At 69.2% G+C, this 57,671-nt stretch carries 48 protein-coding genes (2 of these 48 cut by a window edge); 20 read left to right on the top strand and 28 right to left on the bottom strand.

Translation table 11 applies throughout. The features are described 5' to 3' along the window. Positions 1 to 698: the 3' end of a cobaltochelatase subunit CobN gene (cobN, locus tag AORI_RS49280; RefSeq protein WP_016332049.1), read on the top strand. The gene continues 2,884 nt to the left of window position 1, outside the view; only the last 698 of its 3,582 coding nucleotides appear in the window; the start codon falls outside the window, past its left edge; its stop codon occupies positions 696 to 698. Positions 699 to 1,079: 381 nt separating this feature from the next. On the opposite strand, the gene AORI_RS49275 is transcribed toward cobN, so the two are convergent. Continuing rightward, positions 1,080 to 2,168 carry a dihydrofolate reductase family protein gene (locus tag AORI_RS49275; RefSeq protein WP_016332048.1) on the bottom strand — a complete coding sequence of 363 codons (1,089 nt, stop codon included), beginning with the start codon at positions 2,166 to 2,168 and terminating at the stop codon, positions 1,080 to 1,082. Positions 2,169 to 2,788: 620 nt separating this feature from the next. On the opposite strand from AORI_RS49275, the gene AORI_RS49270 reads away from it, so the two are divergent. Further along, positions 2,789 to 4,354 carry an ABC-F family ATP-binding cassette domain-containing protein gene (locus AORI_RS49270; protein ID WP_016332046.1) on the top strand — a complete coding sequence of 522 codons (1,566 nt, stop codon included), beginning with the start codon at positions 2,789 to 2,791 and terminating at the stop codon, positions 4,352 to 4,354. 10 nt (positions 4,355 to 4,364) lie between these two features. Here the strand turns inward: AORI_RS49270 and paaE are convergent, their stop codons facing one another. The 6 genes from paaE to paaZ are packed head-to-tail and all read right to left on the bottom strand — an operon-like array spanning position 4,365 to position 10,027. Then, entirely contained in the window at positions 4,365 to 5,435 is a 1,071-nt protein-coding gene (gene paaE / locus AORI_RS49265) for a 1,2-phenylacetyl-CoA epoxidase subunit PaaE (protein WP_016332045.1), read from the bottom strand. Between the two features lies 1 nt (position 5,436). Beyond that, entirely contained in the window at positions 5,437 to 5,925 is a 489-nt protein-coding gene (paaD, locus tag AORI_RS49260) for a 1,2-phenylacetyl-CoA epoxidase subunit PaaD (RefSeq protein ID WP_016332044.1), read from the bottom strand. After that, positions 5,919 to 6,776, bottom strand: a complete 858-nt coding sequence (gene paaC, locus AORI_RS49255; RefSeq protein ID WP_016332043.1) for a 1,2-phenylacetyl-CoA epoxidase subunit PaaC — start codon at positions 6,774 to 6,776, stop codon at positions 5,919 to 5,921. Before paaC ends, paaD begins: the two co-directional genes overlap by 7 nt. A 1-nt stretch (position 6,777) precedes the next feature. Then, on the bottom strand, positions 6,778 to 7,062 hold the full coding sequence (gene paaB, locus AORI_RS49250) for a 1,2-phenylacetyl-CoA epoxidase subunit PaaB (protein WP_016332042.1): 285 nt from the start codon (positions 7,060 to 7,062) through the stop codon (positions 6,778 to 6,780). After that, on the bottom strand, positions 7,059 to 8,000 hold the full coding sequence (gene paaA / locus AORI_RS49245) for a 1,2-phenylacetyl-CoA epoxidase subunit PaaA (RefSeq protein WP_016332041.1): 942 nt from the start codon (positions 7,998 to 8,000) through the stop codon (positions 7,059 to 7,061). The genes paaB and paaA overlap by 4 nt, the downstream gene beginning before the upstream one ends. Beyond that, a complete protein-coding gene (gene paaZ / locus AORI_RS49240) occupies positions 7,997 to 10,027 on the bottom strand; it encodes a phenylacetic acid degradation bifunctional protein PaaZ (protein WP_016332040.1) in 2,031 nt (676 codons plus the stop codon). Before paaZ ends, paaA begins: the two co-directional genes overlap by 4 nt. Before the next feature lie 204 nt (positions 10,028 to 10,231). Here paaZ and paaI point away from each other — a divergent pair, with 204 nt between their 5' ends. From paaI to AORI_RS49225, 3 genes are read left to right on the top strand one after another with little or no spacing between them, the layout of a single operon-like run. After that, positions 10,232 to 10,615 (top strand): hydroxyphenylacetyl-CoA thioesterase PaaI, encoded by a 384-nt coding sequence (paaI, locus tag AORI_RS49235; protein WP_016332039.1) that lies wholly within the window; start codon positions 10,232 to 10,234, stop codon positions 10,613 to 10,615. A gap of 2 nt (positions 10,616 to 10,617) precedes the next feature. Further along, entirely contained in the window at positions 10,618 to 11,901 is a 1,284-nt protein-coding gene (paaK, locus tag AORI_RS49230; protein ID WP_016332038.1) for a phenylacetate--CoA ligase PaaK, read from the top strand. After that, positions 11,898 to 12,491, top strand: a complete 594-nt coding sequence (locus AORI_RS49225; RefSeq protein ID WP_016332037.1) for a TetR/AcrR family transcriptional regulator — start codon at positions 11,898 to 11,900, stop codon at positions 12,489 to 12,491. Before paaK ends, AORI_RS49225 begins: the two co-directional genes overlap by 4 nt. A gap of 88 nt (positions 12,492 to 12,579) precedes the next feature. Here AORI_RS49225 and AORI_RS49220 read toward each other — a convergent pair whose 3' ends face one another. Further along, on the bottom strand, positions 12,580 to 12,846 hold the full coding sequence (locus AORI_RS49220) for a hypothetical protein (protein ID WP_016332036.1): 267 nt from the start codon (positions 12,844 to 12,846) through the stop codon (positions 12,580 to 12,582). Between the two features lie 125 nt (positions 12,847 to 12,971). On the opposite strand from AORI_RS49220, the gene AORI_RS49215 reads away from it, so the two are divergent. Next, positions 12,972 to 13,637 carry a TetR/AcrR family transcriptional regulator gene (locus AORI_RS49215; RefSeq protein ID WP_038517900.1) on the top strand — a complete coding sequence of 222 codons (666 nt, stop codon included), beginning with the start codon at positions 12,972 to 12,974 and terminating at the stop codon, positions 13,635 to 13,637. Here AORI_RS49215 and AORI_RS49210 read toward each other — a convergent pair. Then, positions 13,564 to 14,592 carry an AraC family transcriptional regulator gene (locus tag AORI_RS49210; RefSeq protein WP_016332034.1) on the bottom strand — a complete coding sequence of 343 codons (1,029 nt, stop codon included), beginning with the start codon at positions 14,590 to 14,592 and terminating at the stop codon, positions 13,564 to 13,566. The genes AORI_RS49215 and AORI_RS49210 overlap by 74 nt on opposite strands. Before the next feature lie 80 nt (positions 14,593 to 14,672). Between AORI_RS49210 and AORI_RS49205 the strand changes: the two genes are divergently transcribed. From AORI_RS49205 to AORI_RS49195, 3 genes are read left to right on the top strand one after another with little or no spacing between them, the layout of a single operon-like run. Continuing rightward, entirely contained in the window at positions 14,673 to 15,788 is a 1,116-nt protein-coding gene (locus AORI_RS49205; protein WP_016332033.1) for a winged helix DNA-binding domain-containing protein, read from the top strand. Between the two features lie 53 nt (positions 15,789 to 15,841). Next, positions 15,842 to 17,299 carry a flavin-containing monooxygenase gene (locus AORI_RS49200; RefSeq protein WP_016332032.1) on the top strand — a complete coding sequence of 486 codons (1,458 nt, stop codon included), beginning with the start codon at positions 15,842 to 15,844 and terminating at the stop codon, positions 17,297 to 17,299. Next, a complete protein-coding gene (locus AORI_RS49195) occupies positions 17,296 to 18,963 on the top strand; it encodes a GMC oxidoreductase (protein ID WP_016332031.1) in 1,668 nt (555 codons plus the stop codon). Before AORI_RS49200 ends, AORI_RS49195 begins: the two co-directional genes overlap by 4 nt. A 158-nt stretch (positions 18,964 to 19,121) precedes the next feature. Here AORI_RS49195 and AORI_RS49190 read toward each other — a convergent pair whose 3' ends face one another. After that, complete coding sequence (locus tag AORI_RS49190) at positions 19,122 to 20,612, bottom strand: chitinase (protein WP_016332030.1); 1,491 nt, start codon at positions 20,610 to 20,612, stop codon at positions 19,122 to 19,124. A gap of 162 nt (positions 20,613 to 20,774) precedes the next feature. On the opposite strand from AORI_RS49190, the gene AORI_RS49185 reads away from it, so the two are divergent. Then, positions 20,775 to 23,147: a Tex family protein gene (locus AORI_RS49185; RefSeq protein WP_016332029.1), complete on the top strand. Its 2,373-nt coding sequence runs from the start codon at positions 20,775 to 20,777 to the stop codon at positions 23,145 to 23,147. Positions 23,148 to 23,213: 66 nt separating this feature from the next. On the opposite strand, the gene AORI_RS49180 is transcribed toward AORI_RS49185, so the two are convergent. Further along, positions 23,214 to 24,944, bottom strand: coding sequence for an acyl-CoA dehydrogenase family protein (locus tag AORI_RS49180; RefSeq protein ID WP_016332028.1), 1,731 nt, complete (start codon positions 24,942 to 24,944; stop codon positions 23,214 to 23,216). Positions 24,945 to 24,969: 25 nt separating this feature from the next. Next, the gene (locus AORI_RS49175; RefSeq protein ID WP_016332027.1) at positions 24,970 to 26,307 is read right to left on the bottom strand and encodes a serine hydrolase domain-containing protein; all 1,338 of its coding nucleotides are present in this window, start codon (positions 26,305 to 26,307) and stop codon (positions 24,970 to 24,972) included. A gap of 275 nt (positions 26,308 to 26,582) precedes the next feature. Here AORI_RS49175 and AORI_RS49170 point away from each other — a divergent pair, with 275 nt between their 5' ends. Beyond that, complete coding sequence (locus AORI_RS49170; RefSeq protein WP_016332026.1) at positions 26,583 to 28,232, top strand: DEAD/DEAH box helicase; 1,650 nt, start codon at positions 26,583 to 26,585, stop codon at positions 28,230 to 28,232. 135 nt (positions 28,233 to 28,367) lie between these two features. Here the strand turns inward: AORI_RS49170 and AORI_RS49165 are convergent, their stop codons facing one another. The 4 genes from AORI_RS49165 to AORI_RS49150 all read right to left on the bottom strand — a co-directional run bounded on the left by AORI_RS49165 (position 28,368) and on the right by AORI_RS49150 (position 32,323). Beyond that, positions 28,368 to 29,300 (bottom strand): acyl-ACP desaturase, encoded by a 933-nt coding sequence (locus AORI_RS49165; protein ID WP_016332025.1) that lies wholly within the window; start codon positions 29,298 to 29,300, stop codon positions 28,368 to 28,370. Positions 29,301 to 29,582: 282 nt separating this feature from the next. Continuing rightward, positions 29,583 to 30,476 carry an ABC transporter permease gene (locus AORI_RS49160; protein ID WP_016332024.1) on the bottom strand — a complete coding sequence of 298 codons (894 nt, stop codon included), beginning with the start codon at positions 30,474 to 30,476 and terminating at the stop codon, positions 29,583 to 29,585. Further along, the gene (locus tag AORI_RS49155) at positions 30,463 to 31,245 is read right to left on the bottom strand and encodes an ABC transporter ATP-binding protein (RefSeq protein ID WP_016332023.1); all 783 of its coding nucleotides are present in this window, start codon (positions 31,243 to 31,245) and stop codon (positions 30,463 to 30,465) included. Before AORI_RS49155 ends, AORI_RS49160 begins: the two co-directional genes overlap by 14 nt. 16 nt (positions 31,246 to 31,261) lie before the next feature. Then, positions 31,262 to 32,323, bottom strand: coding sequence for an ABC transporter substrate-binding protein (locus AORI_RS49150; protein WP_016332022.1), 1,062 nt, complete (start codon positions 32,321 to 32,323; stop codon positions 31,262 to 31,264). 216 nt (positions 32,324 to 32,539) lie between these two features. Between AORI_RS49150 and AORI_RS49145 the strand changes: the two genes are divergently transcribed. Then, on the top strand, positions 32,540 to 34,060 hold the full coding sequence (locus tag AORI_RS49145; protein WP_123798810.1) for a sensor histidine kinase: 1,521 nt from the start codon (positions 32,540 to 32,542) through the stop codon (positions 34,058 to 34,060). Positions 34,061 to 34,305: 245 nt separating this feature from the next. On the opposite strand, the gene folP is transcribed toward AORI_RS49145, so the two are convergent. Continuing rightward, positions 34,306 to 35,172, bottom strand: coding sequence for a dihydropteroate synthase (gene folP, locus AORI_RS49140; protein WP_016332020.1), 867 nt, complete (start codon positions 35,170 to 35,172; stop codon positions 34,306 to 34,308). A gap of 229 nt (positions 35,173 to 35,401) precedes the next feature. Between folP and AORI_RS49135 the strand changes: the two genes are divergently transcribed. Then, positions 35,402 to 36,562, top strand: coding sequence for a glycoside hydrolase family 88/105 protein (locus tag AORI_RS49135; protein WP_016332019.1), 1,161 nt, complete (start codon positions 35,402 to 35,404; stop codon positions 36,560 to 36,562). A gap of 144 nt (positions 36,563 to 36,706) precedes the next feature. Further along, the gene (locus tag AORI_RS49130; protein WP_016332018.1) at positions 36,707 to 37,711 is read left to right on the top strand and encodes a winged helix-turn-helix domain-containing protein; all 1,005 of its coding nucleotides are present in this window, start codon (positions 36,707 to 36,709) and stop codon (positions 37,709 to 37,711) included. A 98-nt stretch (positions 37,712 to 37,809) separates the two neighbouring features. Here the strand turns inward: AORI_RS49130 and AORI_RS49125 are convergent, their stop codons facing one another. Next, a complete protein-coding gene (locus AORI_RS49125; protein WP_016332017.1) occupies positions 37,810 to 39,381 on the bottom strand; it encodes an alkaline phosphatase D family protein in 1,572 nt (523 codons plus the stop codon). A gap of 43 nt (positions 39,382 to 39,424) precedes the next feature. Continuing rightward, positions 39,425 to 40,081 carry an SH3 domain-containing protein gene (locus AORI_RS49120; RefSeq protein ID WP_016332016.1) on the bottom strand — a complete coding sequence of 219 codons (657 nt, stop codon included), beginning with the start codon at positions 40,079 to 40,081 and terminating at the stop codon, positions 39,425 to 39,427. Positions 40,082 to 40,225: 144 nt separating this feature from the next. On the opposite strand from AORI_RS49120, the gene AORI_RS49115 reads away from it, so the two are divergent. The 4 genes from AORI_RS49115 (at position 40,226) to AORI_RS49100 (ending at position 47,367) form a co-directional block, all read left to right on the top strand. Next, positions 40,226 to 43,177, top strand: coding sequence for a BTAD domain-containing putative transcriptional regulator (locus AORI_RS49115; protein ID WP_123798318.1), 2,952 nt, complete (start codon positions 40,226 to 40,228; stop codon positions 43,175 to 43,177). A 135-nt stretch (positions 43,178 to 43,312) separates the two neighbouring features. After that, positions 43,313 to 44,533, top strand: a complete 1,221-nt coding sequence (locus AORI_RS49110; RefSeq protein WP_016332014.1) for a hypothetical protein — start codon at positions 43,313 to 43,315, stop codon at positions 44,531 to 44,533. Positions 44,534 to 44,675: 142 nt separating this feature from the next. Then, positions 44,676 to 46,061 carry an FAD-binding oxidoreductase gene (locus AORI_RS49105; protein ID WP_016332013.1) on the top strand — a complete coding sequence of 462 codons (1,386 nt, stop codon included), beginning with the start codon at positions 44,676 to 44,678 and terminating at the stop codon, positions 46,059 to 46,061. A 94-nt stretch (positions 46,062 to 46,155) separates the two neighbouring features. Next, positions 46,156 to 47,367, top strand: a complete 1,212-nt coding sequence (locus AORI_RS49100; protein WP_043848621.1) for a glycoside hydrolase family 88 protein — start codon at positions 46,156 to 46,158, stop codon at positions 47,365 to 47,367. A gap of 319 nt (positions 47,368 to 47,686) precedes the next feature. Here the strand turns inward: AORI_RS49100 and AORI_RS49095 are convergent, their stop codons facing one another. Next, positions 47,687 to 48,115, bottom strand: coding sequence for a DUF4396 domain-containing protein (locus AORI_RS49095; RefSeq protein WP_016332011.1), 429 nt, complete (start codon positions 48,113 to 48,115; stop codon positions 47,687 to 47,689). Between the two features lie 259 nt (positions 48,116 to 48,374). Here AORI_RS49095 and AORI_RS49090 point away from each other — a divergent pair, with 259 nt between their 5' ends. After that, positions 48,375 to 49,391, top strand: a complete 1,017-nt coding sequence (locus AORI_RS49090; RefSeq protein WP_200870964.1) for an autoinducer 2 ABC transporter substrate-binding protein — start codon at positions 48,375 to 48,377, stop codon at positions 49,389 to 49,391. A 1-nt stretch (position 49,392) separates the two neighbouring features. On the opposite strand, the gene AORI_RS49085 is transcribed toward AORI_RS49090, so the two are convergent. Together AORI_RS49085 and AORI_RS49080 are read right to left on the bottom strand one after the other, a co-directional pair. Further along, a complete protein-coding gene (locus AORI_RS49085) occupies positions 49,393 to 50,583 on the bottom strand; it encodes a DUF6923 family protein (protein ID WP_043847956.1) in 1,191 nt (396 codons plus the stop codon). 22 nt (positions 50,584 to 50,605) lie between these two features. Then, positions 50,606 to 51,370: a bestrophin-like domain gene (locus AORI_RS49080; protein WP_016332008.1), complete on the bottom strand. Its 765-nt coding sequence runs from the start codon at positions 51,368 to 51,370 to the stop codon at positions 50,606 to 50,608. A 454-nt stretch (positions 51,371 to 51,824) separates the two neighbouring features. Between AORI_RS49080 and AORI_RS49075 the strand changes: the two genes are divergently transcribed. Continuing rightward, the gene (locus AORI_RS49075) at positions 51,825 to 52,850 is read left to right on the top strand and encodes a family 2 encapsulin nanocompartment cargo protein polyprenyl transferase (protein WP_016332007.1); all 1,026 of its coding nucleotides are present in this window, start codon (positions 51,825 to 51,827) and stop codon (positions 52,848 to 52,850) included. Between the two features lie 234 nt (positions 52,851 to 53,084). On the opposite strand, the gene AORI_RS49070 is transcribed toward AORI_RS49075, so the two are convergent. The 6 genes from AORI_RS49070 to AORI_RS49045 all read right to left on the bottom strand — a co-directional run. Then, a complete protein-coding gene (locus AORI_RS49070) occupies positions 53,085 to 54,212 on the bottom strand; it encodes a CapA family protein (RefSeq protein WP_016332006.1) in 1,128 nt (375 codons plus the stop codon). A 243-nt stretch (positions 54,213 to 54,455) separates the two neighbouring features. Then, positions 54,456 to 55,772 (bottom strand): DNA polymerase IV, encoded by a 1,317-nt coding sequence (locus AORI_RS49065; protein WP_016332005.1) that lies wholly within the window; start codon positions 55,770 to 55,772, stop codon positions 54,456 to 54,458. Further along, positions 55,759 to 56,082: a transcriptional regulator gene (locus AORI_RS49060; RefSeq protein ID WP_016332004.1), complete on the bottom strand. Its 324-nt coding sequence runs from the start codon at positions 56,080 to 56,082 to the stop codon at positions 55,759 to 55,761. The genes AORI_RS49065 and AORI_RS49060 overlap by 14 nt, the downstream gene beginning before the upstream one ends. Beyond that, positions 56,079 to 56,708 (bottom strand): hypothetical protein, encoded by a 630-nt coding sequence (locus AORI_RS49055; RefSeq protein WP_016332003.1) that lies wholly within the window; start codon positions 56,706 to 56,708, stop codon positions 56,079 to 56,081. Before AORI_RS49055 ends, AORI_RS49060 begins: the two co-directional genes overlap by 4 nt. Positions 56,709 to 56,728: 20 nt before the next feature. Further along, a complete protein-coding gene (locus tag AORI_RS49050) occupies positions 56,729 to 57,460 on the bottom strand; it encodes an ABC transporter permease (RefSeq protein ID WP_016332002.1) in 732 nt (243 codons plus the stop codon). Beyond that, on the bottom strand, positions 57,457 to 57,671 hold the final stretch of the coding sequence (locus AORI_RS49045) for an ABC transporter ATP-binding protein (RefSeq protein WP_016332001.1). It continues 688 nt past the right edge of the window; only the last 215 of its 903 coding nucleotides appear in the window; its start codon lies beyond the right edge, outside the window; its stop codon occupies positions 57,457 to 57,459. Before AORI_RS49045 ends, AORI_RS49050 begins: the two co-directional genes overlap by 4 nt.

Below are 57,671 nucleotides of genomic sequence, written 5' to 3'. Positions count from 1 at the left end.
AGCCGGGCGCGTACGGCGCGGGCCTGCTGCCGCTGATGGATTCCGGGAACTGGCGCGACGACAAGGATCTCGCCGAGGTCTACGCGGTCTGGGGCGGGTTCGCCTACGGCCGCGACCTCGACGGCAGGCCGGCGCGCGAGGACATGGAGAACTCGTACAAGCGGATCGTGGTCGCGGCGAAGAACACCGACACCCGTGAGCACGACATCGCCGACTCCGACGACTACTTCCAGTACCACGGCGGGATGATCGCGACGGTCCGCGCGCTGACCGGGACCGCGCCCGCGTCCTACGTCGGCGACAGCACCACCCCGGACGCCGTCCGCACCCGCACGCTCGGCGAGGAGACCGCCCGGGTCTTCCGGGCCCGCGTGGTCAACCCGCGCTGGCTGGCGGCCATGCGCAAGCACGGCTACAAGGGCGCTTTCGAGCTGGCGGCGACCGTCGACTACCTGTTCGGTTTCGACGCCACCGCCGGGGTGGTCGGCGACTGGATGTACGAGAAGCTCACCGAGTCCTACGTGCTCGACGAGGTCAACCAGGAGTTCCTGCGGCAGGCCAACCCGTGGGCGCTGCGCGGCATCATCGAGCGGCTGAACGAGGCGGCCGATCGAGGGCTGTGGGCGGAGCCGGACGCCGATCTTTTGGCTCAGCTGCGCGAGGTCTACCTATCGCTGGAGGGGGATCTCGAGTCCTGACTTGCCTGTTGGCGGAGCTGAGCAGTGGCCGCGAAAGGTGACCATACGCGTGAACCCGCCACGGCCGAAGGCCCCGCTATCGCGGTGGCAGGGCGCCCTATCCGCATCCGTGACAGGGAAGGCTAGGCCGCGTCCTGCCGACGTCGATCGCGGTCGCGGGTTCACCAGAGACATTGCTGTCACCCGCTGGAGCAGCGCCGTGGCACTCCCGGCGGTACCACTGTCGTATGCGCAGAACTTAGCGTGACAAGGGCGGTGGGACGTCAATGATCGGGAGGACAGCGATGATCAAGCGTCTGTTGAAGGTCGTGCTTCGCCACGGTTGCTGCTCGGCGTGCACCGGTCTGGGCTGCGGCTGCTGCGACGCCTGCAAGTAGGAACTCAGAGGTGGACACCCGGGATATGGGTGTTCGCGCGGCGGACGTCGGCGGCGAGGGCGGGTACCTCGATCACCCGGCGTCCGGCCGCCTCCAGTGTCTCGGCGCCGACGCAGTCGACGAACACCGACGGCTCGCGCCAGGCGAAGACGACGCGCGGGATGCCGGCGTCGAGGATGAGCTGAGTGCAGCTTCGCGGATGTGACGTCCGCGAGCTGCACGGCTCCAGTGACGTGTACATCGTCGCCTCCGCCAGCCTCGGATCACCCGGTTCGAGTTTGGCGAGCGCGGCTTCTTCGGCATGGTTGGCGGGATCGCCGTCGCCCGAGAAACCGGTGGTGATCACTTCGCCGTCGGCGGCGGTGATCACCGCCCCGACACGGAACGTACGCGGCGGACAGTTCTCGGCCAGCGCGATGGCCTCGCGCAGGTGTCGAATGTCCACATCGGACGGTTCCGGCGTCGCGTGGTACTCCAGGACGGCGATGTCACCCAGCCTTGTGCTTTCGACCAAGGTCAGCCCGCGCGGGAAGGCCCCCGGCCCGACGAATCGCGGCGCGTTTGGGTCGCCGACGAAGAACGGCGCGACGGCCAGATGCAGTTCGTCGACCAGGCCTTCGGTGAGGAACTGGGTGTGGACCGCGCCGCCGCCTTCGACCATCAACCGCCGGACGCCGCGCGCGTGGAGATCGGCCAGCACTTCCCTCAGGCCGGACAGTTCGACGACGGTCGCCTTCACTCCCGTGACGACGCCGGGCGGGGCGTAGACCAGCTTCTCGGCGTCACCGACGGTGAAGAACTGCGCCGCCGGATCGAGTGACCCGCTCCGAGTAAGGGTGACCTTGACCGGTTGCTCCGGGCTTCCTTCCGCGACCCTTTTCGCGACGAGCTCCGGCGAGCGGACCAGCAACCGCGGGTTGTCCGCGCGTATCGTGTTCGCGCCGACCAGGATCGCGTCCGACGCGGCACGCAGCCCGTCCACCCTGGCCCAGTCCTCCTCGTTGGACAGCACCAGCCGGGTGTCGCTCGCGTCATCGAGGTAGCCGTCGAGGGAGACCGCGGCGGAGAGCAGGACATGAGGGCGTTGGATCACGATCGCCAGTATGCCCCTCGCTGGCCGTCGAGGTGACGGACCGTGTCTTGGGGGTGGGCGTGTGGCCGGTCGGTTGTTGCCGGGAATCGGCGACGGCTGGGCTGGCCCGATGTTGCGTCGGGGTCGCCCGCAGCGGTTGCCGGGTTTCGGCGACGGCTGGCTGCGGGAGCCGCGGACCGTCCCGCGACCGAGGCCCGCACCGTCGCCGGAATTCGGCAACAGCTACCCACGGAGCGGCCCGTTGTCACGTCGGATCGACGCACCAGCGCCGTTGCCGGAATTCGGCGACGACCAGCAGGGCCCACGACTCGACCCGAAGTCACGACACCGACGTCGACGCACCCGCGCCGTCGCCATAATCCGGCAATACAACACACCTGAATCCAGGCAGCTCCCCAAGAAATCCCGCCGACGATGGCACCAGTCCATGATCCAGAACCTCCAGCGGACGGCAACGGTGCCGCCTCGGAACATCTTCCCGACGGCCGAACGCCGCAGACCAGACGCCCGCGCAAGCTCCGCAAAAATCGATCGCCACACGACCACCCACGAGGTAACCTGCCACGGTGATCTTCTGAGACGAACCTGCGCCCCCATCCACCTCCTTCGCAGGGAGTCTCATGTCTTCTTCCTTGACGCTTTCCGACGTCACCTACACCTGGCCCGACGGCGCACCGGCGTTCGAGCGCCTTTCGCTCACCCTCGGCACCGGCCGCACCGGCCTGGTCGGCACCAACGGATCCGGCAAGTCCACGCTGCTCAGGCTGCTCGCCGGCGAGCTGCGGCCCACCACCGGTTCCATCACCACACCGGGTGAACTCGGCTACCTGCCGCAGAACCTCGTCCTCGACACCGAACGCCGCGTCGACGACGTCCTCGGCGTCACCGCGATCCGCGCGGCGATCAGGGCCGTCGAGGACGGCTCCGCCACCGAAGAGCACTTCGCCACCATCGGCGACAACTGGGACGTCGAGGAACGCATCCGTGCGATCCTCGACCGACTCGGCCTGGGTGCCGTCCGCCTGGACCGGCGGGCGGGAGAGCTGTCCGGCGGCGAGCTCACGCTGCTCGGGCTGGCCGCTCTGCTGCTGCGCCGTCCCGCGGCGTTGCTGCTCGACGAGCCCACGAACAACCTCGACCTGCGGGCGCGTGAACTCGTGCACCGCGAGGTCGCGGGCTGGGGAGGGCTCCTCGTGGTCGTCTCGCACGATCGCGAACTGCTCCGGCTGGTCGACCGGATCGCCGAGGTCCGCGACCACGAGGTCACCCTGTACGGCGGCAACCTCGCGGCCTACGAACACGCCGTCGAGGTCGCTCAGGAGGCCGCGCGGCGGCACGTGCGCGCGGCGGAGTCGGACGTCAAACGGCAGAAGCGGGAGCTGGTCGAGGCCGGGATCAAACTCGCCCGACGCGCCCGCTACGGCCAGCAGATGTGGGACCGGAAACGCGAGCCCAAGGTACGGATGCGCAAACGCCAGGAGGACGCGCAGATCGCCGCGGGCAAGTACCGGAACCTGCACACCGACCGGTTGGAAGGCGCCGTCGAAGCGCTGAAGGCCGCCGAGGAGCTGGTGCGGGAGGACGCCGAGATCCGCGTCGAACTTCCGGAAACGACCGTTGCCCGCGGCACGGACGTGCTCCGCATCGACGCCGTGCCCCGATTCGGCCCGGCGATGGACCTGCACGTCATGGGCCCAGAGCGGATCGCGCTCGTCGGCCCGAACGGTTCGGGGAAGACCACCCTGCTGCGGACGATCACCGGCGAGCTGCCGCCGAAGTCGGGCGAGGTGGGGCTGTTCGTCCCCGCGAGGCTGCTCCCCCAGCGGATCGACGTGCTGGACGACACACTGTCCATTGTGGACAACGTGCGGCTGGTCGCGCCGTCGCTCACGGACAACGAGATCCGCGCCAGGCTCGCGCGATTCCTGTTCCGAGGCAAGGCGGCCGACCGCGAGGTGGCGTCGCTGTCCGGTGGGGAGCGGTTCCGGGCCGCGCTGGCGACGTTGCTGCTGACCGAACCGACGCCGCGGCTCCTGCTGCTCGACGAGCCGACGAACAACCTCGACCTGGCGAGCGTACGGAGGCTCACCGAGGCGCTGCTGGCCTACCGGGGCACGCTGATCGTGGCGAGCCACGACCGGCCGTTCCTCGACGACATCGGCATCACAAGGCAATTAGTCCTCTGAACGCGGGCGGTCAGGCGTCGAAGTCCACGGTGACGGCGTCGGAGACGGGCACCGACTGGCAGGTGAGCACGAAACCGGCGTCGACCTCGGCCTTCTCCAGCGCGAAGTTGCGCCGCATGTCCACCTTGCCGTCGCAGATCTTCGCCCGGCAGGTGCCGCACACGCCGCCCTTGCAGGCGAACGGCAGGTCCGGGCGGAACTTCTGCGCGCCGTCGAGCACCGAGGTGCCGCGCGGCAGCGTCATCGTCGTCGACCGGCCGTCGAGGACCAGCGTGACCTCGCTGGACGCACCCACGACGGCCGGGTCGACGTGGTGCACCGGCTCCGGCGGAGTGTCCACATAGAACAGTTCCTGATGCACCCGCTCGTCGGGGACGTCCAGCGAGCGCAGGAGTTCCTGCGCGCCGGTCACCATCTCGAACGGCCCGCACAGCCACCAGTGCGCGACGTCCTCGACCGGGATCAGCACGCTGCACAGGCGCCGCAGCTTCTCCGCATCGAGCCGCCCGGTGAACAGTTCGGCCTCGCGCGGCTCACGCGACAGGACGTGGACGAGTTCCAGCCGCGCGGGGTAGCGGTCCTTCAGATCCGCGAGGTCGTCGGCGAACATGACGGTGTCCGTGCGGCGGTTGCCGTAGAGCACGGTCACCGTAGCGTCGGAGTCGCCGAGCAGCGAGGACGCGATCGACAACACCGGCGTGATCCCGGATCCGGCCGCGATCAGCACGTGATGCCCTGCGGCTTCCAGATCGGGGCTGAAGTTACCGGTCGGCGGCGCGACCTCGATCTCGTCGCCGGGTTTCACGTCGCGCACGAGCCACGACGAGAACAGCCCGCCCGGCACCTCGCGGACGCCGACCCGCGGCGCCGCGCCGGCGGGCGCGCAGATCGAGTACGACCGGCGTTCGTCGCGGCCGTCGATCTCCCGGCGCAGGGTCAGCGACTGCCCCGCCTTGAAGCGGAAGGTGTCCGCGAGGGCTTCGGGCACGTCGAAGGTCACCGCGACGGCGTCGTCGCACAGGCGCTGGACGTCCGCCACCTTCAGGGCGTGGAATCCCGTGCGGCGCAGGGTTGCGGTCACGCTAGATCTCCTTGACGTGTTCGAACGGTTCGAGGCAGAACCGGCAGCGGCGCAAGGCTTTGCACGCGGTCGCGCTGAACCGGGACTGTTCCTCGGTGTCCGCGGAACCACAGTTCGGGCAGCGGACCGACGACACCGGCGGGCTCAGCGTGAGCGGGATCGGCCCGGTCCGCCGCGGCGCGGCTCCCGGCGGCGCGATCCCGGCTTCGGCCAGTTTCCGTTTGCCGTCCTCGGTGATCCAGTCGGTGGACCACGCCGGCTGGAGCACCGTGCGGACCTCGACCTCGCCGTAGCCCGCGCCGGTGAGCGCGTGCACGAGGTCGTCGCGCATGGTGTCCATCGCCGGGCAGCCGGTGTAGGTCGGGGTGATCGCGACGACCACCCGGCCGTCCTCTTCGGACACTTCACGCAGCACGCCGAGGTCGGCGAGGGTGAGCATCGGCAGTTCCGGGTCGGTGACCGTGGCCGCCACGGCGTACGCGGTCACCATGTCGCGTCCGGATGTTCCCTGGCGACGCTCTGCAGCGTCGCCAGCAGGTAGCCCATCCGCTCGGTGTGCACGCCGTCGCGGCCCATCCGGCCCGAAACCCCGGCGATGGCACCGGTTTCGGGCCGCTTCAGCGTCGCGACGGCCAGCACCTGGTCCAGGATCGCGTCGAACTCCGGCCGCAGCGACGGCGACTCGACGAACTCGACCTCGTGCGCCGCGAAAAGCTCGTCCACGTAAGGCCAGACCGCGTCGAGACCTTCCTGCATCCGCGCGTGGGACAGCTCGGTACCGTCGCCGAGGCGCACGGCCCACTGGGCGGCGTAGTCGCGGTGGTACGCGACTTCCTTGACACCCTTGTCCGCGATGGCCGCCAGCACGGGGTCCACAGAGGACTGCAAACGCTGGAGCAGCGCGAGGCGCCAGATCGAGAACACCAGCAGCCGCGCGATCAGATGCCCGAAGTGCCCGCCTTCGAGTTCGGCCAGGCGGACGTTGCGGTATTCCTGCTCACTGCGGAAGAAGGCGTACGAATCCTCCGAACGCTCGCTGCCGTCGGCCTTGCCCGCACGGGCCAGCAGCAGCCGGGCCTGTCCGAGCAGGTCGAGCGCGATGTTCGCGATCGCGACCTCGTCCTCGAGTTCGGGCGCGTTCGTGCACCACTCCTGCAGCCGGTGCGAGAAGATCAGCGCGTCGTCGCCGAGCATCAGGCAGTAGGCCGCCAGCCGCGCACCGTCCACACCGGACGGAACCGTGGTGTCCACACCGGACAGCGGATCCTCGAACCCGGTGCCGAAGGCCCAGCGGGAGTCGTTCTCCTCGGTGATCGCCTCGTAGGCGTTGTCGAAGCTCATGTCAGATGTGGGGAACGTTGTCGGGGATTTCGTAGAACGTCGGGTGCCGGTACACCTTGTCGCCGCTGGGCGCGAAGAACGGATCCTTCTCGTCCGGCGAGGACGCCGTGATAGCGCTCGCGCGCACGACCCAGATCGACACGCCCTCGTTGCGGCGGGTGTACAGATCCCGCGCGTGGTGCAGCGCCATGTCGTCGTCCGCCGCGTGCAGCGAACCCACGTGCACGTGGTTCAGCCCGCGCTTGCCCCGGACGAACACCTCGTACAACGGCCAGTCGTGTTTCATCGCGAACCCTTCTTCGCTGCGTGCGCCGAGGCGGCTTCCCGCACCCACGCGCCGTCTTCCTGGGCCCGCCGCCGGTGCGCGATGCGCTGGGCGTTGCAGGGGCCGTTGCCCTTCAGCACGTTCTTGAACTCGTCCCAGTCGACGGCGCCGAAGTCGTAGTGCCCGCGTTCGGCGTTCCACTTCAGGTCCGGGTCCGGGAAGGTGACGCCCAGCGCCTCGGCCTGCGGAATGGACATGTCGACAAAGCGCTGGCGCAGCTCGTCGTTGGTGTGCCGCTTGACCTTCCACGCCATCGACTGCGCGGTGTTCGGCGAATCCGCGTCCGGCGGGCCGAACATCATCAGCGACGGCCACCACCAGCGGTTCACCGCCTCCTGCACCATCTCGCGCTGCTTCTCGGTGCCGCGCATCATGGTCATCAGCAGTTCGTAGCCCTGCCGCTGGTGGAAGGACTCCTCCTTGCAGATGCGGATCATGGCGCGCGCGTACGGCCCGTACGAGCTGCGGCACAACGGGACCTGGTTGCAGATCGCCGCGCCGTCCACCAGCCAGCCGATCACGCCGACGTCGGCGAAGGTCAGCGTCGGATAGTTGAAGATCGACGAGTACTTCTGCTTGCCGTTGATCAGCTTGTCGGTCAGATCCGCGCGGTCGGCGCCGAGCGTGGCGGCCGCGGAGTACAGGTACAGCCCGTGCCCGGCCTCGTCCTGCACCTTGGCGAGCAGGATCGCCTTGCGCCGCAGGGAAGGCGCGCGGGTGATCCAGTTGCCCTCGGGCTGCATGCCGATGATCTCCGAATGCGCGTGCTGCGCGATCTGCCGGATCATCGTCTTGCGGTAACCCTCCGGCACCCAGTCACGCGGTTCGATGCGCTGGTCGCGCTCGATGGTCGCCTCGAAATGCCGTTCGAGGTCTTCCTCAGGGAGGGTCGCTGTCATGACTGCTCCTTGGCGACGAGGGTCAGAACGTCGTACTTGGCGACCGAGTCGCCGTCGGCGTTGGTGACGTCGGCGTCCCAGCGGACCTCGCCGTACTCCTGGTCGATCCGCGGGGTGATCTGCTTGGCGGTCAAGGTCACGGTCAGCGAGTCGCCGACCTTGACCGGGGTGAGGAAGCGCAGGTTCTCCAGGCCGTAGTTCGCCAGCACCGGGCCGGGTTCGGGCGAAACGAACAGGCCGGCGGCGAACGAGACGACGAGGTACCCGTGCGCCACGATCCCGCCGAACAGCGGGTTCGCCGCCGCGGCCTCGGGGTCGGTGTGGGCGTAGAAGGTGTCGCCGGTGAACTCGGCGAAATGGTCGACGTCCTCCTGGGTGACGGTGCGCGGGCCGGCGACCACGGAGTCGCCGATCTTGAGCTCCGCCAAGGACTTCCGGAACGGGTGGACGTCGCCTTCGGTGCGCGGCGCACCCGCGACCCAGCGGCCGGTGACCGTGCTCAGGGCGGCGGGCGAACCCTGGACCGCCGTGCGCTGCATGTGGTGCAGCACGCCGCGGACGCCGCCCATCTCCTCGCCGCCACCGGCACGGCCGGGACCACCGTGCACCAGCTGCGGCATCGGGGAACCGTGACCGGTGGACTCCTTGGCGTCTTCGGCGTCCAGCACCAGCAGGCGGCCGTGGTACGGCGCGACGCCGAGGACGACCTCGCGCACGAACTCCTTGTCGGCGGAAACGACGGAACCGACGAGGCTGCCGCCGCCGCGGGCGGCGAGCTCGATGACCTGTTCGGTGGAGGTGTAGGGCAGCAGCGTCGACACCGGGCCGAACGCCTCGACCTCGTGCGGCTCGGAGCGCTCCGGGTCGGCCTTCAGCAGCACCGGCGAGATGAACGCGCCGCGTTCGGCGTCCGCGCCGACGACCTCGACCTGTTCCGGGTCGCCGAAGACGACCGTGCCGACGTCCAGCAGCGCCTTGAGCGACCGCCGGACCTCCTCGCGCTGCTCCAGGCTGGCGAGGGCACCCATCCGGACGCCCTCGGCGGCCGGGTTTCCGACGGTGGTCTTCGCCAGCCGTGCGCTCGCGGCCTCGGCGACGTCGTCCAGCAGGTCGGCGGGTACGAACGCGCGGCGGATGGCGGTGCACTTCTGCCCCGCCTTGACCGTCATCTCGGTGGTCAGCTGCTTGACGTAGAGGTCGAACTCGGTGGTGCCGGGTTTGGCGTCCGGGCCGAGGATCGACAGGTTCAGCGAGTCGGCCTCGGCGTTGAACCGGACGGAGTTGCGCACGATCGCGGGGTGCGCGCGCAGCTTCTGCGCGGTCGACGCGGAGCCGGTGAACGAGACGAGGTCCTGCGCGGTGACGTGGTCGAGCAGGTCGCCGACGCTGCCCGCGACGAACTGCAGGGTGCCCTCGGGCAGGATGCCGGATTCGATGATGATCTCGACGAGCCGCGCGGTGAGGTACGCGGTCTGGCTGGCCGGCTTGATCAGGCTCGGCACCCCGGCGAGGAACGCGGGCGCGAACTTCTCCAGCGGACCCCAGACGGGGAAGTTGAACGCGTTGATCTGCACGGCGACGCCGCGCAGCGGGACGGCGATGTGCTGGGCGACGAAGGTGCCGCCCTTGCTGAGCGGCTCGACGTTGCCGTCGACGTAGACGGTGTCGTTCGGCAGTTCGCGCTTGCCCTTGCTGGAGTAGGCGAACAGCACGCCGATGCCGCCGTCGATGTCGACCATCGAGTCGCCCTTGGTCGCACCCGTCCGCGCCGAAAGCGCGTACAGCTCCTCGCGGTGTTCGCGCAGGTGGGAGGCCAGTGCCTTCAGCAGCGCGGCACGCTGGTGGAAGGTCAGCTCGCGCAGCGCGGGGCCGCCGACACGGCGGCCGTACTCCAGCGCGGCGGCGAAGTCGATGCCGTCGGACGAGACCCGGGCGACCTCTTCGCCGGTGGAGGCGTCGTGCAGCGGTACGCCGTCGTTGTCCGCCGTGTGCCATCCGCCGGAGACGTAGCTGCGCAGCAAAGCCATGGGGCGACCCTTCGATGGTGGGATTTACAGACCGTCCGTTCAGTAATTCACTGTAGCTCCTGACCGGGGTCTTGCAAACCCCCCGACGGCGGTGGACCCTTGACATCTGCCCGAAAGCGCGCCTTTACTTGCGGCACCCTTCACCAACCGTCCATTCGGTCAGTAACTAGGTGGTCAGGCTTGACTAGCAACGCCGCGCACACGATGTTCGCCGACGACCAGGCGTCGAAGGCGCTGGGCATCGAGCTGATCGAGGCCGCCGAGGGCCACGCCGTCGCCACCATGCGGATCACCGAGACGATGGTCAACGGCCACGACATCGCCCACGGCGGCTACGTCTTCCTGCTGGCCGACACGACCTTCGCCTGCGCCTGCAACAGCCACGGCCCGGTGACCGTCGCGTCCGGCGCGGAGATCTCCTTCGTCGCCGCCGGCAAACTCGGCGACCACCTCATCGCCACCGCCACCGAGCGGACCCGCTACGGCCGCAACGGCATCTACGACGTCACCGTGCACCGGGAGACCCCCGACGGGCCGGAGGTCGTCGCCGAATTCCGCGGCCGCAGCCGCACCATCCAGAAGGCGTGACGATGACTTTCAGCGACGAAGCCGAGAACCTCACCATCGACGAACTCCAGGCGCTGCAACTGAAACGCCTCCAGTGGACGCTGCGGCACGCGTACGACAACGTGCCCTTCTACACGCGGAAGTTCGACGAAGCGGGCGTTCACCCGGACGACTGCAAGGCGCTGGAAGATCTGGCGAAGTTCCCCTTCACCACCAAACAGGATCTGCGCGACAACTACCCGTTCGGCATGTTCGCCGTGCCGGAGTCGCAGGTCAGCCGCATCCACGCGTCCAGCGGCACCACCGGGAAACCGACCGTCGTCGGCTACACGTCCGAAGACATCGACACCTGGGCGACGGTGATGGCGCGCTCGATCCGCGCCGCGGGCGGGCGGCCGGGCGACAAGGTCCACGTGGCCTACGGCTACGGCCTGTTCACCGGCGGGCTCGGCGCGCACTACGGCGCCGAAAAGCTCGGCTGCACGGTGATCCCGGCGTCCGGCGGCATGACCGCGCGGCAGGTGCAGATCATCACCGATTTCAAGCCCGAGATCATCATGGTCACCCCGTCGTACATGCTGACGCTGCTCGACGAGTTCGAGCGGCAGGGCATCGACCCGCAGGCCAGCTCGCTCAAAGTAGGCATCTTCGGCGCGGAGCCGTGGACCGAGCAGATGCGCACGGAGATCGAGGAACGCGTCGGCATCGACGCGGTCGACATCTACGGCCTGTCCGAGGTGATGGGCCCCGGTGTCGCGCAGGAATGCGTCGAGACGAAGGACGGGCTGCACATCTGGGAGGACCACTTCTTCCCCGAGGTGATCGACCCGTTCACCGAAAAACCGACCGACGCCGAGGGTGAGCTGCTGTTCACCTCGCTCACCAAGCAGGCGCTGCCGATCATCCGGTACCGCACACGCGACCTGACCCGGCTGCTGCCGGGCACCGCGCGGCCGGCGTACCGGCGGATGGAGAAGGTGACCGGGCGTAGCGATGACATGATCATCCTGCGTGGCGTCAACGTCTTCCCCACGCAGATCGAGGAAGTCGTACTGGTGACCCCCGCGCTCGCGCCGCATTTCCAGCTGATCCGGTCGACGAAGGGCCGGATGGACCACCTGACCGTCCGCGTCGAAGCGCGTCCGGACGCGACCACCGAGCAGCGCGCCGAGGCCGCCGCCCGGCTGATCGCCGGCGTGAAGGACGGGGTCGGCGTGAGCGTCGGCGTCGAGGTCGTCGATCCGGACACGCTGGAACGCTCGCTGGGCAAGATGCGCCGCGTCGTCGACGAACGGGACCGCGGTTGAGCACCCCCGCCCGCCGGGGGCGCCCCGGTTACGACCTCGAGTCGCTGCTGCTGGTCGCGGTGAAGCTGTTCAACGAGCGCGGCTACGACGGCACCAGCATGGAGGATCTCTCCCGCAAGCTCGGCATCACGAAATCCGCGATCTACCACCACGTGCCGAGCAAGGAGGAGCTGCTGCGGCTCGCCGTCGACCGCGCGCTGAACGGCCTGTTCGCCGTCGCCGCCGAGACCGAATCCTTCGAGGGCAAGGCGATCGAAAAGCTGGAGCATCTGGTGCGGGGCAGTGTCCTGGTGCTGGTCGACCAGCTGCCGTTCGTGACCCTGCTGCTGCGGGTGCGCGGCAACACCAAAATCGAACGGGCGGCGCTCGCGCGGCGGCGCGAATTCGACCGGCTCGTCACGGAACTGGTGAAACAGGCCGAAACCGAGGGCGACGTGCGGCCGGACATCGATCCCGCCGTCACCGCGCGCCTGCTGTACGGCATGGTGAACTCGCTGATCGAGTGGTACCGGCCGCGTCGGGGCTCCGCCGGGACCGAGCTGGCGGACGCGGTGTGCAAGATCGCCTTCGACGGCCTGCGGACCCAATAGCCGGATCACGCGTGATTGGGGCCGTAACTCGCGTGATTGGGGCCGTTCCGCCTTCAATCACGCGAGTTACGTCTCCAATCACGCGAGTTCAGCTTTTCGGCGGCCGCGCCTGCCAGACCAGCGCGTCGCGCAGCTGCTGGATGAGCTGTTCGTCGTCGGCCTCAGACGGGTCCACGCCGAGCGGGATCCAGCGCTCGCAGACCTCGGCGCCGTTCTCGAAACTCGTGATCACGATCCCCGCGTAGGAGACGCTTTCCTCCCCGGTGTCACCTTCGATGCGGACGTCACGATGCTGCAGCCGCACACTGACCCACCGCCCGGCGCGGCGAACCGGATCGCGTTCAGCACTGGTCATTCGTCCCTACCCATGACACCCGGTCCCCCCGCCCCGAACGTCGCCGTGCGGGCCCCAGGGGTTACCAGCGGGTTGTTCCGAATGAGTAACGGCAGGCGGTCACGTGAAACGGTTACGCTCGGCCCATGAGCACCGATCCGGAGGCCAGGCGGCGCCGCCTCGAACCGGCCGCCCGGCGCGCCGAGATCCTCACCGCGGCCCGGCGGCTGTTCGGCGAGGGCACGTACGCCTCGGTCTCGACCTCGGACATCGCGAAAGCCGCCGGGGTGGCCCGGCCGCTGATCAACCACTACTTCGGCGGCAAACGCGAGCTGTACCTGGAAGTCGTCCGGCAGATGATGATCGTCCCGGCGCCGGTGATCGAGAACCTGCCGGAGACGACCGCCGAAGAGCGGCTCGCGATCAGCGTCCGGCACTGGATCGAGGTCGTCGAGCGCAACGAGCAGGCCTGGCTGACGGCGATCGGGCCGGAGGCGGTGGGCCGCGACCCGGAGATCGAGCGGATCATGCTGGAGGGCGACGAGATCGCCGCCGATCGCGTGCTCGCCGCCGCGTTGATGAGCGACGTCACCGAGGGGCGCGAAGAACTCCGCGCGATGATCCGGTCGTACGGCGGGATGCTGCGGGCGGCGTCACGCGAATGGCTGATCCGCGGCACGCTCGGCCGCGAGGAGCTGCGGGTGTTCCTCACCGAGTCGATCCTGCATCTGCTGCGGGTCACCTACCCGGCCGTGCTCGCAACGCGTTCCGCCGGGCGTAGGCCGCCGGCGTCATCCCCTTCCAGCGTTTGAAGGCGTAGATGAAGCTCGACGCCTCCGCGTAGCCCAGCCGCAGCGCGACGTCCTCCACGGTGAGCGCGCCGGTGTCGAGCATCTCCTCCGCCAGTGCCTGGCGGACCTCGTCGAGCAGGGCCCGGTAGCCGGTCCCGGCCTCGAACAGCCGTCGCCGCAGCGTGCGCGGACTCACCGCGAGCTGCCGCGCGACTTCCTCCATACCCGCGTCGACCCCGCCGAGCCGCACCAGTCTTTCCCGCACCTGCTGGGCGATCCCGGACCGCTCCCGTTTCCGCGACACCAGCAGGTCGCATTGCGCGGCGCACACCGCGACGGTCTGGTCGTTCGCCTGCGGCAGCGGTTTGTCGAGGAGGAGCGGGTCCAGGGTGGCGACGTGCGACGGCGCCGAGAACGACGGCGCCAGCCCGAAGGTCCGCACGTATTCGTCCACAGTGGAGGGTTTGTCGTGCCGGAAGGCCAGGGAACGCAAGGAGATGTCCGGCAGGATGTCGCGCATGACGGTGTGGATGGCGCCGAGGTCGCGCAGCAGCAGGAAGCGGGCGACGTCGCCGGGCACGCGGCTGTCGTCCATGGCGAGCGCGAGCCGTCCCGCCTCGACGGTCACGTGCGGGATGCAGAAGGTGAAGCTCAGGTCCAGGTAGCGCAGGGCGAAGCGCATCGCGTCCCCCAGCGTCGGGCTGCTGATGCACGCGAAGCCGAAGATGCCGAACGCGCTGACCCGGTATCGCCTGCTCAGCCGGAGCGCGACCGCGTCCTCCCCGCCGAGCCCGCGGACCAGGGCCCGTACCACCGCGAGTTCCTGACGCGCGTCGACCTGGCCGTCCACGGGGGCGTACTCGTAGGACTCCAGGCCCTCGACGCCGTTCTCGGCGGCGAAGCGGGCCATGAGCACGATGCTCGCCGTGCCGCGCGGGTAGTCCCAGTCCCGGATCACCGGCGGCGGTAGTTCCATGGCCGGGATTATGGATCCCCGGACGACGATCGGCCCATTGAGGACCGTAACTGTCCTTGATCCCCTTTAGGGTGAGCGGTATGTCCGACACGTTGAGCAGGCGCGCGCTGAACCGCGCCATGCTGGACCGGCAGTTGCTGCTCCGGCGTTCGAAGATGACCGCGCTCGAAGCGGTCGAGCATCTGGCCGGGTTGCAGGCGCAGGCGCCGAACCCGCCGTACTTCGCGCTGTGGACCCGGCTGCACGGCTTCCGCCAGGAAGACCTGGCGAGTCTCCTGCTGGACAAGAGCGTCGTGCGGATCGCGCTCATGCGCGGCACGGTGCACCTGGTCACGCCGTCGGACGCGCTCGCGTGGCGCCCCATCGTGCAACCGCTCTACGACCGCTCGGTGCTCGGCAACACCCAGTTCGGCCCGGACATCAAGGGCCTCGACCAGCAGGAGATCGCCCGCACCGCCCGCAAACTGCTCGGCGAGCGGCCGCTGTCGTCGGCGGAACTCGGCGCGGAACTGGCGAAGCGGTGGGAGGGCGTCGCGCCGTCGTCGCTGGTGCACGTCGCGCGGGCGTTGCTGCCGCTGGTGCAGATCCCGCCGCGCGGCGTCTGGGGCAAGTCCGGGCAGCCGACGTACCAGACCACCGGGGACTGGCTGGGCGCCGAGCCGGACTCCGCGCCGTCGCCGGAAGCGATGTTCCGGCGCTACCTGGCCGCGTTCGGACCGGCCAGCGTGCAGGACGCGCAGGCCTGGGCCGGGATCACGAAACTCGGCGACGTCGCCGAGCGGCTGCGCCCGGAGCTGCGGACGTTCCGTGACGAGAACGGCCGCGAGCTCTTCGACCTGCCCGAAGCCTCCCGTCCGGATCCGGACACGCCCGCGCCCGCGCGACTGCTGGGGCCGTTCGATCAGACCGTCCTGTCCTACGCCGACCGCACGCGGGTGATCAGCGACGAGCACCGCAAGGTCGTCATCACCCAGAACGGCCTGGTCAAGGGCACGATCCTGGTCGGCGGGATGGTGAAGGGCTTCTGGGAGATCAAGGCGGTGAAGAAGACGGCTTCGGTGGTGATCACGCCGTTCGAGCGCGTCCCGAAGCGGGATCTGGAAGCCCTTGAGAGCTCGGCGCACCGCCTCCTGGCCTGGGCGCACCCGAAGGCCGAGACCCACTCGGTGGAGGTCGTGGCCGAAAATCTCGATTGAGTGGCCGGTCGTGTACTTCCACCAGGGATGACCGCTGGGTAACTTCGATCGGCATGGGCGATACGAGCGTGCTGATCGTAGGGACGGGCTTCGGCGGGGTCGGGACGGCGATCGAGCTCAAACGCGCCGGGTTCGAGAACTTCACCATCCTGGAGAGCGCCGGCGAACCCGGCGGCGTCTGGCGGGAGAACACCTACCCCGGCGCGGGCTGCGACATCCCGTCGCCGCTGTACTCGTTCTCCTACGAGCCCAACCCCGACTGGCCGAAGCGGTTCTCGCTGCAGCCGGACATCCACGAGTACCTCAAACGCGTGGTGCGCCGCTACGGGCTCGAACCGCACATCCGGTTCGGCGTCCGCGTCACCTCCGCGGCCTTCGACGAGGAGCGCGGGCTGTGGCGGGTGGAGACCGCGGGCGGCGAGACGTTCGAGGCGAACGTCTTCGTGCCCGCCGTCGGCCAGCTTTCGCGGCCCGTCCAGCCGGACATCCCCGGCCAGGAGACCTTCGAGGGCATCAGTTTCCACTCCGCGCACTGGGATCACGACGCCGACCTGCGCGGCAAGAAGGTCGCGGTGATCGGCACCGGCGCGAGCGCGATCCAGTTCGTGCCCGAACTCCAGCGCCAGGCCGGCGAACTGACGGTGTTCCAGCGCACCGCGCCCTACATCATGGCGAAACGGGACACCAGCTACCGGCGCTGGCAGCAGCGGCTGTTCCGGCACCTGCCGGCGACGCAGCTGCTCGGCAGGCTCCGGATTTTCCTGCTCGCCGAGTACGCGACGTACGCGATGACGAAGCATCCGTTGCTGGCCAAGGTCTTCGAGCTGCGGACGGCCCAGCTGCGCCGCCGTCACATCAAGGACCCGGCGCTGCGCGAGAAGCTCACCCCGGACTACCCGCTGGGCTGCAAACGGATCCTGTTCACCAACGAGTACCTGCCCGCGCTGGCGCAGCACAACGTCGCCGTGGAGACGCGGCGGATCAGCGCGATCACCCCGTCCGGCGTGCGCACCGAGGACGGTGTCGAGCACGAGGCCGACGCCATCGTCTACGGGACCGGCTTCGCGGCGACCGACTTCCTCGGTGAGCTGAAGGTGGAAGGCCTCGGCGGAAAAGCGCTGTCGGACGCGTGGAAGGGCGGTGCGCGGGCGTACCTCGGCATGACCGTGCCGGGCTTCCCGAACCTGTTCTGCGTCTACGGCCCCAACACGAACCTCGGCGCGGGCTCCATCATCTACATGATCGAACGGCAGGCCCGCTACATCCGCCAGGCCGTCGAACACCTCACCAAACCGGGAGTGTCCTATATGGACGTCGTCCCGGAGGTCGAGCAGCGCTACGACGAAGAGATCCAGCGACGGCTCGGCCGCAGTGTGTGGACGACCTGCGCCAGTTGGTACCGCCAGGAGAACGGCCGCGTGAGCACGAACTGGCCCGGTCTGGTCACCGAATACGACCGCCGGACGAAGACCCTCGACCTCGGCGACTACCGGACGGTGGGACCGCGATGAACTACGACGTGCTGGTGATCGGCTCCGGTTTCGGCGGCAGCGTGACCGCGTTGCGGCTCACCGAGAAGGGCTATCGCGTCGGCGTGCTGGAGACCGGCCGCCGGTTCGCCGACGACGAGTTCGCGAAGACGTCCTGGCGGCTGCGGAAATACCTGTGGGCCCCGAAACTGGGCTGCTACGGAATCCAGCGGCTCACCCTGCTGAAGAACACCTTCGTGCTGAGCGGCGCGGGTGTCGGCGGCGGCTCGCTCGTCTACGCCAACACGCTCTACGAACCCCCGGACACCTTCTACCGGGATCCGCAGTGGGCGCACATCACCGACTGGAAGGCCGAACTCGCCCCGCATTACGACCAGGCGAAACGGATGCTGGGCGTGGTGGAGAACCCGCTGGTCACCCCGGCCGACCGGGTGCTGCGCGAGGTCGCCGAGGACATGGGCATCGCGGACACCTACCGGCCGACCCCGGTCGGCGTCCACTTCGGCGAGCGCGACGTCGACCCGTTCTTCGGCGGCGAAGGCCCGCTGCGGAAGCCCTGCACGCACTGCGGCGAGTGCATGACCGGCTGCCGGGTCGGCGCGAAGAACACGACCGTCAAGAACTACCTGTACCTGGCGGAGAAGGCGGGCGCGGAGGTCCATCCGCTGACCACCGCGGTGTCGGTCCGGCCGGTCGACGGCGGCTACGCGGTGGACACCGTCCGAACAGGACGGTGGGCCCGCAAGGGCAAGCGGACCTTCACCGCCGAACAGGTCGTGTTCGCCGCCGCTTCCCTCGGCACGCAACGGCTTCTGCACTCGCTCAAGGATTCGGGCACCCTGCCCGAGCTGTCGCCGCGGCTGGGCCTGCTCGCCAGGACGAACTCCGAGGCCGTGCTCGCGGCGCGCTCGCTGCGGAAGGACACGGACTTCACCCGCGGCGTCGCGATCACGTCGTCGATCCATCCCGACGCCGTGACGCATGTCGAGCCGGTGCGCTACGGCAAGGGCAGCAACTTCATGGGCCTGCTGACGACGGTGCTCGTCGACGCCGAGCCGGGCAAACGCCGATGGGTGCTGGGCGCGCGCGAACTGTGGCGGAACCGGCGGCGGCTGGCGCGGCTGCACAACCCGCGACGGTGGTCGGAGCGGATGGTCGGGCTGCTGGTGATGCAGACGCTGAACAATTCCGTGACCACGTACACCAAACGCGGGCTCTTCGGCCGCCGGATGACCACGAAACAGGGCATCGGCGAGCCGAACCCCGAATGGATCCCGGCCGGGCACGAGGTCACGCGGCGGGTGGCGGACAAGATCGGCGGACTGGCGCAGGGCGCGTGGACGGATCTGGCGAACATCCCGATCACCGGGCATTTCATCGGCGGCTGTGCGATCGGTGACAGCGCCGAGACCGGCGTCGTCGACCCGTACCAGCGGGTGCACGGGTATCCGGGGCTGCACATCGCCGACGGCTCGGCGATCTCGGCGAACCTCGGCGTGAACCCGTCGCTGACCATCACCGCGCAGGCGGAACGCGCGATGTCGTTGTGGCCCAACAAGGGCGAGGAGGATCCACGGCCGCCGCTCGGCTCCGCCTACCGGCGCCTGTCCCCCGTCGCCCCGCTGAAGCCCGTCGTCCCGCCGGAGGCCCCGGCGGCGTTGCGGTTGCCCCTCACGCCCCTCTGACCCCCGTTCCAAGTGTCATGAAAGGGTCGTTCAGGACACAAAATGTCCTGAACGACCCTTTCATGACATCCGAGACGGCCTCAGCAGCGCCGCCTATGGAAAGGGCGGAGCACCGTCGCCCGCGCGACGACGGTGCCCCGCCCCGGTCTAGCGGATCATCACGGGAGGCCGGCCAGGCCCGCGCTCACCGTGTTCGACCACGCGTAGCCCTGCGAGGCGTCCCAGTTGATCGACCAGGTCATCGCGCCCCGGATCGTCGGGTACGTCGTCGAAGGCTTGAACGAGCCGCAGTTCGTGCCCTTCGCCAGGCAGTTCAGCGCGTTGACCGTGTTGCCGGGCGCCTGGTAGCCACCACCGGCCGCCGAACCCGACGCGGGCAGGCCGAGACCCACCTGGTCGGCCCGCAGGCCGCTCTGCAACTGGATGCAGGCCAGCGCGGTGAGGAAGTCGACCGTGCCCTGCGAGTAGACCTTCTGGTCGCAGCCGAGCATCGTGCCGCTGTTGTAGTACTGCATGTTGACGATGGTCAGGATGTCCTTGACGTTCAGCGCCAGCTTGAAGTACTCCGCCGCCGGGCTCTGCATGTCGATCGTCTGCGGCGCCATGGTGATGATCGAGCCGCCCGCCGCGTGGATGCTGCGCAGCGCCTGCGCCATGTAGGTCGCGTTGACGCCGTTCTCGAGGTCGATGTCGACGCCGTCGAAGCCGTAGGTCGCGATGAGCGACTTCATGCTGTTGGAGAAGTTCGTCGCCGCGGCCGCGGAGTCGACGCGGATCGTGCCCTTCTCACCGCCGACGGACAGGATGACCTTCTGCCCGCGCGCCTGCGCCGTCTTGATGTCGGCCTTGAACTGCGCGTCGGTGTAGCCGCCGAGCTGGCTCGACAGACCGGAGTCGAGGGTGAAGCTGACCGCGCCCGGCGTGGCCGTCGCGTCGGCGAAGGACACCGCGATGATGTTGTACTTCGTCGGGACGTCGGCGAGCTTGAGCGCCTTCGCGCCGTTGTAGAAGTTCTGCCAGTAGCCGGTGATCACGTGCTTCGGCAGGTTCCCGGTCGGCGGGGTGCTGGTCGTGGTGGTCGGCGGGTTCGACGTGGTGGTCGTCGGGCTCGTGGACGTCGTCGGCGTGGTCGGCGTCGTGGTGGGCGAGCCGCCGGGGCCGTCGAGGTTCACGTCGTCGGCGAAGTACGCGGGCTGGCCGTACCAGCCGTGCAGGTAGATCTCGACGCTGGTGGTGGACGCGCCGGTGGTGAAGCTCAGCGAAAGCTGGCTCCAGGTGCCACCGCCCTGGGTCCAGGTGTTCTTGTCACCCGTCCCGGTGCCGGTGACACCGAGGTAGGTGTAGCTGCCCTGCACCCACGCCGAAAGCGTGTACGCGGTGTTGGCCTTGACCGCCACGCTCTGCGAGCAGCGGGCGTTGTCCTGTCCGGCCGGGGTGGCGCTGAGCGCACGGGTGCCCGAATGGACCGGCGTGCTGACCACCGCGTTGGTGCCGGAGCAGGTCCAGCCGCTCGTGGTCCCGAGTTCGAAGCCCGGGTTGGTCAGGATGTTGGCGGCCGAGGCGTTGCCCGAGACCGCGAAAGTCACCCCCAGGCACACGGCCAGTGACGACAGCAGGGCGAGGAACGCGTGTTTCGGCTTCACTTTCACGACTGGCCTCCACGAACGGGTGATGTCGGCCACATCAAAATGGTACAGACCAATACAACTGTCAAGGGTTCGGTTAGGGGAGGCCATACGAAAGTCGGCTCGGCGCGAGCGGCAGAATGCAGGGTCCGAGAGCACCCGAGGGCGGATTTCAGGAGCGTGGGAGTGAGCGTGCAGGGCCTGCAGACAGTCGAGCAGAAGATCGCCGAAGAACTCGGCGTGCGCGAGGGGCAGGTCAAGGCGGCCGTCGACCTGCTGGACGGCGGATCGACCGTGCCGTTCATCGCCCGGTACCGCAAAGAGGTCACCGGGATGCTGGACGACACTCAGCTCCGCACCCTCGAAGAACGCCTCCGCTACCTGCGGGAACTCGGCGAGCGCAAGGTCGCGGTGCTGGAGTCGATCCGCAGCCAGGGCAAGCTGGACGAGGCGCTCGAAGCCTCGATCATGGCGGCGGACACCAAGTCCCGCCTCGAGGACATCTACCTGCCGTACAAGCCCAAGCGACGGACGAAGGCGATGATCGCCCGCGAGGCCGGTCTGGAGCCGCTGGCCGACGGGCTGCTGAGCGACCCGAACACCGACCCGCAGGCCGCCGCCGCGGTGTTCGTCGACGCCGACAAGGGTGTCGCCGACGCGCAGGCCGCGCTGGACGGCGCCCGCGCGATCCTCGTCGAGCGCTTCGCCGAGGACGCCGACCTGATCGGCGAGCTGCGCGAGAAGATGTGGGCGGAAGGCCGCCTGGCCTCGAAGGTCCGCGACGGCAAGGCCGAAGAGGGCGCGAAGTTCTCCGACTACTTCGACTTCTCCGAGCCCTACACCAAGCTCCCCTCGCACCGGATCCTCGCGATGTTCCGCGGCGAGAAGGAGGAGATCCTCGACCTGTCGATGGAGTCGGAGGAGCCGTCCGAAGAACCCCGCACGGGGCCGACCGAGTACGAGAACCGGATCGCGCACAAGTTCGGCATCGCCAACGAGGGCCGCCCGGCCGACAAGTGGCTCGGCGACACCGTCCGCTGGGCGTGGCGCACGAAGATCCTGCTGCACCTGGGCATCGACCTGCGGATGCGGCTGCGCCAGTCGGCCGAGGACGACGCCGTCCGCGTGTTCGCCGCGAACCTGCGCGACCTGCTGCTCGCCGCCCCGGCCGGCACCCGCGCCACGATGGGCCTCGACCCGGGCTTCCGGACCGGCGTCAAGGTCGCCGTCGTCGACGCGACCGGCAAGGTCGTCGACACGCACGTGATCTATCCGCACCAGCCCGCGAACAAGTGGGATCAGTCCATCGCCGAACTCGCCGCGCTCTGCGCCCGGCACAAGGTGGACCTGATCTCGATCGGCAACGGCACCGCGTCGCGCGAGACCGACAAGCTCGCCGGCGAACTGATCAAGAAGCACCCGGAACTGAAGCTGACCAAGGCCGTCGTCTCGGAGGCCGGAGCGTCGGTCTACTCGGCGTCGGCGTTCGCGTCGCAGGAGCTGCCGGGCATGGACGTCTCGCTGCGCGGCGCGGTCTCCATCGCGCGGCGGCTGCAGGATCCGCTGGCGGAACTGGTGAAGATCGACCCGAAGTCGATCGGCGTCGGGCAGTACCAGCACGACCTGTCGGAGATCTCGCTGTCGCGTTCACTCGACGCGGTGGTCGAAGACTGTGTGAACGCCGTCGGCGTGGACGTCAACACCGCGTCGGCGCCGCTGCTGACCCGCGTTTCGGGCATCACGACGACGCTGGCGGAGAACATCGTCGCGCACCGCGACGAGAACGGGCCGTTCAAGACGCGGAGCGGGCTCAAGGAGGTCGCGCGGCTGGGGCCGAAGGCCTTCGAGCAGTGCGCGGGCTTCCTCCGGATCCCGGACGGCGACGACCCGCTGGACTCGTCCTCGGTGCACCCGGAGGCGTACCCGGTGGTGCGGCGGATCCTGTCGTCCACCGGCACCGACATCCGTTCGCTGATCGGCAACACGCGGACGCTGCAGGCGCTGAAGCCGTCCGAGTTCGTCGACGACACCTTCGGTCTCCCGACCGTGACCGACATCCTCGCCGAACTCGACAAGCCGGGCCGCGACCCGCGTCCCGCGTTCAAGACCGCGACGTTCGCCGACGGCGTCGAGAAGATCGGCGACCTCAAGCCGGGGATGCGGCTGGAGGGTGTCGTGACGAACGTGGCCGCGTTCGGCGCGTTCATCGACGTCGGCGTGCACCAGGACGGGCTCGCCCACGTGTCGGCGCTGTCGAAGAACTTCGTCAAGGACCCGCGTGAGGTCGTGAAGCCGGGCGACATCGTCAAGGTGAAGGTGCTGGAGGTCGACGTGCCGCGCAAGCGGATCTCGCTGACCCTGCGCCTCGACGACGAGCCCGGCAAGCCCGCTCGCGAGCAGGGCGGCGGCGGTCGTGACCGCGGCCAGGGCGGCGGTCAGCGTCAAGGCGGCCAGCGCGGCGGCCAGGGCGGCCGTGGCGGCGGCCGGGACCGCGGCGGCAACTTCGGTGGCGGCGGCGCCATGGCGGACGCGCTCCGGAAGGCCGGTTTCGGCAAGTAAGGCTCAGAAGTCCGTGAAAGCCTCCTTCCCTACCCTCAAGGTAGTGAAGGAGGCCTTCACGGATCTTTAGGGATTCATCGCGTAGGCGCAGGAGAGATCGCGGACCAGGGACCACACGTGGTCGAAACGGGCCGCGTCCACGACCGGCTTCCGGATCGAAGCCAGCGCGAGCGCCTGCTGCGCGTCGGTCGAGGACGACTTCCCGTGCAGGTCGATCGCCGCGACGCTGAAGTCCTGCACCAGCACGGCGAAGATCTGGTCGACGACCTCGGTCTCGATCCCGGTGATCTCCGCCTGCTCCAGCACCAGCTGCCCGTAGACGACCAGTGTGAACAGCTCGGTCAGCGCGAGCCCGAAGTCGAGGTCCTGCTGCTGCGCCTCGTCCGGGGCCGCGTCGGTGAACAGTTTCACCAGCGCCTCGGCCTGTTCGGTGAACCGTGCGACGTTCGGGATCGCGGACGCCTTGGCGTACGCCTCACGCCAGTCGTGGAACCGCACCTTCGACAGCCCGCGCGCGGGGCCCTGGCGGAACAGGAACTCGTCGTCCGCCGCGTCGGAGCGGGTCGGCACCGGCTCGTAGGCCTGCGGCGCGAACAGGTACGCGGGTACGAACTTCGCGATCAGCGCGAGGTTCACCGCCACCGTGCCTTCGAGCTTCGGCAGGCCGTCGATGTCGTTCTTGGACATCGCGAGATAGGTGTCGGCCTCGAAACCCTTGGCCGCCACCACATCCGCGACCAGGCCGATGACCTTCTGCGCCTCGGTGGTCACCTTCATCTTGGTGATCGGGTTGAACAGCAGGTACCGGCGGTCGTCCGCGTTCGCGCTGCGGAAGTAGTCCACGGCGCGGTCGGAGAACAGCTTCATCGCGACGAGCCGCGCGTACGCCTCGACGAATTCCCTGCGCACGTGCGGGAAATCGGTGACCTTCTTGCCGTAGAGCACCCGGTTGTGCGCGTGCGTGATCGCCTCGTACAGCGAGTGCGTCGACATCCCGATGCCGCCGAAGCACAGGTTGAACTTGCCGATGTTGACCGTGTTCAGCGCCGCGGAGAACGCCTCGGCGCCGACGTGCAGGATGTCCTCTTCGGACACCGGGTAGTCGTTCAGCTCGAACTCGGCGACGTACATCTGCGACGGCACGACGTTCTTCACCACGCGGTAGTTCGGGTGCTCCGAGTCCGCGTAGAAGAACACGTACTGGTCCGGGCCCTCGACACCTTCGATGCGGCCGAAGACCGACACCGTCCGCGCGCAGTTCCCGTTGCCGATGTAGTACTTCGAGCCGTTCGCGCGGTAGCCGCCCGAGCCGTCCGGGGTGAGCACGAGGTCCGACGAGTAGATGTCGGCCCCGTGCTCCTTTTCGGACAGTCCGAACGCGGCGACGCCGCCGGCCGCGAGCGAGTCCGCCGCGCGTTTGCGGGCGGCCTCGTTCGCGCTCTGCCACACCGGGCCCAGGCCGAGGATGGTGACCTGCCACGGGTACCAGTAGTTCAGGCCGTAGAAGCCGAGGATCTCCGACAGGGCCGCGACCCGCGCGGTGTCCCAGCGCTTGTCGGGGTTCCCCTCGGCATTGGCGCCGGGAGTGAGGAAGGTCGAGAACAGGCCTTCCTTGCCCGCGAACTCGATGAAGTCCGCGTAGAAGGTCCGGTCGTGGTAGTCCTCGACGAGCTTGCGCTTGCCACGCTGTTCGAACCACTCGATGGTGGCACGCAACAGGCGACGCGTCTCCGGGTCGAACTGCTGGGGGTCGTACCCACCCGGGTTCAGCAACAACGCGGTCGCCTTTTCGCTCATGGTCACTCCTGGTCAGCCGAAGTTACTACACGGTAACCGTAGCGTCCCGCTTCGCCGTCCGGCCACCGAACTCGACCGAAGTCACCCGTCCACGCTCGTCGCGCAGGAACCGCGCGGTGGGCTTGCGGGTGTCCGCGGCCGGGGCGATCGCGTCTCCGCCGACGAAGACGGCCTCGAACGGCGGAGGCGACGGGAAGTCCTCGATTTCCGCGACGAGCTGGGTCCAGAGGGCGCCGTCCCGGTCGCTGACCACGAACGCCAGGTCCCCGGTTTGGTAGCGGCCCAAGTACTCGGCGATATCCGGCTGGGGCACCGGCGGCGGGCTCGCGAGCGGCGGCAGACCGACCACGTTCTCCAGGCACCAGTCGACGATCTTGGCGCCCAGCGCGGATCCGCCCGCGCTGTTGGTCAGCACCGTGACGGCGAAATCGTGCTCGGGCAAGGTCACGAACTCCGACAGCTGCAGATTGCTCACGTTGCCGCCGTGCCGGACCAGCCGGGCCTCGCCGTGTGTCGTGTGCAGCCAGCTCAGGCCGACCTCCTCGAAGCGCAGGGCGGCCTTGCGCTGCGGCGCGCGCATGAGATCACGGGTGGCGTCGCTGAGCGGCGGCTCGCCCTCGGCCTCGCCGGTCAGGAAGAACCGCGCCCACTTCAGCTGGTCGCCCGCCGTGGACCACAGGCCGCCGCTCGCGCTGTCGGCCCGGGTCAGGCCCACGGTGTGCTCGACCGCCGGCCCGCCGTCTCGCAGCACGTGACCGACGGCGTGACGGCGGGTGAGCACCTCCCACGGCAGGTAATACGACTCGGTCATGCCCAGCGGTTCGAGCAGCCGGGCGCGGACGACGTCCTCGAAGGCCTCGCCCGCCGCCACCTCGACGACCCGCCCGGCCAGCTGGAACCCGGCGTTGCAGTAGGAGAACACCTCACCGGGCGCGAAATTCTGCGGGAGGTCGCCGAACTTCGCGATCGCCAGGGCCAGCGCGTCGTCACCCCACCCGGTGGTGAAGTCCACGTCGCCGAGGAACCCGGCCGAATGCGTGAGCAGATGGCGCAGGGTCACCGTCTTCCGCGCCACCGGATCCGCCAGCGGGAGATCGGGAAGGTGCTCGACGACCGGCCGGTCCAGGTCCAGCACGCCGTCTTCGACCAGTGCCAGCACTGCTGCCGCGGCGAAGGTCTTGCTGGTGGAACCGATCATGAACAACGTGCCGGGATCGACCGGGAGCCCGGTGTCCACACTGGACACTCCGGTGGCGAACACCGACTCCTCGCCCCGGTGCGTCACCCCCACCACGGCGCCGGGGACGCGCGCGCGGCGCGCCTCCTCGTCGAGCACCCCTTGCAGTTCCTGAACGTTCGACACCCGTGTCCCCTTTCGTCCGGTCGGGTCAGCGTTTCACCGCGAGGCCGGGTCCGGCTCGTACGAACCGACGAACATCGGCGGGCCGGTGCGGGCGATATCACGTAGCCCGGGAGATCACGACCCAGTACACTGGGCCACGCGGTCCGCTCAGTTCTGCCTCGGGCCGCGTTTCGTTGTCGAAGACCACGCGCCGCGGCCCCCCGAGGTCTGCGCCGGGCAGGACAACCGTTTCTACTCTTACGGAGATACCAGGGCGCCCGTGCGCCCACACGCTTATGAGCACACCTACTTTCACCGAGCTCGGCCTGTCCAAGACTCTCGTCGACGCGCTCGCCGAACAGGGCGTCACCAGCCCGTTCCCGATCCAGGCCGCCACGCTGCCGCATTCGCTGGCCGGACGGGACGTCCTCGGCCGCGGCCGCACCGGCTCCGGCAAGACGTACGGCTTCGTGCTGCCCGTCCTCGCCCGGCTCGCCGACGGCCCGACCCGGCGCCGTCCCGGCCGCCCGCGCGCGCTGGTGCTGGCGCCGACCCGCGAGCTGGCGACCCAGATCGAGGCGTCGTTCCTGCCGCTGGCCAAACCGCTCGGCCTCAAGGTCACCACGATCTTCGGCGGGGTCAGCCCGAACCCGCAGATCACCCGCCTGCGCGACGGCGTCGACATCGTCGTCGCCTGCCCCGGCAGGCTCGCCGACCACATGCGCTCCGGCGAGGCGAAACTCGACCACGTCGAGATCACCGTGCTGGACGAGGCCGACCACATGGCCGACCTCGGCTTCCTGCCCGACGTGCGGCGCATCATGGCCGAGACCCCGGAGCGCGGGCAGCGGCTGCTGTTCTCCGCGACCCTCGACGCGGGCGTCGACGTGCTGGTCAAGCGCTTCATGCACGACCCGGTGACGCACAGCGTCGACTCGGCGCAGTCCCCGGTCTCGACCATGCAGCACCACGTGCTGCACCTGGAGGAGACCCACCGGCTGCCGGTGCTGATCGACCTCACCGCCGCCCCGGGCCGCACGCTGGTGTTCACCCGCACGAAGCACCGCGCCAAGCAGCTGACGCGCAAGCTCATGGCCTCCGGCGTGCCGGCGGTCGAACTGCACGGCAACCTCGGCCAGACGGCGCGGACCCGCAACCTGGAGGCGTTCGCCTCCGGCGCGGCGAAGACGCTGGTCGCGACCGACATCGCCGCGCGCGGTATCCACGTCGACGACGTCACGCTCGTCATCCACGCCGACCCGCCGGTCGAGCACAAGGCGTACCTGCACCGGTCCGGCCGGACGGCGCGGGCCGGGGCGTCCGGCACCGTCGTCACGCTGATGACCGACGCGCAGATCGGCGACGTCCGCGACCTCACCCGCAAGGCGGGGATCAAGCCGACCACGACGCAGCTCGGCCCCGGCCACCCGCTGCTGTCGGAACTGGCGCCCGGAGAGCGTTCGTTCACCGCGTCGCCGCGGCGGCCGATCGTGGACACGCGGCCGAAGAAGGTCACCGCGTCCGGCGAGGCCATCCCGGCCAAGGGTGACGACGAAGAGCGTCCGGCCCGCGGTGGACGTGGCGCCCGCGGTGGTCGTGGCCGTGGTCCCTCGGCCGGTGGCCGTGGCGCTTCCGGCGGCGGACGGGGTGCTTCGGGCGGCGGACGTCGCGGTGGCTCCTCGGACGGCCGTTCGCGTTCCGAGGGCGACCGTCGCGGTGCTTCCGCGGGCCAGGGCCGTCGCGGCGCCGAGTCCACCGGACGTCGCGAAGGCGCGCCCAAGGGCGGCCAGGGTCGTCGCGCCGCCGCCGAGGCGCAGCCGCGCCGCGGCTCCGGCGCCGCGAAGTCCCAATCCTCGCGGAACCAGTCCGGCGGCGCTCCGGCCCGCCGCGGCGGTGCCGCCGCGTTCTCCTCGGGGACCCGGGCCGGCTCGCGCCGCTCGCGCTGACCCACCCCGGACACGCGTGATCCCAGGCGGATCACGCGTGTCCGGAGGCGTAACTCGCGTGATTGAAGGCGTAACTCCGTGATCCGGCTCCGATCACGCGAGTGACGCCTCTGATCACGCGAGTGACGGCTCCGATCACGCCTGGCGGGCGGCGGCGCGGGCTTCGGCGGCCGCGCGACGTTCTTCGAAACGCGACGCCTGGGTGTCGAGGGCCTTCAGGAACTGGTCGAGTTCGTCCCGCGCCTTCTCCCCCACCTCGCCGAGCCCTTCGAGCTCGAAGATCTTCCACTGCCGCAGCAACGGCCAGATCACCTCGTCGTGGTGGATCCGCAGGTCGTAGATGCCCGCCTTCGCGATCAGCGCGGCCTTCCGCACGAAGCTCGGGATCACCGCGCCCGGCATCTGGAACTGGACGACCTCGTCGGTGATGGCGCGCATCATCGCGTCGGGTGTCAGCTCCAGCGACGCCTGCACCAGGTTCCGGTAGAAGAGCATGTGCAGGTTCTCGTCCATCGCGACCCGCGCGAGCAGCTTCTCGCACAACGGATCCTGCGTGTACTTCCCGGTATTGCGGTGCGAGATCCGCGTCGCGAGCTCCTGGAACGACACGTACGCGAAGACGTTCAGCAGCTCCTTGTCGCCGCTGTCGTACCCGGCCTGCATGGTCTGCATCCGCATGCGTTCCAGCTCGACCGGATCGACCGCGCGCGTCACCAGCAGATAGTCGCGGATGCAGATGCCGTGGCGGCCCTCTTCGGCGGTCCAGCGGTGCACCCACGTGCCCCACGCGCCGTCGCGGCCGAAGGCGCGCTCGATCTCGCGGTGGTAGCTCGGCAGGTTGTCCTCGGTGAGGAGGTTGACCTCCAAGGACGTCCGCGCGATCGGCGACACCCTCGACTGCTCGGGATCCCACGCCTCTCCGCCGAGGTCGGCGAAGTTCCGGCCCTCGTCCCACGGCACGTATTCGTGCGGCATCCATTCCTTGGCGACCGAGAGATGCCGGTTGAGGTTCTCCTCGACCGTCCCTTCGAGTTCGAGCATCAGCCGGGTGGTTTCGGGGACCGCCATGCGTTTCGTCCTTCCAGGGTACGGAAAACGCTACCTACGACACCGTAACTTACGGTCTCGTAGGTTAGCCACCCGCGAGCCGCGTTGGCACCCTAGGTACATGAAGGCCCCCTTCCTGTACCTAGGCGCAAGGAAGGGGCCTTCATGTACTTGGCAAGGTCGAGGGGGTGAAGGCTCCTTTCGTCGCATCAGACTCGGCGAAGGGAGCCTTCAGCCCACACCACTCCGCTAGCGCGTACTGGCGCAGGCTGGATCAGCCACAGCCGCGATCCGCGTAGCCACCTAAAGCGAAGCCGTCAGCCCCCGTGCCCGCAGGACCGAACGCTCCAACGGACGGAACACGATCAGCTCGATGCCGATCCCGACCAGCAGGATCAGGAAGATGGCCGACATCACGGCCTCCATGCTGTTGAACGACGAGCCTTCGTGCAGGTACGCGCCGAGCCCCTTGCCCAGCGCCGGGGACAGCGCGATCAGCTCGGCGGCCATCAGCGAACGCCACGAGAACGCCCAGCCCTGCTTGAGCCCGGCGAGGAATCCGGGCAACGCGGCGGGCAGCAGGATGTGCCGTGCGGACGAGAGCCGGTTCGCGCCCATCACCTGGCCGACGCGCGGCAGGATCGGCGGGATCTGGTCGATGCCGGCGACCAGGCCGTTCGCGATCGAAGGCACCGAACCCAGCAGGACCACGAAGTAGATCGACGCGTCGTTCAGCCCGAACCACAGGATCGCCGCGGGCACCCAGGCCACCGACGGAAGGCTCTGCAACCCGGTCAGGAACGGCCCGACCGCGGCCCGGACGACCCGGACCTTCGCCACGAGCAGCCCGAGCGGGGTGCCGATGACCACGCCGATCAGGAAGCCCAACGCGGCCCGGTGCACCGACGTCCAGACGAATTCGAAGATCTCGCCGTCGACGGTGATGCCGACGAGTTCGTCCCACACCGCGAGCGGCGCGGGCAGCATCGCCTCCGGCCAGAACGCGGCGGCCCACAGTGCCTGCCACAGCGCGACCAGCAGGACCAGGAAGACCACCGGCGGCACGAAGCCGCGCAGGAACCGCTTGCCCCGGCTTTCCCGGCGTTCGCCGGTCGGGGTGTCGAGCGAGTCGAGCCCCGCGCCGACGGCCTCGTCGGCGTCCTCCACCGCGGTTTCGGGGCGGTCAAGCCGCGGCATGGGTACTGATCACCTCCCGGAGGTGACCGGTGATCTCCAGCGTCAGCTCTTCGGCGTCGGAGGCCTGGACGTCGCGCCATTCCCGCACGACCCGGCCCGGCCGCGACGACAGCAGCACCACCCGCTGGCCCAGCCGGACGGCCTCGCGGACGTCGTGGGTCACGAACAGCACCGAGGTGCCGGTGCTGCGGTAGACGCGCAGCAGTTCACCCTGCAGGACGTCGCGGGTGATGGCGTCGAGCGCGGCGAACGGCTCGTCCATCAGCAGCAGCGACTGCTCCGCGTCACCGCCGACGCGCAGGGTCGCGGCCAGCGCCCTGGCCAGCGCGACGCGCTGCCGCATCCCGCCGGACAACTCGTGCGGCCGCTTGCCGCCCGCGCCGCCGAGACGGACGAGTTCGAGCAGTTCGGCCGCCTTCTCGCGGCGCTCGGCCCGGCCGAAACCGGCGAGCCGCAGCGGCAGTTCCACGTTGCGGGCCGCGGTCAGCCACGGCATCAGCGCGGCCTCCTGGAACATGACCGCGGGCCGGGAGGTTTCGAGCGTGATCGAGCCCGACGTCGGCTGGTCGAGGCCGGCGACCAGGTTCAGCAGGGTGCTCTTGCCGCAGCCGGAGGCGCCGAGGAGACAGACGAACTCGCCGGGCGCGACCGTCAGGTCCATCCCGTCGAGGGCCACGACGGCGCGGCCGGTCGGCCCGAACGCCTTCCGCACCCCGTCGAGCCGCACGGCGACCTCGGTGGACAGGCCGGGCTCCAAGGTGGTCGTCATCGCTGATCCCCTCCGGTCACTTCGTCAGGCCGGGCGCGTTCACGCCGGGCTTGCCCTGCTCCTTGAGCACGGCGTTGAGCGGGCCGAAATCGGCGAACCCCTTGAGGTCCACCGCGGACTTCACCACGCCCGCGGTCACCGAGTCCTGCGCGAGCTGGGTGAAGGTCGACGCCACCGGGTCGATGCCGAGTTCGATGCCGGAGAACGCGCGGTCGAGAACAGCCTCGTTCAGTGTGCTGCCCGCGAGCGCCTTGAGTTCTCCGTTGACCACCTTCTTCGCCTCGACGGGGTTGGTCTTCGCCCACTCGATCGCGGCGAGTTCACCCTTGAGGATGGCGGTGACGGTCTCCGGGTGCTGCTGGAGGAATTCGCTGCGGACGATCACGACCGTCGTCGGGAACTTGCCTTCCGGCCACAGGTTCTTCTCGTCCACCAGCACCTTCGCGCCCGCGTCCAGCACGAGCCGCGAGGACCACGGTTCGGGCAGCCAGCCACCGTCGAGCTCGCCCTTCTTGAAGGCGTCGAACGTCTTCGGGTTGTCGAGGTTGGTGACCTTGACGTCCGGCAGCTTCTTCTCGGCGACGAACTTCTTGAGCGCGACGTCCTGGGTGTTCGCCAGCGACGGCGTCGCGATGTTCTTGCCGCTCAACTGCTCGGGCGTGGTGATCTCGGGCTTCACCACCAGCTGCGCGCCGCCGGTGACGGCGCCGGAGACGAGCTGGATGGCGCCCTTGGACTTGGTGAAGGCGTTGATCGCGGGCCCTGAGCCGATGAAGGCGATGTCGAGCGACTTGCCGAGCAGCGCGTTGACCTCTTCGGGACCGGCGTTGAACGTCTGCGTGGTGAGCTTCGTCGAGCCGAGTTCCTTGGCGAAGAAGCCGTTCTTGGTGCCGATCAGCGCGGGCGCGTGCGTCACGTTGGGGAAGTACCCGACGCGCACCTCGGCCGCGGCGCCCTGGCTCTTCTGCTCCGCCGGGGCGGCGCCGCTGTCCGCGCGTGAACACCCCGCGATCCCGCCGGCCAGTGTCAGGGCGGCGAAGGCCGCGGCCAGCAAGCGGGTTCTGTGGTGGGTGCGCACGGGAGGTCGCCTTTCGGAGGGTACGACTCGGCTCGGGTGACGGCGCGAGAGTCGCATGTTCACCCACGTGCCTGCATCGCCATCCGAATGACGGGAAAGATGCTGAGAAAGCTTGACACCTGACGGAACAGTTGTTCCACATATCAGGACCGGTGTAACGGTCCAGGCCGAACGGACGAATCACGCTTAGTGGTGACGCACCCTCGGACCGTCGCGATGGCGGGCGTGCTGACCGCCGGGATCGGCATGGGCGTCGTCGCGACGACCCTCAAAATCGCCGACGGTGGACACACCGTTCTCGACACCACCTTGTCGTCCGCGACGGGGTTCCTCTTCCTCCTCGCCGGCGCCGTCGCGCACGTACGCCGCGCCTCGAACCCCATCGGCCTCCTCATCGCCCTGGTGGGGCTCGCGTTGTTCACCGAAGACCTCCAATTCGCCGACGAGCCGCTCACGCACACCGCCGGCCTGGCGCTGGCGGCCGCGTCCAGCCCGGTGATCGCGCATCTCGTGCTCGCCTTCCCTCACGGGAAACTCCAGTCGCGCGGGGAGCGGGTGCTCGCGTTCTCCGCGTACGCCGTGGTCTTCTCCTCGGCCGTGCTCGGCCTGCTGGTCAACGACGATCCACGGAACCTCGCCGCGATCGCCGCCTCACCGGAGGCCGAAGAGCTGGTGAAACGGCTGCTGGAACTGGTCGGCGCGCTGATCGGCGGCGGGGTCGTGGTGGTGCTGCTCTACCGCTGGCTCACCGGGCGGCTTCCGCAGCGTCGGCTGCTCTCCCCCGTCCTCGCGATCGCCGTGGTGGGCGCGGTGAGCACCACGGTCGGCAGCGCGCTCGGCTCCGGGCACCCGTTCTCGGAGCCGCTGCTGGACGTCTACCGGATCTCGTTCTGCCTGTGGCCGCTGACGTTCCTGATCGGGGTGCTGCGGGCGCGGGTCGGCAACGCGGAGATGATCCGGCTCCTGCTGGAACGCGACGGCTCCGGGCTGGCCGCGCTCGTGCAGGACGACGAGGTGTGGAAGGACAGCCGGTCGATCGACGCGCTCAACGCCGCGGCCGGGCTGGTGCTGGACAACCAGCGGCTGGCCGCGGAGCTGGAGGAGCGGCTCGTCGAGGTCCAGGCCTCCCGCGCCAGGATCGTCGCCGCCGCGGACGACGAACGACGGCGGGTCGAGCGGGACCTGCACGACGGGGCGCAGCAACGCCTGGTCAGTGTCGTACTGCTGCTGCGGATGGCGGAACGGCGGCTCGGGGACGACCTCACGCCCGCCGTCGCGACCCTGCTGAAGAGCACGATCGACGAACTGCAGGCCACCGTCACCGAACTGCGTGAACTCGCGCGCGGACTCCGGCCCCCGATCCTCACCGAGGCAGGGCTGATCCCCGCGGTCCGCTCGCTGCTGGACCGGGTCCCGATCGCCGTCCACCTCGCGACGGCGGACGTGCCGCGGCTCAGCGGCGCCGTCGAGGCCACGGCGTACTTCGTCGTCTCCGAAGCGGTCACCAACGCGTTGAAACACGCGCAGGCCGAGCAGGTCCGGGTGTGCATCCGCGTCGAGGAGGACGGCCTGCGGGTGGACGTCCACGACGACGGCGTCGGTACGGCCGACATCGGCGGCGGTTCCGGGCTGCACGGGCTTCGCGACCGGGTCCGCGCGCTCGGCGGCGAACTGACCGTCGCGAGCGAACCCGGCACGGGTACGACGGTTTCGGCCGTCATCCCGACGGACGGCTAAGCACCTGCCGCGGTCCGGTGCGCCGCGGTGCGTGTCTGCGGGGACGGCACTGGTGACCAGATGGACGACACGCGTGACTGGATGGACGACACGCGCGCTCGGCCGGGGCCGCCGCGAGTCGTCCACCTGGACACGCGTGTCGTCCATCCGATCACGCGTGTCGTCCCCGCAGTCACGCGAAATGCCCGATCGCATTTGCTCGGGCCACGGCTCCAGACCGAATCGCGCTGACGACCGACGGACGGCTAGGCGAGTCCTCGGATCGCGCGTGCGGGCGGCCGGGTCCCCTGGATCGACGCGACCATCTCCAGCACCTGCCGGGTGCGCCGGACTTCGTGCACCCGGAACACCTTCGCGCCTTCGGCCACGGCCCAGGCCGTCGCGGCGAGGGTGCCGTCGACGCGCTCCGCGAGTTCCACGCCGAGCGTCTCCCCGACGAAGTCCTTATTGGACAGTGCCATCAGCACGGGCCAGCCGGTGTCCGCGAGTTCCCGCGCGTGCCGCAGGAGCGCCAGGCTGTGCCAGGTGTTCTTGCCGAAGTCGTGCGTCGGGTCGATCAGCACCCCTTCACGCGGGACGCCGAGCGCCACGACGGCTTCGGCGTGGGCCGTCGTCTCCGCGACGACGTCCGCGACGATGTCCGGGTACCGCACCCGGAACGGGCGGGTACGCGGGACGGCGTTCCCGGTGTGCGAGCACACGTAGCCGGTGCCGAATTCCGCGGCGACCTCGGCCAGTTTCGGATCGGCTCCCGCCCAGGTGTCGTTGATCAGGTCCGCGCCTGCCTCCGCCGCCCGCCTGCCGACCTCATGGCGCCAGGTGTCGACGCTGATCACCAGGTCGGGATGCAGTTCGCGGATCCGCTCGACGAACGGGACCACCCGTCGGATCTCTTCCTCGACGTCGACGTCCGCGCCGGGGCCCGCCTTGACCCCGCCGATGTCCACGATGTCGGCCCCTTCGGCCACCACCCTGTCGACGGCCGCGAGCGCGTCCGGGTCCGAGAAGGTCGCGCCCTTGTCGTAGAACGAATCGGGGGTCCGGTTGACGATGGCCATGACCAGGGCGCGGTCCCGGGCGACGCGGCGCCCGCGGAAGGTCAGCTCGTTCACGCACCGATCGTAGGCGAGCGGAAGGAAAGTGCCGCCCAGCGGGACCGTCCCGGGGACCGGGAGCGCCCATTCGGGTGGCGTATCTGATATATGACGTAAGAGATCGGATCTCTCTTGACTCGCCGCCGAACACGCGGGTAGACGTTGTTCGGCCGGGATGGCGACGGACGGCGGATCGGCATCCCGGCCACTCATTCCCCCGGTTTCCCCGGCGCAGGAAGGACTTCGAATGGCACCGGATCCTCTTGGCGCGGCACGACTTTCGCGGCGCACCGTGCTGGCGGGAACCGCGGGCGCCCTCGGCGCGCTCACCCTGCCCGGCGTGGCCACCGCGGCTCCGGTGGACTGGTCGCGCGCGGTCGTCGACTCGACGATGAAGCGCCACACGCCGGCCACGCTCGGCGGCTGGGGCTACACCCGCGGTCTCTACCTCTACGGCCAGTACCTGGTGTACCGGCGCACCGGCGAGAAGTCCTACCTCGACTACATCCTCGCCTGGTACGACCGCTTCGTCACCGACAGCGGCATTTCCAACGGGTTCACCAATCTCGACGCGATGCGCTCCGGGCAGATGTTCCCCTTGCTGTACACCGAAACCGGGCAGGCGAAGTACAAGACCGCGGCGGACCAGCTGCGCGCCAGGTTCCCGTCCTATCCCCGGACGTCCGACGGCGGGATGTTCCACGCCACGAGCCGGGTCGGGCAGCTGTGGGCGGACGGCGTGTACATGGCGCAGCCGTTCCTCGCCCTGTACGGCAAGACCTTCGGCGATGCCGCCTACTGCTACGAAGAGGCCGCGAAGAATGTCAGCGTCTACTTCGACCATCTCAAGGAGCCCGCCAAGGGCCTGCTCTACCACGCCTATGACGAGGACGGCTCGGAACCGTGGGCTTCGGGCGCCGGACGGCATTCGAAGTACCACTGGGGGCGGGCGATCGGCTGGCTCGGGATGACGGCGATCGACCTTCTCGAAATCCTCCCGCGCGACCATCCGCGACGGCGTCGTCTCGTGGAGGTGGTCAAATTCCTCGCGGCCGGCTACACGCGCTGGCAGGACCGGGCTTCGGGCCGCTGGTTCCAGGTCGTCGACCGGGGCGGCGACAAGGACAACTGGCTGGAGACGTCGGCTTCGGCGATGTACACCTTCCTGCTCTCCCGCGCGGTGCAACGCGGCTACGTCGGCCCGGAGTACGGCCCTGTGGCCGCGAAGGGACACCGCGGGGTGCTGTCCCAGGTTTCGACCAATCCCGAAGGATTGACCGATATCGCGAACATTTCCGAAGGCACCAACGTCGGCGACACGGCGTATTACTACGCGCGTAAACGCAACACCAACGATTTCCACGGTCTCGGCGCGTTCCTCATCATGAATGAGCAACTGGTCCGCTGAGGTCGCCGCACCGGCCGAAGGACGCCTTCCCCGCTTCCGACCTGGGGAAAGCGTCCTTCGGTCGTTTTCCGGGCGGATGCCGGGTATTGACCGGAGGCGCTAACATCGCGTGCTGCGAAGCCCACTCCCAGGAGGGACGACCGGATGCGCGAGACGCCGCCCCCGGCTTCTTATACCCGGCTCGAACTCGGTGACACCAGCACGATCCCGGTCGGTGTGACGGTTTCACCGCACATCTCACTGGTTTCGATGCTCGTCGAGGTCGTCGGCGGGTACGACCGCGGCCTGCCCGCCCCCTGGCGGCGTCAGGTGGGCTCGGCGATCCCCGAGCAGGGATACCGTGCGGCGGGCGCGCTCGCCCGCCGCGGCACCTCGGTGCAGCCGGATTTCATCGTCCCGATCAGCCCGGGCGAGGACTCTTCCGCCGCCGCACAGGCGGAGATGCTGCGCGAACTGCCGGAAGCCGACGTCCTGAAAGGCCTGGAAGAGGTCTTCGGCGACCGGTTGCCCGCGCAGTGGCGGCAGGCCGCCGACCAGCCGAGACGCTGGGTCGCCTCGCTCGCGGACGCCTTCACCGCGACCAGGCTGGCGACCGAAAACCTCTGGACCAAGGCCCGTCCCCTGCTCGACCGCGAGATCGAACGTATCGGCGTCGCCTCCGTCCGCGGCGGGACGGACGCGGTGCTCGGCCTGCTGCGGCCGCATTTCCGGTTCAGCAACGGGTGTCTCCTGCTGCCCGACGCGGAACCGGCGCGGTACACCACGCGTGGCCGCAAGCTGATCCTCGTCCCGATGCTCGCGGGCAGCCGCTCGGTGGTGTCCAACTTCGACGAAGAGGACGCCATCTGGATCGGCTACCCGCTGCCAGGGCTCGACGGCCTGCTCGACGGCGGCAAGACCGAACCGGCCCCCGGTGTCGACGGGCTCGACCTGGTGGTCGGCGCCCACCGCGCGAAACTGTTGCGACATCTGGGAAAACCCGCCCGGATGGGCGAGATCGCGAATCTGCTGTCGTGCGCCGCGAGCACCGCGACCTACCACTGCGAACAGCTCGTTTCGGCGGGGTTGATCCAGCGGCACCGCGAGGGCCAGGTCGTCCTGGTGGTCCGGACTCCTCGCGGTGACGCGCTGGTGGACCTGCTCTCCTGACCAGGGTGCCGTGGGCTGAAAGCGTCCTTCACCGCATCTGATGCGAGGAAAGCGCCCTTCACCGCGTGAGACGAGGCGAAGGACGCTTTCAGCCCGCACTAGGCCCGCTGCAGCCCCGGCTTCCCCGCCTCGACGACGTACGAGCGGTCCGCGGCCAAGGTCACCTTCGAGAAGTCGTACTCGCTGGTGTCCGAAACCGTCATGAAATCCGCCCGCATCTGCGTTTGCGACGCCGTCACCCGGACATAGCCGCGCTTTCCCCGGCAGTACTTGATGTGCGGGTTGTTCGAAAGCCACGTCGACGACGGGTCGGTCGCGGTGTCGCTGTTGCTCGTCACCGAGGTCGTGACGAGTTCCGAACCGAACACCGGGTCGCTGTGGTTGAAGTAGTCGCGGCGCAGATCGGCCGCCCAATGCCGGTGGACGTCGCCGGTCAGCACGATCGGGTTCGGCACCTTGCGGTCCACGATGCCCTTCGCGATCCGGTCGCGCGAGGCCTCGTAACCCTGCCAGGAGTCGGGGCTCTCGCACGTCGCCTTGTTGCCGTCGCCGTCACGGGTGGCGAAGAAGACCTGCTGGCCGAGGAAGTCCCACTTCGCCGGGTGGGTCTCCAGCGCCTTCAGCAGCCACGCTTCCTGCGTGGTGCCCAGGATGCTGCGCGACGTCGACCGCATGTCCGTGCACGCCGGTCCCGCCGAACCGGACGGGTCGGGCACCTGCGCGCTGCGGTACTGACGGGTGTCGAGCATGTGGAACCGCGCGAGGTTCCCCCACGTGAACTGGCGGTACAGGCGGATCGACGCGCCGCTCGGCTTGGCGGTCGACCGGATCGGCATGTTCTCGTAGAACGCCTGGAAACCGGCGGCCTTGCGCGCGTCCGTCGCCGGGCTGGTGGTGCCGTTCCAGTTGTTCATCACCTCGTGGTCGTCGAAGACCACGAGCCACGGCGCCATCGCGTGCGCGTTCTGCAGGTCGGCGTCGGTCTTGTGCTGGGCGTGCCGGGCGCGGTACTGGGCGAGGGTCGTGACGTCCTCGGTGAAAGCCAGCCTGCGCGGGTTCAGCTCGGCGGCGGCGCGGCCGGACTTCCGCTCGTACATGTAGTCGCCCAGGAACAGCACCAGTTCCGGGTTGTCGGCGAGCATGCCCTTGTACGAGTGGTACCAGCCCTCCTCCCAGTGCTGGCAGGAGGAGAAGCAGTACTTCAGCTGGTTCACCGCGGCACCGGCGGCGGGAGCGGTCCTGGTCCGGCCGACCGGCGAAAGGTAGCCACTGGTCTTGAACCGGTAGAAGTATTCGCGTCCCGGCTCGAGTCCGACCGGTTCGATGTGCACGCTGTGCCCGGAGGCGCGGGCCGCGGTCGCGGTACCCCGCTGCACGATCGAGGAGAACGCCTGGTCGTTCGCGATCTCCCAGTCCACTGTGTACGAAGCGTCCGGCATCCCGCCGAAACCGTCGGGGTTCAGCGGGGCGGGCGCGAGCCGCGTCCACAGCACGACGCTGTCCGGCAGCGGGTCACCCGAGGCGACGCCGAGCTGGAACGGGTCGTGGATGGCGGGCGCCGCCGCCAGCGTTCTCGCGTTCGCCCACGAAGGCACCGTCGACGACAACGCCGCCGCCGAAACCGCCGCGGCACCGCCGAGGAGTACCGCGCGCCGATTCACCTGGCCCATGAAAATTCAACCTTTCGAAGTGGGGAAAGAACGGGGAGGGATTTCACGCGGCGTAATCGGTGATGCCGCCACTACAGGCTTCGAGCGTCGGATTGGCGGCGGCGTTGGCGACGCAGACCTTGTAATAGACCCACGATCCCTTCGCGACCGGCACGGCCTTGTCGACGTGGGTGCCGTTGCCGCCGGAAGCCCAGACGTAGAACGGGCCGGCGCCGCCCTTCAGCCAGTAGGCGACCACGGCGGACTTGCCGTCGGCGTCCTTGTCGTAGACGAGGAAATGAGCGTCCGATGAACGGAACTGCCCCTCACCCGCGCAGACGCCGGTCGAACATTCGGCGCTGCCGGAACCGACTCCGCAGTCGGGCGCGATCCGCTGGTCCGAGCCGGTGTAGACGTAGCTGTCGGAGATGTAGCCGCCCAGCGCGGGAACGTAGTCCCACAACGTCGTCGTGCCCAGCGGGCCGGCGACCGAGGTCCCGGTCGTCTGGCAGTCGATGGTCACCGTGGCGCCGTTGGCCACCGTGCGCACCGCGGTCGAGGAGGTGCTGGGGGCGCGGCGGACGTTCAGCGGATCACCCGCCGTCTTCACCGTCCCGGTGGCCGCGGCCATCGCGGGAGTGGCTCCGGCGAGGCCCAAGGCGCCCGCCGTCACCAGCACGAGAAAGAAACCGGCGAGCCGCCGGACACTTGAACGCTTCATGACCGCAGGGTCGACCGGCGTCGTACACATCACGTACAAACGCCGACCCGGTGTCTGCACATGCATGCGAATGGATCTAGCCAACCATGGCGGGACGGCAATATTATCGGCGGATATGGGGCTCCTGCCGTATTGGCGGTTTAGGTGACTATTCTCGGGTTTCGCGTTCTCGGTCCGCTCGAAGTGGCGGTGGACGGGCAGGTGGTGCCGCTCGGCGGCCCCAAACCACGTCTGCTGCTGGCCGCTCTCCTGCTCCAGCCCAACGTCGTCGTCTCCACCGAGCTGCTGATCGAGGTCCTGTGGCCGTCGTCGGCGCCCCGGTCGGCGGCCGCGAACATCCGTACCTACGTCCATTCACTCCGCAAACGCCTCGCCGACCACGACCCCGCGCTCGGGGAACGCATCGGGAGCCGGGCGTCCGGCTACATCCTCAAGGCCACGCCGGAGGAGATCGACCACATCCGGTTCGGCGCATTGGCCGCCCGCGCGCAGGACGCGCTCGGCCGGGGTGACGCCGGATCCGCTCTCGACCTGCTGGATCAAGCCGAAGCGCTGTGGCGCGGGGAAGTACTCGAGGGTCTCCCCCACGACCACGGCTGGGGCGCGACCGTGGCGCGGCTGTCGGAACTGCGGCTGGCGGTGCAGGAACAGCGGCTGCGGGCGCGGATCGAACTCGGCCGGACCGCCGAGGCCGTCGCCGAACTGCGCGGCCTGGTCACCGAGCATCCCCTGCGCGAGGAGCTCTGGCAGCAGCTGATCCTCGCGCTGCGGGCCGACGGCCGCACGGCCGACGCGATCGAGGCCTACGAAGCGGCCGAGAAGGTGCTGGCCGAGGAGCTCGGCACCGAGCCGGGCCCGCGGCTGAGGGAGCTGCGGGCCTCGCTGGTGATCACGCCGTCCGCGACCCAGGACGCGGTGGCCGCCGCCCTCACCCGGCCGATGGCGCCGGTCTGCCAGCTGCCGCTGGACCTGCCGGACTTCACCGGCCGCGACGACGTGGTCGGCGAGCTCGTCGGCCTTTTCCGTGAACGCCGCGAGCAGGGGAAGCCGGCGATCGCGGTGCTTTCGGGGGCACCGGGGATCGGCAAATCCTCCGTCGCGATCCGGGTGGCACACGCGGTCCGCGACGATTTCCCGGACGGTCAGCTGCACGTCGACCTCGCCGGGACGTCGTCCTCGCCCCGGCCCCCGATGACCGTGCTCGCCGAACTGCTCCGCGCGCTGGGCGTTCCGGACGCGGGGCTGCCGCGCGATCTCCCCGAACGCGCGGCACTGCTGCGGTCCCGGCTGTCGACCATGCGGATGTGCGTGGTCCTCGACGACGCCGGCAGCGCGGCGCAGGTCCGGCCGCTGCTGCCCGGCGCGGGTTCGTGCGCGGTGCTGATCACCAGCCGGATCCGGATGCCGGATCTGGCCGGGGCCACCCCGGTCGACATCGAGCTCCTTCCCGAAGACGAGGCCGCGGCGCTGCTCGAAGGCATCGTCGGCGCCGAGCGGGTCGCCGCGGAGCCGGAATGCGCGACCGCGATCCTGCGCCACTGCGGCTATCTGCCGCTGGCGATCCGGGTCGCCGGGGCGAAGCTGACGCACCGGCCGGGCTGGACGTTGCGCGTACTGGCGGACCGGCTGCGGGACGAAAGACGAAGATTGGACGAACTCCGCGTCGGCGATCTCGCCGTACGGGCGAGTGTCACCCTCAGCTACGACCTGCTGCCCATGTCGGCGGCGACCGCGTTCCGCGGCCTCGGCGGCCTCGGTTCGGTGCAGTTCCCCGGCTGGGTGGTGGCGGCCCTGCTCGGCCGCGAGCACGGCGACGACGTCCTTGACGTGCTGGTGGACGCCCATCTGGTCGAACTCGGCGGCTCGGACACCACCGGCGAGCCCCGGTACCGCTTGCACGACCTGTTGCGGTGTTACGCGCTCGAACTCCGCGCGCAGGACGTGCCGTCGAAGGCGCACGACGCCACGAAACGGGTGCTGGAGGGCTATCTCGCGCTCGCGATCGAGGCCGCGGACCGGTTGCCGATCCACTTCTTCGGCCTGTACCGGGACGACACCGCGGCCCAGCCCGCCCTCCCGCGGGGAACCGGGCGGCTGATCGAGGATCCGGCCGCGTGGTTCGCCGCCGAGCGGCACACCTGTGTCGCCGCGGTCTCGCTGGCCGCCGACCTCGGCTTCGATGCGCTGGCCTGGCGGCTCGCCGCCGCGCTGGCGCCGTACTTCGACCAGCGCGGCCACCAGGACGACTGGCTGCACACGCACGCCGTCGCGCTGGCCGCCGCCCGGCGGTCCGGCGAGGTCCGCGGCGAGGCGATCATCCAGCGCAACCTCGGGCAGATCCAGCTGTACCAGGACAGTTACGCCGAAGCGCTGGTCGCGTTCGAGCAGTCGCAACTGCTGTTCGACAAGGTCGGCGACGCGCAGGGCGCGGCGATCGCGCTGGCCGGGCTCGGCACCGTGCTGCGGATCAAGGGCGAGGACACCGTCGCGCTGGAGCACTGCCACGCGGCGCTCGACCAGTTCTCGGCGGCAGGCGATCCGCACGGCGAGGCCCTCGCGCGGATCGCGATCGGTGCGGTGTGGCTGGCGCGGCGCCGGTTCGACGAAGCGGAACGCTGGTTCACCGAGGCGCTCGAGCAGTCCGCCCGGATCGGCGACCGGCATCGGGAGGCGCACGCGTTGAAGCGGCTCGCGATGCTGCGCCAGCATCAGGGCGACCTCGCGGGCGCGCGGGAATGGGTCGACCGCGCCATCGTCCTCTTCAACGAACTCGGCGACGACCACTGCGTCGGCTACGCGAACCAGAATCTCGGTGAGCTGTACCTGCACAGCGGCGACCTGGCGCACGCGCAACTGCTGCTGGTGAATTCGCTGAGCGTGCACCGGCGCAACGGGGACCGCCGGTCCGAGGCCGAGGTGTCGCAGTTGCTCGGGGAACTGCACGAGGCGCTGAGCCAGCCCGAGCGGTCGCGGACCTATTCGGAACGCGCGCTGGCGTTGTGGCGGGAACTCTCCGCCCGGCCGCAGGAATCCGCGCTCGCTTCACGCCTTCAGGAGTCGGCCGAAGCGTCCTACAACGACTCCGCGAGCGCCTGACCTTCTCACCTTTCGGCACCTGATCGCGGTGTTCACGCACCGCGATCAGGTGCCGACTTGCGTTTGTATCGATCGTGTACAGGCCCCGGCGAAGCTCCCTTCGTAGCAACCGAGAGTGCTCGAAGGGAGACCGGAATGGTCCGGACCGTGAAGGCCCGCCGGGTGATGGCGGCCGTGCTGGCCATGGGGGCGGTCACCGCGCTCGCCGCCAGCCCCGCGAACGCCGCGCCCGAAGGAAGCTGGCGCGCCGACCTGTCCACTGTGGACGGAGATGACGTCAACGTCCGCAGCGACGGCGGTGTGCTCAGCCTGGAAAACGCCGCCTGGCACAGAAAACCCGACTCCATCGGCAGCCAGGGTTACCTGCTGCTGGCCGAGCAGAAGCTCGGGAAGCCGGTCAACCGGGTCACCGCCCAGGTGACCGCCGACGCGCCGAAGGGCACCGAGGTCGAGGTCGACGTCCGCGGCAAGCTCAACTCGCAGGACTGGACGGAGTGGACGCCCGCCGACGGCGGCACCCAGCTGTCCGCTTCGGTCTCCACGGTCCAGGTCCGCGTCGGACTGCGCACGGTGCACGACGGCGTGACCGCGAAGGTCAGCGACGTCACCCTCCTGGGTGAGCTCGCCCCGCAGGTCAACGCGATCGGCGCGGCCGCGGCCCCGCTGACGTACAAGGTCTACGGCACCCGCGAAGGCCTCGTCGGCGGCACCACCGCCAACGGGCACGTGATCAAGTCCCGCGACCACTTCGTCGCGCTCCCCTCGGGCCGCGGCCTGGCGCCGAAGAACACCGGCAACTACACCGTCCGCATCTGCCGCACCGACAACAGCCGCTGCGAATACGCGCCGGTGTGGGACGTCGGCCCGTGGAACACCAAGGACGACTACTGGAACCCGTCGGCCACCCGCCAGATGTGGAAGAACCTGCCGCAGGGCAAGCCCGAGGCGCAGGCCGCGTACCAGGACGGCTACAACGGCGGCAAGGACGAGTTCGGCCGCAAGGTGGCCAACCCGGCGGGCATCGACCTCGCGGACGGCACCTTCTGGGACGGCCTGAAGATGACCGACAACGGCTGGGTCAACGTCTCCTACCTGTGGACCGGCTCCGGCCCGACCGGCGTCGTCAGCACGGCGGGCGACCCGATGAACGTCCGCGCGTCGGCGAGCACCTCGGCGGCGATCAAGGGCCTCGCGGCGAACTACGCGAAGGTCAACATCGAATGCTACGTCGAGGGCGAGACCGTCACCGGCAAGTTCGGCACCAGCAACATCTGGGACCGGATCGGCCCGGGGCACTACATCTCCGACACCTACCTGCAGACCGGCTCGGACCTGCCGGTGGCACCCAAGTGCTGACGCACTCCTGATCGCGAAGGCCCGGCGTACCCCATAACGCCGGGCCTTCGCCCTTTTGTCCGCCCTTTCCGCCGCTCGTGCGGACCTGGGGCCGGGGCGTCCGCCATCGAGACTGGCGGTAGCCACGACCTGAGGGGGTCCCATGAATCCGCCCGAAACGACCACGTTGCGCGAGAAGCTCTCCGGCACGGTGATCACCGCCGCCGATCCCGGTTACGACGCCGCCCGCGCCGTGTGGAACGGCGACATCGACCGGCGCCCGGCGGTGGTCGCCGAATGCGCCACCCGCGAAGACGTCGTCACCGCGCTGGCCTTCGGCCGCGAAAAGGGCCTCGAGATCACGGTGCGCGGCGGCGGGCACAGTTTCAGCGGCTCCGCCGTGGCCGACGACGGTCTGGTGATCGACCTCGGCGGGCTGCGCCGGATCACCGTCGATCCCGGCGCCCGCACCGCGGTGGTCGGAGGCGGCGCCGTCTGGGCCGACGTCGACGAAACGACGCAGCGGTACGGGCTCGCGACGGTGGGCGGCACGGTGAGCGACACCGGCGTCGGCGGGCTCACCCTCGGAGGCGGCTTCGGCTGGCTGACGGCGAAACACGGGCTCACGATCGACAATCTGCTTTCGGCGGAGGTCGTGACGGCCGACGGCCGGATCCTGCGGGCGTCGGAGGCGGAGCATCCGGATCTGTTCTGGGCCTTGCGTGGCGGTGGCGGGAACTTCGGCGTGGTCACGGAATTCGAGTTCCGGCTGCACCGGGTCGGCCTCGCCGAGGTCGGGCTGTTCTTCTGGACACTGCACGACGCGCCCCAAGCACTGCGCTTCGCGAAGGACGTGACCGCGACGCTGCCGCCGGGCACCGGTTCGATGCTCGTCGGGATCACCGCGCCGCCCGCGCCGTTCGTCCCGCCGGAGCACCACCTCGCGCCGGGGCTCGCGCTGGTCGTCGCCGGCTTCGACGGCCCCGAGCGGCACGCCCGGATCGTCGAGCGGATCCGGGACGGGCTGCCCGCGGCGTTCGAGCTCGTCACCCCGATGCCGTACGCGGAACTGCAGAAACTGCTCGACCCGACCGCGCCACGGGGCATCCTCGCCTACGAGAAGTCGCTTTACGTCTCCTCACTGTCCGAAAAGGTCATCGACGTGATCGCCGCGCGCCTGCCGGACAAGGCGTCGCCGACGACCGTCATGCCGATCGTGCCGTTGCAGGACACCTTCTCGACGGTGCCCGACGACGCGACCGCGTTCGGCGGGCCGCGGACGCCCGGGTTCGTCATCGGCCTCGCGGCGACCGCCCCGACACCGGAACTCCTGGCCGCCGACCGCGCCTGGGCGCGTGCGCTGTGGGAAGAACTCCTGCCGCATTCCAACAACTACGGCGGCTACCTGAACTTCATGAACGAATACGACGAAGACCGCGTGCGCACGGCGTTCGGCGCGGAGAAATACGCCCGGCTGGCCGCCATCAAGGCGGTGTACGACCCGGACAACGTGTTCCATCACAACGCGAACATCCGTCCCGCTGAGTGACGCATTTATTCACAACCATGAACGCTCTTCACAAGCCCGTAATCGTCGTGCGAAACTCCCGTCACGCATTTCCCACTGACGATTGGCGGGCATGGTGAGCGTTTCCCGGCGAACCCTCTTGACCACCGCCGCCGGTGCCGCCGTCGCGGCGACGACGACGATCACCCCGGCCGCCAGTGCGGCCGGGGAACTGCGGACTTTCCGCCGAACGGCCGATTACGCGGTGACCAAACTGCGCGCCGTCGCCCCCGGCGTGACGGCCTTTCCGGAGATCACCCGATTCGAGAAATGGACCTATTCGCAGAACGGCGGCTGGATCGGCGGATTCTGGCCGGGCACATTGTGGCTCGCCTCGATCTACAGCGGTGATGCGCGATTCCGCACGCTCGCCATGGCGTCGGCGGAAAAGCTCGCGCCGCGGCAATACGAGACACGGGACCACGACCTCGGATTCCTCTTCTACCCGTCGTGGGTGACCGGCTGGCGGCTGACCGGCGACGAGAAGTGGCGCGCCGGCGCGCTCAACGCCGCCGCGTCGCTCATCCAGCGCTACAACGAAAAGGGGCGGTTCATCCGGGCATGGGGCGCGCTCGGCACCCCGGGCAACGCGGGCCGCGTCATCGTCGACACGATGATGAACCTGGACCTGCTGACCTTCGCGAGCAAACAGACCGGCGACCGGAAGTACCTCGACATCGCCGTCTCGCACGCGAAGACCACCGAACGGGTCTTCGTGCGCCCGGACGGCTCGACCCCGCACGTGTTCGACTTCGACCCGGACACCGGCGCCGAGATCGGGCCGGAAACCGTGCAGGGTTACAGCCCGACGTCGTGCTGGTCGCGCGGCCAGGCCTGGGGGATCTACGGGTTCACCACGATGTACCGGCGCTCCGGGGAACCGTTGTTCCTGCGGACCGCGCAACGCATGGCCGACTTCGCGCTGCACGCGCTGACTCCGGACAACCTGCCGGTGTGGGATTACCTCGCACCGCAGGCGCCCTACGACATCAAGGACTCCTCCGCCGGCGCCGTGATGGCGTGCGGGCTGCTTGACTTGGCGAAGGTGGCGAACCGGCCGCAGTACCGCGAAGCGGCGATCCGGATCCTCACCGCGCTGTGCGACACGTGCCTGACCGCGAAATCCACGCGGGCCGAGGCGATCATGGCGCGGGGCACGCGCAACCGGCGGGCCGAGGACGGCGTCGAGGTTTCGTTGCCGTACGGCGACTACTACCTGCTGGAGGGGATTCTGCGGGTGCTGATGCCGCGGGAGATCGACCGGGCCATCGATCTGTCGAGCGTCTGACCCTGGACTGGCGATGCCGACAGGCCTGATCCCGAGCGTCCACAAGGGACATATCGCGCCGATCGGGCATCCGGTTGCACCTTTATGTCCGCTTCCGAACGGGGTCGTGAGTGATAATGAGGGTTAGAACCACCCAAATCACTCACGACCCCTGCACAAAGTGACCAAATCGGGCATTTTGCCTCTGAATGTGTCCCTTGTGGACAGTCGAGAGCGCGCCAGGTCTCCGTGGTGAGCATGCTCTCGCCACCAACCCCATCACGCCATGTTCAACTCACCTCTCAATAACCCTCCTTGCCGCGAAGACCCTGAAGCTCGCTCAGTGACCACCGTGGTGCGCGTGGACCTTCGCGTGCCCCAGCCCCCGCCCGATCATCCACTTGTTCACCGGCACCGTCAGCACGAACGCGACGGCCAGCGAGAACGCCAGCGCACCCCAGAACAGCAGGCTTCCGAGCCCGGCGTCCATGGCGCCCGGCACCACCAGCATGACCGCGTTGTCGACGATCTCCATGACCGCGATCGACACGGTGTCCGCGGCCAGCGCCACCTTGAGCGCGGCGCCGAACGGCAGCCCCGACTTCAGCACGCCGCGCATGGTCAGCGCGTAGCCGAAGACGAAGGCGAGCGCCACCGCGAGGACGATCGTCGCCAGGTTGCCGAAGCCGAGCGCCGTACCGATGACCATGCCGAGGACCTCACCGATCGCACAGCCGGTGAGGCAGTGCAGGGTCGCCGACACCGCCATCGACCAGCTTGCTCCATGCCTTGCGTCATCCATACGCGAGACCATACCCCCCGCCCGTATAAAACGCGCGATGAGTCGTCGCTCACCGTCACCCCCGTAGGCCGACTGGGTAATCGTCCCAGGTCGATGAACTCACTTCCGTAACCCTTTGCGCTCATCCGGTTGACCGGGGTAACCAGGAGCCCTAGTTTCGCCGGAGGTCTCCACCGCGCGTAGACCGATCGGCTGGTTCAGATGGTTCCGTGACTATGGGGTGGAGATGCGAGGGCCGACGAAGACGCTCGTCGTTGCCACTGTGCTCGCTTTGGGCATGGTGTTCGGGCTGGCGGGCTGTGACGGCGAAGAACCGGCGGGCATGGCGGCCAGGCCGATCCGGATCGCGTTCGTGCCGAAGGTCGCCGGCATCCCGTACTTCGAGGCGATGAACACGGGCGGGCAGGCCGCGGCCAAGCAGCTCGGTGTCGAATGGAGCTCGACCGGTCCGGCCACGGTGGACCCCGCGGCGCAGGTCTCGATCGTCCGTGGGCTCGTCGACCAGCAGGTGGACGTCATCGCGATCGCGCCGAACGACCCCAGGGCGATCGCGCCCGCGATCACCGACGCGCGGGCCAAGGGTGTCCACGTGATCACTTCGGACACCGACGCGCCCGGCACCGATCGCGAACTCTTCGTCAATCAGGCGACCCCGGAAGGCATCGGCAAGGCGCTCACCGACGCGCTGATGAAGAAGATGGGGAACGCGGGCAAGTACGCGATCGTCTCCTGTGGCGAGACCGCCGAGAACCTCAACGCGTGGATCGCCGTTCAGCGTGCCTATACCGCTACGGCGTACCCCCATGCGCAGCTCGTCGAGACGGTCTACGCCGGCGAGGACAAGGACAACGCCACCGCGCTGGCCAAACAGCTGATGACCAAGTACCCGGACCTCACCGGCCTGGTCGGCGAATGCACGACGTCCGCGCCCGGCGTCGCCGAAGCGGTCCGCTCGCAGCAGAAGATCGGCCGCGTCTTCACCGTCGGCGTCGGGACACCGCAGGCGATCAAGCCGTACCTGCTGGACGGTTCCGCGTCGCTTTCGGTGCTGTGGAATGTCGAATCGCTCGGCTACCTCACCGCCTGGGCGGGCAAGCAGGTCGCCGAGGGCAAACAGCCCGGCCCGTCGAACAAGGTCAACCTCGAACTCCCCGCGATCAAGTACGAGGAAGACACGAAGACCCTGCTGCTGGGCGACCCGCTCCTGATCACGCGTGAGAACGTGGACCAGTTCAAGTACTGACTCACCGGGCCCGCCGGACGGCACCGGCCGCCGCGCCACCGCCGAGGATCAGGACCAGCGCGGTCAATCCCCAGCGCCGTTTCTCCTTCGTACGGGCGTGTGGGTCGACCTCCTCCGCCGCTTCCTTCCGTTCCCTGGGCGCCACCGAACGAGAGGGCCTCGGCGCGGAAACCGGCGGCTGCGGCATCACCTGGGGAGCGGACCTGGGCGCCGGGCTCGACGACGGCGTAGGGCTCGGCGAAGAAGACGGACTGGGTGACGGCGGCGAGGAACTGGAAGTAGGTGTGGGGGAAGGAGAAGATGTCGGCGTAGGTGTCGGCGTCGGCTTCGGCGGCTCGGGTTTGGGCGGTTCAGGGTTGGGTGGTTCAGGTTTGGGCGGCTCGGGCGCGGTGAGGCAGCCCGCGGCGTCCGAACCCGCCAGCGGCGGTCCCGAGAGCACCACGGTCACCTGCCCACTCCGGTCCAGCCGGTAGAGCACGCTGCGCCCGCCGATCCGGTTCGCCGTGGCGTACAGGGCACCGTCGCGGCCCAGCACGACCGAGCCGTAGACGTCGGCGGGCGGGAAACGCGCGTCTTCGGCCTCACGGACCTTGCCGGTCTCCGGGTCGATGGTGATCACGGCGCCCTTTCCGCGCCAGGTGGTGGAGACCCCGTACAGCAATCCGTTGTGGTACGCGAAATCGTTGACGTCGTGGGCGAGTGTGATCGGCCGCAGGAACACCGTCCCGATCACCCGCAGATACCGCTCCCCCGGCGTCAAGTCCACTGTGTACAGTGTGCCGTTCCTGAGCAGGTACCAGGAATTCCCGCCGATCGCGCCGGCGGTCACGCCCGCGACGGGGCTCCACAGCGGCAGCCGGTTCCCGGCGCGGGTGATCGGGCCGAGATCCTGGGTCTTCCCCTCCCGGTCGATCGTCACCGCGTGCGCGCCCCGGCTGAGTCCTTCGGCGACGCCGAAGACCAGATTCCGTGTCGCGGAGTAGCCGAGCGCGTTGAGCCGGTAGCCCGGCTCGGTCACCCGTGACGTCGTACCCGAGCCGACGTCGAGCCAGCGCAGCTTCGACTTCCCGTACGACCCGGTTTCCGCCTGCACCGCCAGGCAGGACTCGGCGGCTCGCGCGGCCATCGGCGCCAGGAGCGCCGACGCCCCCACCAGCCCGGCGACGGCCACCGTCGCCGCCCCCCGGGTCATCCGGTCCACTGTGCTCACCGGCTCAAGAGATCCTCGCCAGCGCGGCGGAGAACGCGTCCGGCGGGATCCGCACCCCACCGCCGAACGGGTTCTGCAGCTGGTAGATCGCGAACAGCAGCAACGTGACCGTGCCGGCCAGGGTGGACACGATCACCAGATGCGCGGCCAGCCGGGTACCGCCGAACAGGTTGGGCAGCAGTGCCGAGATCAGGCTGCCGAGAATGAGCGCGAACCACACGACGCCGCCGACCCGGCCGCCCACGACCGCGTTGAGCCGCTCCTGCCGGGCCTCGTAGACCTGCCAGAGCTGCGTGTTCGCCTCGGTCTTGCGCTCGCGGAGCCAGTCGTCGTCCGTCGGGGCCTTGTCCACCGCCTTGCGCAACCGGTCGAGCAGCGTCCAGCCGGTGTCCGGAAGGGTCGTCTCGCCCCCGGCCATCAGCGGCCATTCCTTCTGCTCGACCGTGGTCATGTACTCGGTGCTCAGCTTCCGCACCTCGTCCTTGACCTCGGTCCCCAGCGAGTCGGCGGCCCAGACGGCGGCGACCAGGCTGTCCGCCTCGTGGTACGAGCCCTCGCGCGCCGCGCTCGCGGAGTCGAAGAGGGAGATCAGGATGAACGCGACCAGGACGGCGTGCAGCCCGCCGACGATGGTGAACACCTGGCCGGCGGCGTCGTTGTTGTCGGGCCGTCCTTCGTCCCAGCCGAATTTGCGGACGAGGTAGCCGACGAGACCCGCGAGGGCCGCCGCGCCGACGACCCAGGCGATGCCGGTCAGGTAAATGCCCATTCGAGTCCTTCCAGGCGGAGACTGCTGAAACTAGTTCACGCTTCGCCGAACGGAAAAGACCGGTTGAATCAATTCATACCTGCGGCGGACCGACGCCAGTCGATCATCACCGGCTCGGCCCAATTTCCCACGACTCGAAACCATTTCCGACACGCGCCGGAAAGGCCCGTCACCGGTCGGAGAGCGCGGCTTCACGACCGAGTGAGCGGCCACCACGAGACGTCACCACCCACGCCCCGTACCGGCATTTCGTGCGGTGACGGCACCCGATCGGCCGCCCGGCACCGCGCATCCGGCCCAATCCGGCAAACAGGTGAACCTCTCCGTAGACCCGATCGAGCTGTTTGACCCGGCATTACCCCTTGCTATGTTGATTTTGCGCCCACCCCACTCGAATGGGTATCCGCGAATTGCGAAAAATCGCGGCTCACCGGGTCGAATGAAAGGGAGTCCGTTGACGACCATCGAGACCCATACCGGCGCCCGGCCCGCCGGTGAGGTACTGACCTGGAGCCGGAATCTGCTCGATCCGGCACTGCGTGAAGCCGTCGACGGATTGCCCGAGTCGATGCGGCTCATCGCCGGCTACCACTTCGGCTGGTGGGACGAACACGGCCGTCCGTCCACTTCGGACAGTGGGAAGGCCTTGCGGCCCGCATTGGCGTTGTTGTCGGCTCAAGCGGTCGGCGGGGACGCCGAGATCGCCGTCCCGGTGGGCGTCGCGGTGGAGATGGTGCACAACTTCTCCCTGCTGCACGACGACGTGATGGACTCCGACACCACGCGGCGGCACCGGCCGACGGCCTGGACCGTTTTCGGCACCGGCGCGGCGATCCTCGCCGGGGACGCCCTGCTGTGCCGGGCCTTCGAGGTGCTGGCCCCGTTCGGGCAGACCGCGTTGCGGGTGCTCAGCACGGCCGTGATCGACCTGCTGGAAGGGCAGAGCGCGGATCTGAAGTTCGAAGAACGCGGTGACGTCGACACCGCCGAATGCGTTCGCATGGCCGAGGGGAAGACCGGCGCGTTGCTCGGGGCGTCGTGCACGCTCGGGGCGCTGGCCGGAGAAGGGAGGCAGGATCAGATCGACCGGCTGACCGAGTACGGGAGGGCACTCGGGCTGGCGTTCCAGCACATCGACGATCTCCTCGGGATCTGGGGTGATCCGGCGGTGACCGGGAAACCGGTCCACTCGGATCTTTCCAACCGGAAGAAGTCCCTGCCGGTGGTGGCCGCGCTCCACTCGGGGACGGACGCCGGGCGAGAGCTGGATGCCTTGTACCGCAAGGAAAGCCTCGACGCCGCGGAGTTGCCCCACGCGGCGGAGCTGGTGGACCGGGCGGGCGGCCGGACGTGGAGCCAGGAGCAGGCCGACGCGCTCCTGACCGGCGCGCTGCACCATCTCGCCGTCTCGAACCCGGTGCCCCGCCCAGGCGCCGAGCTCGCGGCCCTCGCGAAACTGGTGGTGCGGCGACGTTATTGAAGGCGGGCGCGGTAAGGCAGGGGTGGGCGGGGAAGAGCCCACCCCTGTCCCCTCAGAGCTTGTCGGCGGAGCTGAAGACACACTTCGAAAAGGGCCTGAACGCGTGAACCCGCCACGGCCGAAGGCCCCGCTATCGCGGTGGCAGGACGCCTGATCCGCCATCGTGAGGTGCATGGCCAGGCAGCGTCCTGCCGACGTCGATCGCGGACGCGGGTTCACCGATAGACACTCAGCTCAGCGACCGGGACGGGTCAGGCCCTTGTCCGCGGCGCCACGGCTGAGGACGACCTCGTCGGTGGCCTTGAGCGCTTCCGCGCCGGCGTTCCCGGCCGGTCCCGCGGTCAGGTCGAGCAGCCGGATCGGCGGGCCGAGCTGGACCAGCGTCGGAACGTATTCGGCCTTGTCGACCTTCCAGCGTTCGCCGTCCCGCACGAACCGGAACCGCGCCGCGGCGCCCTGTTCGGTCGAGCCCTTCGGTTCCGAATGCCGGGCGACGCTGTTGCCGAGACCGTAGGCGACCCACTTGCCGTTGATCTGCTCGAAGGGCTGCACGACGTGCGCGTGGTGGCCGATGATCAGGTCGATCGAGTCGTCACCGAGGAGTTTCTTCGCCAGCGTGCGCTGTTCGGCGGTCGGGTCGTGCTGGTATTCGGTGCCCCAGTGCAGGCTCGCGAGGACGACCTGGGCGCCCGCCTTCCGCGCGGCCTTGGCCTGGGCGATCACGTCTTCGGCGTCGATCTGGTTGACGAGCCAGGGTTTGCCCGCGGGCACCTTGATCCCGTTGAACCCGTAGGAGAAGGAGATCTGCGCGACCTTGACACCGTTGACGTCGACGATCAGCGGCTTTTTCGCCTCTTCGGCCGAACGCGCCGAACCGGTGTGCTTGATCCCCGCCTCGTCGAGTTTGTCGAGCGTGCGGGTCGCGCCGTCCACACCTTGGTCGATCGTGTGGTTCGACGCCGTCGAGCAGTTGTCGTATCCGGTGTCCTTGAGCGCGTCGACGATTTCGGGCGGCGCGCTGAAGGACGGGTAGCCGCTGTACGGCCCGCCTTTCGGCGCGAGCGGGGTCTCGAGGTGGCAGATGCCGAGGTCGGCCCCGGAGATCAGCGGCTTGATCCCGGCCAGTAGCGGCCGGTAGTCGATCTTGCCGCCACCGTCCTCCTTCGCCTGCTCGGTCAGCGCGGGGTGGATCAGCACGTCACCGGTGGCGACCACGGTGAACGACCCGTCCGGCGCCTGGCTCGCCTGCGGCGCCGGGGGTGCGGCGGGCGGTTGCCGCTGCTCAGGGGTGCCGCTGCACGCGGCGAGCAGGACGGCGGCGCCGAGGAGGGCGGTGGCTTGACGGACGCGGGAGCTGAACATCGATTCCCTCGATCGGGTGACAGTCTCCTCCATCCTGCCTTACGCGCGGTCACTGGACAGCGTCAAGCCTGGTCGCTTTCGGCGTCGCCGCGTAACTGCCCGCGTGAGGTGAAGGTGACCAGCTCGAATTTCGCGTGATCAGACGCGTATCTCGCGTGATCAGGGGCCGCACACCGTGATCGCTCTTCAATCACGCGAGTTCGCTGCTCAATCACGCGAGTTCGCCGTCTGATCACGGGGCCCTCAGGCCAGGCAGTCGCCGGGTTCTCCCCGTCGCAACGCCGGATCCTCCTGCGTGAAGGTCCGCGCGACCCCAGGCCCGCTGGATCGCGTCTCGAACCGGACGGTGACCCGGCCGTGCCCGGCGCCCTGCACCCAACCGGTGCCGAACTCGTCGTGCACGACGTCGTCGCCGGGCCGCCAGCTCGACGCGACCACGGGTACCGGCGCGGGCGCCCGCTCGACCACCGGCACGTCCGGGGCCGGCACGGAAAGCGTGAAGAGCGGATCCTGATGCGGCACCGAAAGCCCGGACAACGCGACACCGGCCAGCCGCACCCCGCCGAATTCGGTCGGGTCGATCAGCAGCCGTTCCGCCATCGCGGCGAGCTGGTCGAATTCGTCGGTGGGCGAGGCCATCGTCTCCGAACGCGTCACCGTGCTGAAATCGGTGTGCCGCAGTTTGACCACCACCGTCCGCGCGACCCGGCCGGCGTTGACGAGCCGCCGGTGGGCGTGCACGGCGAGGTCGCGGACCTCGCGCCGCAGGCTCGGCAGGTCGATCAGGTCCCGGTCGAACGTCGTCTCCGCGCTGACCTGCTTGAGCTCCGCACGGTCGGACACCGGCCGGTCGTCGACGCCGGTCGCCAGCCGCCGCAGGTCCCGCCCGACCACACTGCCCAGAGTGGACACCGCGTCGGCGTCGGAGAGCGCGGTCAGCTGCCCCAGCGTCCGGACGCCGATCGCCCGCAGTTTCCCCTCCGCCACCGGGCCGATCCCCCACAGCACCCTGGTCGGCAGCGGGGCGAGGAAATCGCGTTCGGTGCCCTGGTCGACGACGAGCAGCCCGTCCGGTTTCGCCAGATCCGAAGCGACCTTCGCGACCTGTTTCCCCGACGCCGCCCCGATCGACGCGACCAGGCCGATGTCGGAGCGGATGTGCTCCCGCAGGCGCGCGCCGAACTCCCGCACGTCTTCCGACGACGCGCCGACCAGCGACGGCGGTTCCGCGAAGGCCTCGTCGAGGGAGATCCGTTCCAGCACGGGCGCGTACGTGGCGACGAGGTCGAACACCCGGGTGCTCAGCAGCTCGTACAGTTTGAACCGCGGCGGCAGGATGACCCCGTTCGGCGGCAGCAGCCGCCGGGCCTGCGACATCGGCATCGCCGATTTGATCCCGTGTTCGCGCGCCTGGTAACTCGCCCCGGCGACAACGCCGCGCGGGCCCGCGCCGCCGACCAGGACCGGACGGTGCGCCAGGGTCGGCCGGGTCAGCTGTTCACAGGAGGCGTAGAACGCGTCCATGTCCAGGTGGATGACCCACCGGTCATGCCCGCCCATCGCCCGGTACCTCGAGAAGACGGTGCAGGGCCTTCGTGTACTCCTCGAACGCGGCCCGGCCCCGGGTGGTCAGCTCGACCAGCGTCACCGGCGTGCGATGCTCGAAGGCCTTGGTGATCCCGACGTAGCCGGCGTCCTCGAGTTTGCGCAGATGCGTCGACAGGTTGCCCGGGGTCATGTCCAGCAGTTGCTGCAACCGCGGGAAGGTGATGCTGTCCCCCGGCCCCAGGCTCGACAGGGCCACCGTGACCCGCAGCCGCGCCTGCGCGTGGATCACCGGATCGAGCTGGGGCAGCCCGTCCTCGCTCATCGCGCCCGTACCAGGAAGACCAGGGACGCCACCAGGAAGCCACCGCCGCCCGCGACGCTCAGCACGAGGAAGTTGTACGGTCCCCCGGCCAGCACGCTCGCCGCGCCGCACGCGATGATCCACACGCCGAGGCCGTACTGCAATTTGCTCTGCCACAGCATTCCGCCGGCGAGGTACATCAGGCCGGTCAGCATGAGCGCGGTCCCGGACCACAGCAACGGGATCAGGTCGGCGTCGATGCCCAGCCGGATCAGCGCGGTGTTCACCACCGTCAGCCCGCCGAACGCGATCATCCAGCTCCACCCGTACATCGCGCCGACGAGCCGCGACGGGCCGTGTACGCCGCGGCTCGACCGGATGCCGTAGATCGCCGAGTACGTCATGGCCCCGGCGAAACCGACGACGGTGAGCACGGCGGCGACCCACAGCGGCATCAGGGCGGTCGGCGGGGCGGAGACGTAGATCAGCCCGAAACCGAACAGCCACACCAGACCCCAGACGCCGAGCAGCACGGCCGGATTCGGCCCGATCTCGCGCCGGGTCCGCTCGGCCTGCGTGGCGATGAGCGCGAGCGACTCCTCGGGCGTCATCGGCCGCTCGTCGCCGTCCCGTTCATCCTCCACCACTTGGGAAAACTAACACGGGTTCACAGCCTCGCCGTGTCGAGCCGGAACCTCGCCATCACCACGAGCGCGGGCACCACCAGCCACGCCGCGAGCACTCCGGCGGCGGTCAGCAGGCCCGAGCCACCGAGCACCGGCGCGCGGCCGATCTCGCCGAGCCAGTACGTCGGCATGAGGTGCCCGGCGGTGTTCATCCAGCCTGGCAGGACCTGCAGCGGGATCCACAATCCGCCGAACATGCCCAGCGGCAGCATCAGCGCGCCGGTCACGGCCTGGACGGTGTCGCCCTTGCCGAACAGGCCGATCATCAGGCCCAGTACGGCGAAGGGCAGCGTCCCGAGCCACAGCGTGCCGAAGATCGTGAGCCACTGGCCGGTTTCGAGCCGGATGCCGCGGATCATCCCGGCCGCGAAGATCACCAGCAGGACGGGCAAGGCGACGAACAATCCGGCCGCCACCTTGACCATCAGGTAACCGGGCGCCCGCAACGGTGTCAGCCGCAGGGTGCGCTGCCAGCCGTCGGTGCGTTCGGTGGCGACGCGGGTGCCGGTGAACAGCGCGGCGGTCATGGCGCCGTACGCGGCCATGTTCACCATGGTCACGGTCGCGGTCGAGATCCCAGGGGCGATCTCGCGGGCGCCGAAGATCCCGCCGAACAACAGGAACATCGCCAGCGGCATACCGATGGTGAACAACGCGAACTGCGGGCTGCGAACGATGCGCTTGATCTCCAACGCGAGGTAGGCCGGGTTCATCTCAAGGCTCCTTCAGCTTCATCGGCGGTCAGCGCGATGAAGGCTTCTTCCAGTCCCACAGCGGTGATTTCGATGTTCGCGGCGAGCGGGAACTCGCGCAGCAGGCCGCGGATCGCGGCATCGGAGTCGGCACAGTTCAGTTCCGCGTGCCCGGCGCGCAACACGGCTCGCGACACCCCGGGCAGCGCGGCGAGCGCGGCTTGGGTGGCGT

It is taken from the genome of Amycolatopsis keratiniphila (assembly GCF_000400635.2).
Lineage (GTDB): Bacteria > Actinomycetota > Actinomycetes > Mycobacteriales > Pseudonocardiaceae > Amycolatopsis > Amycolatopsis keratiniphila.
Note: the sequence above shows the minus strand (reverse complement) of the source record. Positions and strands in the feature narration are given on the sequence as shown.

Bases quoted from the DNA above. Each gene is read 5' to 3' on its own strand.
- paaK (WP_016332038.1), top strand. From the start codon at position 10,618: ATGACTTTCAGCGACGAAGCCGAGAACCTCACCATCGACGAACTCCAG.
- AORI_RS49165 (WP_016332025.1), bottom strand. From the start codon at position 29,300: ATGGCGGTCCCCGAAACCACCCGGCTGATGCTCGAACTCGAAGGGACG.
- AORI_RS49205 (WP_016332033.1), top strand. From the start codon at position 14,673: ATGTCCGACACGTTGAGCAGGCGCGCGCTGAACCGCGCCATGCTGGAC.
- AORI_RS49050 (WP_016332002.1), bottom strand. From the start codon at position 57,460: ATGAACCCGGCCTACCTCGCGTTGGAGATCAAGCGCATCGTTCGCAGC.
- AORI_RS49070 (WP_016332006.1), bottom strand. From the start codon at position 54,212: ATGTTCAGCTCCCGCGTCCGTCAAGCCACCGCCCTCCTCGGCGCCGCC.
- paaC (WP_016332043.1), bottom strand. From the start codon at position 6,776: ATGAGCTTCGACAACGCCTACGAGGCGATCACCGAGGAGAACGACTCC.
- AORI_RS49095 (WP_016332011.1), bottom strand. From the start codon at position 48,115: ATGGCGGTGTCGGCGACCCTGCACTGCCTCACCGGCTGTGCGATCGGT.
- AORI_RS49080 (WP_016332008.1), bottom strand. From the start codon at position 51,370: ATGGGCATTTACCTGACCGGCATCGCCTGGGTCGTCGGCGCGGCGGCC.
- AORI_RS49180 (WP_016332028.1), bottom strand. From the start codon at position 24,944: ATGAGCGAAAAGGCGACCGCGTTGTTGCTGAACCCGGGTGGGTACGAC.
- AORI_RS49195 (WP_016332031.1), top strand. From the start codon at position 17,296: ATGAACTACGACGTGCTGGTGATCGGCTCCGGTTTCGGCGGCAGCGTG.
- AORI_RS49155 (WP_016332023.1), bottom strand. From the start codon at position 31,245: ATGACGACCACCTTGGAGCCCGGCCTGTCCACCGAGGTCGCCGTGCGG.
- AORI_RS49125 (WP_016332017.1), bottom strand. From the start codon at position 39,381: ATGGGCCAGGTGAATCGGCGCGCGGTACTCCTCGGCGGTGCCGCGGCG.
- AORI_RS49215 (WP_038517900.1), top strand. From the start codon at position 12,972: ATGAGCACCGATCCGGAGGCCAGGCGGCGCCGCCTCGAACCGGCCGCC.
- AORI_RS49135 (WP_016332019.1), top strand. From the start codon at position 35,402: ATGGCACCGGATCCTCTTGGCGCGGCACGACTTTCGCGGCGCACCGTG.
- AORI_RS49130 (WP_016332018.1), top strand. From the start codon at position 36,707: ATGCGCGAGACGCCGCCCCCGGCTTCTTATACCCGGCTCGAACTCGGT.
- AORI_RS49105 (WP_016332013.1), top strand. From the start codon at position 44,676: ATGAATCCGCCCGAAACGACCACGTTGCGCGAGAAGCTCTCCGGCACG.
- AORI_RS49090 (WP_200870964.1), top strand. From the start codon at position 48,375: ATGCGAGGGCCGACGAAGACGCTCGTCGTTGCCACTGTGCTCGCTTTG.
- AORI_RS49120 (WP_016332016.1), bottom strand. From the start codon at position 40,081: ATGAAGCGTTCAAGTGTCCGGCGGCTCGCCGGTTTCTTTCTCGTGCTG.
- AORI_RS49160 (WP_016332024.1), bottom strand. From the start codon at position 30,476: ATGCCGCGGCTTGACCGCCCCGAAACCGCGGTGGAGGACGCCGACGAG.
- AORI_RS49220 (WP_016332036.1), bottom strand. From the start codon at position 12,846: ATGACCAGTGCTGAACGCGATCCGGTTCGCCGCGCCGGGCGGTGGGTC.
- AORI_RS49170 (WP_016332026.1), top strand. From the start codon at position 26,583: ATGAGCACACCTACTTTCACCGAGCTCGGCCTGTCCAAGACTCTCGTC.
- paaI (WP_016332039.1), top strand. From the start codon at position 10,232: ATGTTCGCCGACGACCAGGCGTCGAAGGCGCTGGGCATCGAGCTGATC.
- paaD (WP_016332044.1), bottom strand. From the start codon at position 5,925: ATGGTGACCGCGTACGCCGTGGCGGCCACGGTCACCGACCCGGAACTG.
- AORI_RS49210 (WP_016332034.1), bottom strand. From the start codon at position 14,592: ATGGAACTACCGCCGCCGGTGATCCGGGACTGGGACTACCCGCGCGGC.
- paaZ (WP_016332040.1), bottom strand. From the start codon at position 10,027: ATGGCTTTGCTGCGCAGCTACGTCTCCGGCGGATGGCACACGGCGGAC.
- AORI_RS49060 (WP_016332004.1), bottom strand. From the start codon at position 56,082: ATGAGCGAGGACGGGCTGCCCCAGCTCGATCCGGTGATCCACGCGCAG.
- AORI_RS49145 (WP_123798810.1), top strand. From the start codon at position 32,540: ATGGCGGGCGTGCTGACCGCCGGGATCGGCATGGGCGTCGTCGCGACG.
- AORI_RS49110 (WP_016332014.1), top strand. From the start codon at position 43,313: ATGGTCCGGACCGTGAAGGCCCGCCGGGTGATGGCGGCCGTGCTGGCC.
- paaB (WP_016332042.1), bottom strand. From the start codon at position 7,062: ATGAAACACGACTGGCCGTTGTACGAGGTGTTCGTCCGGGGCAAGCGC.
- AORI_RS49270 (WP_016332046.1), top strand. From the start codon at position 2,789: ATGTCTTCTTCCTTGACGCTTTCCGACGTCACCTACACCTGGCCCGAC.
- AORI_RS49200 (WP_016332032.1), top strand. From the start codon at position 15,842: ATGGGCGATACGAGCGTGCTGATCGTAGGGACGGGCTTCGGCGGGGTC.
- AORI_RS49065 (WP_016332005.1), bottom strand. From the start codon at position 55,772: ATGGGCGGGCATGACCGGTGGGTCATCCACCTGGACATGGACGCGTTC.
- paaA (WP_016332041.1), bottom strand. From the start codon at position 8,000: ATGACAGCGACCCTCCCTGAGGAAGACCTCGAACGGCATTTCGAGGCG.
- AORI_RS49085 (WP_043847956.1), bottom strand. From the start codon at position 50,583: ATGACCCGGGGGGCGGCGACGGTGGCCGTCGCCGGGCTGGTGGGGGCG.